The organism is Phyllobacterium bourgognense, from assembly GCF_003337575.1.
Classification (GTDB): domain Bacteria; phylum Pseudomonadota; class Alphaproteobacteria; order Rhizobiales; family Rhizobiaceae; genus Phyllobacterium; species Phyllobacterium bourgognense.
Map to the genome: position 1 here is coordinate 1 of NZ_QPJM01000026.1, position 42,235 is coordinate 42,235.

The 42,235-nt window shown below is 57.0% G+C and carries 40 protein-coding genes and 5 pseudogenes; 18 read left to right on the forward strand and 27 right to left on the reverse strand.

From position 1 onward, the window contains the following. Window positions 1-51: 51 nt before the first annotated feature. Window positions 52-261, reverse strand: coding sequence for a cold-shock protein (locus C7476_RS25270; RefSeq protein ID WP_114432728.1), 210 nt, complete (start codon window positions 259-261; stop codon window positions 52-54). 187 nt (window positions 262-448) lie between these two features. On the opposite strand from C7476_RS25270, the gene C7476_RS25275 reads away from it, so the two are divergent. From C7476_RS25275 to C7476_RS25290, 3 genes are all read left to right on the forward strand, one after another. Continuing rightward, entirely contained in the window at window positions 449-769 is a 321-nt protein-coding gene (locus tag C7476_RS25275; protein WP_114432695.1) for a hypothetical protein, read from the forward strand. 71 nt (window positions 770-840) lie between these two features. Next, window positions 841-1,083: a hypothetical protein gene (locus C7476_RS25280; RefSeq protein WP_114432696.1), complete on the forward strand. Its 243-nt coding sequence runs from the start codon at window positions 841-843 to the stop codon at window positions 1,081-1,083. 202 nt (window positions 1,084-1,285) lie between these two features. Further along, window positions 1,286-1,810, forward strand: a complete 525-nt coding sequence (locus C7476_RS25290) for a hypothetical protein (RefSeq protein WP_147274737.1) — start codon at window positions 1,286-1,288, stop codon at window positions 1,808-1,810. 260 nt (window positions 1,811-2,070) lie between these two features. Here the strand turns inward: C7476_RS25290 and C7476_RS25295 are convergent, their stop codons facing one another. After that, window positions 2,071-2,421: a hypothetical protein gene (locus tag C7476_RS25295; RefSeq protein ID WP_114432699.1), complete on the reverse strand. Its 351-nt coding sequence runs from the start codon at window positions 2,419-2,421 to the stop codon at window positions 2,071-2,073. Window positions 2,422-3,024: 603 nt separating this feature from the next. Then, window positions 3,025-4,056, reverse strand: coding sequence for an IS110 family RNA-guided transposase (locus tag C7476_RS25300; RefSeq protein ID WP_114432729.1), 1,032 nt, complete (start codon window positions 4,054-4,056; stop codon window positions 3,025-3,027). A 358-nt stretch (window positions 4,057-4,414) separates the two neighbouring features. Here C7476_RS25300 and C7476_RS28955 point away from each other — a divergent pair, with 358 nt between their 5' ends. Beyond that, window positions 4,415-4,672 carry a hypothetical protein gene (locus C7476_RS28955; RefSeq protein WP_114432700.1) on the forward strand — a complete coding sequence of 86 codons (258 nt, stop codon included), beginning with the start codon at window positions 4,415-4,417 and terminating at the stop codon, window positions 4,670-4,672. 216 nt (window positions 4,673-4,888) lie between these two features. On the opposite strand, the gene C7476_RS25310 is transcribed toward C7476_RS28955, so the two are convergent. The 12 genes from C7476_RS25310 to C7476_RS25365 form a co-directional block, all read right to left on the reverse strand. Beyond that, window positions 4,889-6,037, reverse strand: a complete 1,149-nt coding sequence (locus C7476_RS25310; protein WP_114432701.1) for an ABC transporter ATP-binding protein — start codon at window positions 6,035-6,037, stop codon at window positions 4,889-4,891. Between the two features lie 36 nt (window positions 6,038-6,073). Then, the gene (locus tag C7476_RS25315; protein WP_114432702.1) at window positions 6,074-7,477 is read right to left on the reverse strand and encodes an NAD(P)/FAD-dependent oxidoreductase; all 1,404 of its coding nucleotides are present in this window, start codon (window positions 7,475-7,477) and stop codon (window positions 6,074-6,076) included. Between the two features lie 2 nt (window positions 7,478-7,479). Further along, on the reverse strand, window positions 7,480-8,343 hold the full coding sequence (locus tag C7476_RS25320; protein WP_114432703.1) for a PfkB family carbohydrate kinase: 864 nt from the start codon (window positions 8,341-8,343) through the stop codon (window positions 7,480-7,482). Continuing rightward, window positions 8,340-9,182, reverse strand: coding sequence for a sugar phosphate isomerase/epimerase family protein (locus C7476_RS25325; RefSeq protein ID WP_114432704.1), 843 nt, complete (start codon window positions 9,180-9,182; stop codon window positions 8,340-8,342). Before C7476_RS25325 ends, C7476_RS25320 begins: the two co-directional genes overlap by 4 nt. 13 nt (window positions 9,183-9,195) lie before the next feature. Continuing rightward, window positions 9,196-10,056, reverse strand: a complete 861-nt coding sequence (locus tag C7476_RS25330) for a carbohydrate ABC transporter permease (RefSeq protein ID WP_114432705.1) — start codon at window positions 10,054-10,056, stop codon at window positions 9,196-9,198. Beyond that, window positions 10,053-11,009 (reverse strand): carbohydrate ABC transporter permease, encoded by a 957-nt coding sequence (locus tag C7476_RS25335; RefSeq protein ID WP_245426572.1) that lies wholly within the window; start codon window positions 11,007-11,009, stop codon window positions 10,053-10,055. The genes C7476_RS25330 and C7476_RS25335 overlap by 4 nt, the downstream gene beginning before the upstream one ends. A 24-nt stretch (window positions 11,010-11,033) precedes the next feature. Further along, window positions 11,034-12,359, reverse strand: a complete 1,326-nt coding sequence (locus C7476_RS25340) for an ABC transporter substrate-binding protein (RefSeq protein ID WP_114432707.1) — start codon at window positions 12,357-12,359, stop codon at window positions 11,034-11,036. A gap of 81 nt (window positions 12,360-12,440) precedes the next feature. Further along, window positions 12,441-13,454, reverse strand: coding sequence for an SIS domain-containing protein (locus C7476_RS25345; protein WP_114432708.1), 1,014 nt, complete (start codon window positions 13,452-13,454; stop codon window positions 12,441-12,443). A 168-nt stretch (window positions 13,455-13,622) separates the two neighbouring features. Next, the gene (locus C7476_RS25350) at window positions 13,623-14,645 is read right to left on the reverse strand and encodes a LacI family DNA-binding transcriptional regulator (RefSeq protein ID WP_114432709.1); all 1,023 of its coding nucleotides are present in this window, start codon (window positions 14,643-14,645) and stop codon (window positions 13,623-13,625) included. A gap of 225 nt (window positions 14,646-14,870) precedes the next feature. Next, a complete protein-coding gene (locus C7476_RS25355) occupies window positions 14,871-15,995 on the reverse strand; it encodes an NAD(P)/FAD-dependent oxidoreductase (protein WP_114432710.1) in 1,125 nt (374 codons plus the stop codon). Window positions 15,996-16,050: 55 nt separating this feature from the next. Then, window positions 16,051-17,604, reverse strand: coding sequence for an amino acid ABC transporter permease/ATP-binding protein (locus tag C7476_RS29190; RefSeq protein ID WP_114432711.1), 1,554 nt, complete (start codon window positions 17,602-17,604; stop codon window positions 16,051-16,053). 60 nt (window positions 17,605-17,664) lie between these two features. Then, the gene (locus C7476_RS25365; protein ID WP_245426574.1) at window positions 17,665-18,510 is read right to left on the reverse strand and encodes an ABC transporter substrate-binding protein; all 846 of its coding nucleotides are present in this window, start codon (window positions 18,508-18,510) and stop codon (window positions 17,665-17,667) included. Window positions 18,511-18,708: 198 nt separating this feature from the next. Here C7476_RS25365 and C7476_RS25370 point away from each other — a divergent pair, with 198 nt between their 5' ends. From C7476_RS25370 to C7476_RS28405, 3 genes are all read left to right on the forward strand, one after another. Further along, the gene (locus C7476_RS25370; protein ID WP_114432712.1) at window positions 18,709-19,791 is read left to right on the forward strand and encodes a LacI family DNA-binding transcriptional regulator; all 1,083 of its coding nucleotides are present in this window, start codon (window positions 18,709-18,711) and stop codon (window positions 19,789-19,791) included. Between the two features lie 127 nt (window positions 19,792-19,918). After that, complete coding sequence (locus tag C7476_RS25375) at window positions 19,919-20,128, forward strand: hypothetical protein (RefSeq protein ID WP_114432713.1); 210 nt, start codon at window positions 19,919-19,921, stop codon at window positions 20,126-20,128. 175 nt (window positions 20,129-20,303) lie between these two features. Beyond that, complete coding sequence (locus C7476_RS28405; RefSeq protein ID WP_181872608.1) at window positions 20,304-20,480, forward strand: hypothetical protein; 177 nt, start codon at window positions 20,304-20,306, stop codon at window positions 20,478-20,480. Window positions 20,481-20,527: 47 nt separating this feature from the next. On the opposite strand, the pseudogene C7476_RS25380 reads toward C7476_RS28405, so the two are convergent. From C7476_RS25380 to C7476_RS25390, 3 genes and pseudogenes are all read right to left on the reverse strand, one after another. Next, window positions 20,528-20,733: pseudogene (locus tag C7476_RS25380) on the reverse strand (electron transfer flavoprotein subunit alpha/FixB family protein); the annotation flags it as partial. Window positions 20,734-20,757: 24 nt separating this feature from the next. Then, window positions 20,758-20,999, reverse strand: a pseudogene (locus C7476_RS25385) (electron transfer flavoprotein subunit beta/FixA family protein); the annotation flags it as partial. Window positions 21,000-21,027: 28 nt separating this feature from the next. Next, a complete protein-coding gene (locus tag C7476_RS25390) occupies window positions 21,028-22,086 on the reverse strand; it encodes a LacI family DNA-binding transcriptional regulator (protein ID WP_114432714.1) in 1,059 nt (352 codons plus the stop codon). A 240-nt stretch (window positions 22,087-22,326) separates the two neighbouring features. Between C7476_RS25390 and C7476_RS25395 the strand changes: the two genes are divergently transcribed. The 6 genes from C7476_RS25395 (at window position 22,327) to C7476_RS25420 (ending at window position 28,502) form a co-directional block, all read left to right on the forward strand. Then, window positions 22,327-23,310 carry an autoinducer 2 ABC transporter substrate-binding protein gene (locus C7476_RS25395; RefSeq protein ID WP_114432715.1) on the forward strand — a complete coding sequence of 328 codons (984 nt, stop codon included), beginning with the start codon at window positions 22,327-22,329 and terminating at the stop codon, window positions 23,308-23,310. 122 nt (window positions 23,311-23,432) lie between these two features. After that, a complete protein-coding gene (locus tag C7476_RS25400) occupies window positions 23,433-24,947 on the forward strand; it encodes a sugar ABC transporter ATP-binding protein (protein ID WP_181872604.1) in 1,515 nt (504 codons plus the stop codon). After that, window positions 24,940-25,968 carry an ABC transporter permease gene (locus tag C7476_RS25405; RefSeq protein ID WP_114432717.1) on the forward strand — a complete coding sequence of 343 codons (1,029 nt, stop codon included), beginning with the start codon at window positions 24,940-24,942 and terminating at the stop codon, window positions 25,966-25,968. The genes C7476_RS25400 and C7476_RS25405 overlap by 8 nt, the downstream gene beginning before the upstream one ends. Then, window positions 25,968-26,954 carry an ABC transporter permease gene (locus C7476_RS25410; protein WP_114432718.1) on the forward strand — a complete coding sequence of 329 codons (987 nt, stop codon included), beginning with the start codon at window positions 25,968-25,970 and terminating at the stop codon, window positions 26,952-26,954. The genes C7476_RS25405 and C7476_RS25410 overlap by 1 nt, the downstream gene beginning before the upstream one ends. 11 nt (window positions 26,955-26,965) lie before the next feature. Next, on the forward strand, window positions 26,966-27,814 hold the full coding sequence (locus C7476_RS25415; protein ID WP_114432719.1) for a sugar phosphate isomerase/epimerase family protein: 849 nt from the start codon (window positions 26,966-26,968) through the stop codon (window positions 27,812-27,814). 382 nt (window positions 27,815-28,196) lie between these two features. Continuing rightward, window positions 28,197-28,502: a hypothetical protein gene (locus tag C7476_RS25420; RefSeq protein WP_114432720.1), complete on the forward strand. Its 306-nt coding sequence runs from the start codon at window positions 28,197-28,199 to the stop codon at window positions 28,500-28,502. 269 nt (window positions 28,503-28,771) lie between these two features. Here C7476_RS25420 and C7476_RS25425 read toward each other — a convergent pair whose 3' ends face one another. The 4 genes from C7476_RS25425 to C7476_RS25440 all read right to left on the reverse strand — a co-directional run bounded on the left by C7476_RS25425 (window position 28,772) and on the right by C7476_RS25440 (window position 32,685). After that, window positions 28,772-29,170, reverse strand: coding sequence for a hypothetical protein (locus C7476_RS25425; RefSeq protein ID WP_147274738.1), 399 nt, complete (start codon window positions 29,168-29,170; stop codon window positions 28,772-28,774). A 615-nt stretch (window positions 29,171-29,785) separates the two neighbouring features. Beyond that, complete coding sequence (locus C7476_RS25430; protein WP_114432731.1) at window positions 29,786-30,286, reverse strand: cyclophilin-like fold protein; 501 nt, start codon at window positions 30,284-30,286, stop codon at window positions 29,786-29,788. A gap of 35 nt (window positions 30,287-30,321) precedes the next feature. Next, complete coding sequence (locus tag C7476_RS25435; protein WP_181872605.1) at window positions 30,322-31,551, reverse strand: MFS transporter; 1,230 nt, start codon at window positions 31,549-31,551, stop codon at window positions 30,322-30,324. A 78-nt stretch (window positions 31,552-31,629) separates the two neighbouring features. Next, entirely contained in the window at window positions 31,630-32,685 is a 1,056-nt protein-coding gene (locus tag C7476_RS25440; protein WP_114432723.1) for an alpha/beta hydrolase, read from the reverse strand. Window positions 32,686-32,848: 163 nt separating this feature from the next. Between C7476_RS25440 and C7476_RS25445 the strand changes: the two genes are divergently transcribed. After that, window positions 32,849-33,742: a LysR family transcriptional regulator gene (locus C7476_RS25445; RefSeq protein WP_114432724.1), complete on the forward strand. Its 894-nt coding sequence runs from the start codon at window positions 32,849-32,851 to the stop codon at window positions 33,740-33,742. A 118-nt stretch (window positions 33,743-33,860) separates the two neighbouring features. Further along, window positions 33,861-34,095 (forward strand): annotated as a pseudogene (locus tag C7476_RS25450) (tyrosine-type recombinase/integrase); the annotation flags it as partial. Window positions 34,096-34,487: 392 nt separating this feature from the next. On the opposite strand, the gene C7476_RS25455 reads toward C7476_RS25450, so the two are convergent. The 3 genes from C7476_RS25455 to C7476_RS25465 all read right to left on the reverse strand — a co-directional run bounded on the left by C7476_RS25455 (window position 34,488) and on the right by C7476_RS25465 (window position 37,533). Beyond that, window positions 34,488-35,528 carry a sensor histidine kinase gene (locus tag C7476_RS25455; RefSeq protein WP_114432725.1) on the reverse strand — a complete coding sequence of 347 codons (1,041 nt, stop codon included), beginning with the start codon at window positions 35,526-35,528 and terminating at the stop codon, window positions 34,488-34,490. After that, window positions 35,528-36,970, reverse strand: coding sequence for a DUF7125 family protein (locus C7476_RS25460; RefSeq protein ID WP_181872606.1), 1,443 nt, complete (start codon window positions 36,968-36,970; stop codon window positions 35,528-35,530). Before C7476_RS25460 ends, C7476_RS25455 begins: the two co-directional genes overlap by 1 nt. 158 nt (window positions 36,971-37,128) lie before the next feature. After that, window positions 37,129-37,533, reverse strand: coding sequence for a response regulator (locus tag C7476_RS25465; RefSeq protein ID WP_245426576.1), 405 nt, complete (start codon window positions 37,531-37,533; stop codon window positions 37,129-37,131). A gap of 518 nt (window positions 37,534-38,051) precedes the next feature. Between C7476_RS25465 and C7476_RS25470 the strand changes: the two genes are divergently transcribed. Then, window positions 38,052-38,261 carry a cold-shock protein gene (locus C7476_RS25470; protein ID WP_037078778.1) on the forward strand — a complete coding sequence of 70 codons (210 nt, stop codon included), beginning with the start codon at window positions 38,052-38,054 and terminating at the stop codon, window positions 38,259-38,261. A gap of 166 nt (window positions 38,262-38,427) precedes the next feature. Continuing rightward, window positions 38,428-38,703: a hypothetical protein gene (locus C7476_RS25475; RefSeq protein WP_114432726.1), complete on the forward strand. Its 276-nt coding sequence runs from the start codon at window positions 38,428-38,430 to the stop codon at window positions 38,701-38,703. A 501-nt stretch (window positions 38,704-39,204) separates the two neighbouring features. Here the strand turns inward: C7476_RS25475 and C7476_RS25480 are convergent. Continuing rightward, a pseudogene (locus C7476_RS25480) lies at window positions 39,205-39,461 on the reverse strand (helix-turn-helix domain-containing protein); the annotation flags it as partial. 574 nt (window positions 39,462-40,035) lie between these two features. On the opposite strand from C7476_RS25480, the gene C7476_RS25490 reads away from it, so the two are divergent. Then, on the forward strand, window positions 40,036-41,862 hold the full coding sequence (locus C7476_RS25490) for a PAS domain S-box protein (RefSeq protein ID WP_245426578.1): 1,827 nt from the start codon (window positions 40,036-40,038) through the stop codon (window positions 41,860-41,862). A gap of 177 nt (window positions 41,863-42,039) precedes the next feature. Here the strand turns inward: C7476_RS25490 and C7476_RS28580 are convergent. Further along, window positions 42,040-42,235: pseudogene (locus C7476_RS28580) on the reverse strand (class I SAM-dependent methyltransferase); the annotation flags it as partial.

The window sequence follows — 42,235 nt, forward strand, 5'->3', positions numbered from 1 at the left end:
AAGGTTTGGGGACGCCGGATTTCTCGCCGGCCTACGGCAGGATCTCGCGCATCAGAGCACACTCAACTGATCAGCCGATGTCTTGCCGGACCTCTGGTCCTGCACCAGCTCGTAGCTAACTTTCTGACCATCATTGAGGCTGCGCAATCCAGCGCGCTCAACGGCAGAGATATGTACAAACACGTCTGCGCCGCCGTCGTCAGGCTGAATAAAGCCGAATCCCTTTGTCGAATTGAACCATTTGACGGTGCCTTTGGCCAAGATGAATCCCCCCTGCCACATCAACAACTATCACATCGATAGCGCGATAAGCGCACCGTCACAATAAGGACTTTTGAATTTCGCCAGGCCTTGATCCACTGTGCGGCTCGAGATTTGTGACAATCCTCGCGGCCACAGGCGGATTGACGGCGACCATAGGCTCTGCGAATTTGTTGTGGGGGAGATCATGGCCATCGATTGGATTTCAACGCTGCAGGAGCAAGCGGAATTCGCCAAGCAGATCGCGGACGATGTTGCGCATACACTTGAGATCGCTGATTTGAACACTGCGCAGGCAGCCAGGCTTTACCGTGTGGTCGAGCAAGGCGCCCAGACCTTTGATCGCATCATCGAAGAAATGGAACAGCACGACATTGATGATGACCTCATCCAAGCGGCTGAGACGATAGCCGACATATGGACCAACCTGTCCGTCACGACTGCGAACAAGCTTCGTGTCATGCAGGGCCTGGCACCCATTGAGTTTCCATCAGAGGTCACTGAATAGGGCCGAGCCGGCTGATACGCTGCAGAGATGACGTCTGATGAAACGAGATATCCTTTGAGGAGAAAGATATCATGCCAATTCCGAGACCTCACTATTCCAGAAATCATCCCGAGCGCTTTGATGCATGTCAGTTGGCGATTGAGGACAAGCTGATAGAACTGATCGGCCAAGCATCGGATGTAGGCTGGCACAAAGACGAAATACTGTCCGCCATTATAGAAATAGCCGACAACCTATCGTTGGCGCGGCGTGACGATATTGCGCTTGCGATAGAAACCCAGTTATCGAAATTGACAAAGAAAAGGGACGTCTAAATTGGCTGACGCCAATGATCATCCCGCCGCCTCATCGTTGTCGTCGCATTCAGTCGGGCAGACAATGGGCAACTTGTGCCTGCCTATGATCCAATGCAGTTCGATACCCCGGAAGATGCCACTCGAATGGCGCGCTATCTCGCGGTAAAATGCGCTGGCGTCTTGGCATGGGTTCGCGATGTCCAGCCTGAGGCGGGAGGCTATGGGCCTCCGACGATTCTGTTTCGATCTGGCGACGTCCCGGAACTGGAGTAGCCATCAAACGATCAAGATGACGTGGGAAGCAAACATTCAAAACCTCGTCAAGATTGGCGCGGTCAAAATCATCCGGCGCGATGAAGCGGTCATTCGCCAGCGCCTGACAGATGCTGAGGCATATTTAACGGACACCAGAAAGGTTACCACTACGCAATCCCGCTTCTTGCTGGCGGTTGAAGGTGTGCGCCAGGCAAGTCTTGCCATCGCAAACCATGCCGGGATCAAAGTTATTGCCAACGCCCAGCACAAGGTTGACGTGTCGCAGCTCGCTGCAATGATTACCCGGCTTGAAACCGTCGTTCCGGGTGCAGCAAAAACCTTGGGAGATTTCCGCAATATCCGCATACAACGCAAGAGCGTGTCGCCTGCCCCATCAATCTCGCCGGAGCAGGCTGCCAAGGCAGTGGATATTCTGAAACAGCTTCTCGACCGTGCCCGAATTCTAGCAAGTATCGATAAAGATCCTTAGGTGGCGTAAGGCTGGGACGCAGAAGTAGATCCCAAGCGGGCCAGAAACACTCATGGCCATTTTTCGACGAAACACTCAATATCTACATTGGGCCACCTCGCGAAGAAGATGAATGGCTGAGATGTGCAAGGGTGTTCTGCCCTGCGCACTATGCGACGGGCCTGTTATGCATATTTAGCGGGCCATCTGTAGTCTGTTTGTGGCAATCCGGAACAGGCATACTCATAGGTAAAGCGTCCGGTTCCGATATCTCGACATGCTCAAACAAGCTGGCCATACTGGTTGTAGAACTGATCCCAATCAGAACCAGTGCTGTACCCTCCCCCGCCGCCACGGCAGCCGCTGCTGCTATTAGCGCAAGCAATCGCCGCGGCCCCGACTAGCGCGACGGCAACACCAGCAACTATGGCTGCGTTCTGTGCTTTCACGTAGCCGAGACAATCGCCCGGATAAATATTGCGGTCTTGCCTGAAGGTTGCACTTTGCGTTTTTAGGTAAGCACGACAAATTGATATTTTATCACCCTTGGTTTTGTCCTTGTAAAAGCTTTTGCTTGAAGTAGTACAGCCGGCGCAAATCGCTGCGAGACAATTCTTTTCATTTAGTTCCATCCCAATAACTCCCGCAGGCAATCAACAGACATTGGTCCGCATGTACAAGCCCCCAATGGGATGTGTGAGTAGTTCTTTTATCTATTTTGACGAAGGTTGGCTTTCCCGTTGGCATGAAGCAACGGCCAAAGTGAAATTAAGAAAAAGGCGCGTCGGTTAGCTACATACCGGGTACGCGCATCGCTCTGATGTAAGCCCGCTTAAGGCCTAACCGCGGCATGGAATCCGCACCTGTACAAGTGCGGAAGGGCGGTTAAATATTCGTTGTCTAATAGCGTTCCAAGAGTCAAGGAGCGGTGGGCACTCGTCAACGTCGCCGTGCTGCGGAACACGCTGGGCGGCGTACGTTATTCAGTTCGATCGGGCCTCAGCGACTTTTTTTCTTCAGAGCTATCCGGTGCCGGGAGCAGCGTTGTCTCCGCGGTCGACACATGGTCGCCGCATAATGGGTCTTCGCAGGGTGGATCTTCCTATGTTTGAAGCGCAGTCTCTCAAAGAGCTGCAGCGAACATGAACGGAATGATCCAACCCACGTCCGCAGCACGGACGCTCAGTGCCTCAAATCAGATTTGACGCGCTGAGGTGAGAAGGCTGGTTCTTCGCTTATGCGGTAGCGCCAGCCAATGCGTTGAACACTTCCCCTGTCTTGAGCATGCTATGCATGATAACGGCCAGCTTTCGCGCGACCGCCACTGCGGCGCGCTTGAAGCCCAGCCGCTCACGCAGTTTAAGTCCCCAGCTCCTGAGACTGTTTTCGTTTCTGGCACTGGTTCTTGTGAGGAGTACCGTCGCTGCTTCATAAAGCAAGCCCCGCAGATGGTTGTCGCCTCTGCGTGAGATATGACCGTCATAATCGACTTCGCCGGACTGGTAGCGCCGCGTTGTCAGCCCAAGCCAGGCGCCAACTGAGCGCGACGTTCTGAAGTTTTCTGGATCTTCGATCGCTGCGACATACGAGATGGCGGTGACGGCGCCGATCCCCGGGATCGTCATCAAAAGCTTCGTCTCCTGGCTCTCCCGCGCCGCTGCGAGCAACTGCCGATCAAGATCGGCCGCGCGCCTGCGTATGTCGCGCCATGCCTCGAGCAGAGGCAATATGATCTTTCCCAGGCCGTCATTCCCATCCAGCAATTGCCTAATGTTCCCATCAAATATCCGACCTTTCCCTTTCGGGACAATAAGACCGAATGTCTTCATCAGGCCGCGGATTTGATTGCTGAGCTGGGTCGAGATAGTCAAAAGCTGATTGCGAGCCGCCACCAGTGTGCGCGTCAGCATGCTATCGAAAGCCTTCAACCGGACGGCCTTGTAGAACCCAGCTTCGGCTAAATGGGCCAAGCCATCCGCGTCATTGGCGTCGGTCTTGTTGAGCGTCTCGTCCAAGACCTTTTGCGCGTGCCGCGCTTCGATGCAGATTGCTGGAACCCCCTCGGCTGTCAGCGCATGATAGAACCACGTCGACAACGGCCCCGTCTCGAACACAACGCGCTTGGCGTGCGGAGCGTGTTTGCGGATCATCTCCGCCAGAAGTTTTGGGTCAGAGGGACACTTTCCCCGCCAGATCCGCTTCCCGTCTTGTCGGATCGAGATCGCGGTATCTTTTAATGAAATGTCCAGCCCTATATATTGGTCCACGGTTGCCTCCATTTGATGTTTGGGCCCGGTTCCAATCGTGAGCCCGTATTTCCATCTTATCGGGGGCAACCACCCTCGCCAGCCATCATCTTACAAAAATGGCCTGGGACGATCGCGCCGCGATTACCCCATGTTTGAAAATGCCGACAAGAGGCAATTTCCCGCAAATTCGGATTGTAGCGCCAATGTCGAAAATTTCGCTTACTCTTCCTCGGCAGGTGGGAAACGTTGAGCTTTGGACAGCCACAAAATAACACCGTTCGGAAAACGTCTCTAGGCCAACATATCTTGCGAATTGGTTTGATGCTATATTTTGCATTCGTTGCCCACTTCGAAGCAGTGACCGGAACCCAATATAATGATCGAGAGTGACACGAGGCAGGCAAATTGGCGTCGCGCGAACCCGAAAAAATATGATGCCCATCTGGCGGTGCAACGAGCGCTGAAAGCTGGACAGTTGGAAAGACATGTCTGTGAAGTCTGCGGTATTGAAGCTGTCGACGCACATCACGATCGATACGATGAACCACTGCAAGTCCGTTGGCTATGCCGACGACATCACACTCGCCTTCATCACTTTGGTGAAGACATGTTTCCAATTAAATCGAATATTTGATACCGAGAAACTTGGCCTACTTCAAAGAGCGGGATCATCGACCCTAGTATTCCCTATCAAGCTATGGTGTTAAATCTGCCACCAGCATGCCGAAAACGTTTGCATACTTTGAGTCGAGTTGGCTTCGAATACGAGACCTGATGCAACTTGAAAAATACAGAACGCGAACATCGATTTTGAGCATAGCCCACTTGCACTTAAGCAGACATTGCAGCGCTAGCCCAAGGTCGCATCACTTTTTACGACGTGTGGTTTGGCCGGCACTACTCGTGTTGCGATGGCAGAGCCATTGGCGTCGAAGACGTGGATGTCTTGCGCGCGGGCGGTAAAGTCGATCGTATTCATCCTTGCGTAGGAGCCCGTACCATCAACCTTGATCAAATACTTTCGGTCGGAGCCCTGCATATCGACATAGAGAATTTGTACTTCGCCGAGGTGTTCCACAAAATCGATGATGCCTGTAAGCACTCCGCCGCTCGTCTCTGCTTCGGCGATCTGCGTATTCTCAGGGCGAATGCCAATGCTGATTCTATCCCCTGTTGAAATGCCATCGGGGCGCAAACCAACGTCAAGAGTAACGCCACAATCCGATAGGAACCTTACCGAGCCAGTTGAATCCTTTTCGGCCATTCCGTCCAATATATTCATTGCGGGGGAGCCGATGAATTGGGCGACAAACAGGTTGGCTGGATTCTTGTATAGGTCGAGAGGCGTTCCGACCTGCTCGATATAGCCGTCTTTGAACACAACGATACGATCCGCCAATGTCATGGCTTCGACCTGATCATGGGTTACATAGATCATGGTCACTTTCGGCATGCTTTGCTTTAGCTTCGCGATCTCGATCCGCGTGGCCACTCGTAACGCAGCATCCAGGTTGGACAATGGTTCATCGAACAGAAAGACCCGGGGGTCACGCACTATCGCGCGGCCGATGGCAACCCGCTGCCTCTGCCCACCGGAGAGCGCCTTTGGCAGCCTCTGCAAATAGTTATCCAATTGTAGAATTGCCGCCGCATTGCGCACCCGCCTGTCGATTTCAGCTTTCGGCAGGCCGGCAATGCGCAATCCAAAGGCCATGTTTTCAAAGACCGTCATATGTGGATAAAGCGCATAGGACTGGAACACCATGGAGATGCCGCGCTTGGAAGGCGCCACATTATTGATACGCTCACCATTGATGATCAGATCACCTGACGTGATCGTTTCCAGACCTGCAATTGAGCGGAGCAATGTGGATTTCCCGCAGCCCGAAGGGCCGACAAAGACGATGAACTCACCCGATCGTATGTCGAGGTCTATCCCATGCAGAACCTCCAGGTTGGCATAAGATTTACGTATGTTTCTCAGCGACAAGTCGGCCATCGTTCATTCCTTATGATTGCTTTTCACCGCTCGGCATCAGGGAGCCATGCTGGCGAGAAATCGCGTAATCCAATCGGGTTTTTGGTTGATAATCTCCGCGTCGTTCTTGCGTCGAATGGCCCGGCGCACGATTTTTGCGCCTACATAGCGCAATGGCTCCGGAGGCAGTTTCGTGCGGCGGTCGATCCCAACCAGTCCGCATCTGCTCCACTTGTCATCGCGTTCCAGCACGAGACTTGCCATGATGCGGCCGGCTACAGGGGTCTGCGCGATCCCGGTACCGTTGAATCCCACGGCATAGAAAATGTTCGGATGATTTCTCAAATGGCCAAAAACAGGAAGATGCTGGGCCGTGCAGTCGATCGGCCCGCTCCAATCGTATTGAACCGCAACATTCTTCAGCTGAGGATACACCCGGTGCATCTCGCGAATATTGTCAAAACCATTGTCTCCACTGCGATTGAAGCTTGAGTCGATGTGGTTCTGATAGGAGATGCCGCCTGTTCCACGACCGAAGATGACCCGGCCTGAGGGCGTACGCTGATAATAGAGCACATGGTGCTGTGCATCGCAGATCGATGCGCCGTCGACCCAGCCAATCTCGTCCAATATGTCGCCAGCGGGTGCCGTAGCGATGACCTGGCTGCTGACCACATAGAGATAGGGTTGCAGTTCCGGTATCGCTGAAAGCCACGCATTGGCGGCGAGAACGACTTTGTTGGCAGACAATACGCCTTGACCTGTTCGCAATCTGGTCGGTTGCCCCGGCATGATTTCGGCAACAGGGGTGTGTTCGTGAATCACGACGCCTTTTGAAAGAGCCAGTTGACGCAGACCAATCGCAAGCTTGGCAGGTTGAACAGTACCGGCCTTGTCCTCCACAATCCCGGCATAGGAGACGTCCGAGCCGGTACGCTGCAGAATGTCAGTGCGATCAAGGGTTCGAAAATGGTCTTCGCCCAATGCGCGGCAGAGATCGTAGGCTTTCGACCACGCTCCCTCCTGAGCGGTGGAGCTTGCAGTCCAGAACCAGCCGTCAAGCCGCAGATCCATGTCGATAATGCGGGAATCCTGCAAGGACTTGAGTTCCTCGATGGCATCGGCGGTGGCGCGGCACAACATGAGTGCATCGTCATCACCCACCAGATCCCGCAGCAGGTCGATCTCTGCAAACCAGGTATGGACCTGTCCTCCGTTTCGGCCAGACGCGCCCGAACCGCAAAAGTCGGCTTCAAGAATCGTGATGCGCGTTTCAGGCGCTTGCTCCTTTATGCGCAGTGCCGTCCAGAGCCCTGCGTAACCTCCGCCGACGATTGCCACGTCGCACTCCTGGGTGCCCCGGAGAGGCACGGTACTGGCATCGGCATCTATACTCTGCAGCCAGAAAGAGCGGTCGTCTTTTGCCGCCGCGACAGGTGGTCTCATTTTGATGCTACTCATGCTCATCCCCTTTGCGCCGTACGGATGACGCCGTCGTATTTCTCGAGAAGCCACTGAGGAATCGGCATGATTTCTTGCGGGAACCCGCCAAGATGCGTGCAGGTCTCCGAGGCGCGGATGGCGGAAAGATGCAGCGAGGCAGCCTCGGACCGCCCTTCAACGAAACGCGATATGAGAAATGTCGCGATAAAGCTGTCACCGGCACCGCATGTGTCAACGACCGATACGGGCACCGACCCGGCTGAGTATAGCTCGCTGCCATTGTCATAGAACGAGCCGCGCTTGCCACAGGTAATCACCACCCGCTGCGCACCTGCCTGCTTGAACCTCTCGATAAGCGGTTTGACCGGTTCGGCCGGATCATCAGGACCCGATGCAAAAACGAGCGGCACGTTGTCCAGTGGCAAGTCCAGGTGCCGTGTCGAGAGGTCGACGCTGAATCTTGCGCCGTTCGTCACGAGCTTGCGCACCAGACTTTCGTTCGAATTCGTACCGAGATGAACCCAATCGGCTTCGAGCAGTTGATCGTAATGTTCGCTCTTCGGGTAGAAATTCGCGCCGACACCGAGCGACTCGAGCAGGAAACGCCGCTCGCCCGCGTCATCTGCCAGCAATGTCACCGCTGAACTGCCGGCCGCTATCTCCACGTCGCTTCGATCGAGGCCTGCCTGCTCGATTGCCTCAAGCATGATCTCCGCTTCCTCGTCACTCCCCAAGGCACCGAAATAGCGTGCATTGTAGCCCTGCCGCTTCCACTGCACCGCAACATTGAGGGCATTCCCTCCAACCGTGACAAAACCTTTGGTCAGATAAGCATCAAGACAATTGTCGCCGACGGCGATCAGAGTGGGATTAGCGTTCATCATTGGTCCACATGATCGAGAAGAGGGGCAATTGCTTTCAATGAGCGTTGCCAGGCCGAAACGGGATCAAGCGCATATGAGCCATTGCCGAAGGGCTCGAATGTCAGTGTCCCGGCAAAAGAACTCGCATCAAGTTCGCCCAGATTGTCGTGCAGAGGCAGGTTGCCGTCGCCCCAGACCAGATGACCTGCCGGCGTTCCGTCGACAATGTGCACATGGGAAAGACGCTTGCCGAACCTATCGACATAGCCAGCGACATCATCCTTCGCCGTTGCCATTGCAACGAGATCAAGGACCACGTCGACATTGTCGGCGTCGATCTCACGCCAGAAGACAGACAGCTCATCTGCGTTGTTGACGATGTTGCTTTCGGTGCGCTGCAAAGGTTCAAGAAGGCAGGCTATCCCAAGCCGTTTGGCGTGAGCGGCGATCTTGCTGACGGACTCGGTCGAATTGGCCCATGCATGCTCACGGCTCTCGCATTCGAAGCCGCGGCCAGGTGTGAGAAACAGATATTTCGCTTGCAATTCCGCACAAATGTCGGCCGCAAGAAGGAAACGCTCCACGCTTTTCTCGCGATACGCCTTGTCGCCCGAGGCAATGTTGATGGGATAGAGCACCTGCTCCGGCGTGAAGCAGTGAACCGTCAACTGATTGTCTTCAAGGATGGATTTTACCTCCGCCAAGCGCGATCGGCTGTCGTGGAAGAGATCGAGATGAGGCGCAATTCCCCAAAGTTCCATTCGCTTGAAGCCCATCTGGCGAAGCTGTTCGGCGGCCCATCGAAACGGATGGTGCTGAAAAGAGAAATTGGCTCCGATAAGCTGTTCATGTCTCAACATTCCGGCTGCTCCATTATTTCCCGATGCCTTCGGCGAGGCCTCGAATGAAAAAACGTTGCGCGGCAAAAAACACGATGACAATGGGAAGTGCTGACAAGGTCATGGCCGCAAAAACCACGGCGTAATTCGTTCCGTGTTTCGACATGATCGATGTCAGGCCGACAGGAAGTGTCTGAAGGTCCGCACCGCTCGTAAAGATCATTGCGAAGAGATATTCGTTCCATGCGAACAGGACGTGCAGGATGACACAGGACACCAGTATCGGCTTGCACAGCGGCAAGATCACGCGCCAGAAGATCTGGCCTTCACTCGCGCCGTCCATGACGGCAGCCTCGTCGAGATCACGCGGGAGGCCAAGCATGTAAGCGCGGATTAGGAAGGTCGTGAACGGAATGCGGAAGGCCGTATAAAGAATGATCAGTGCCCAATAGGTATTATAGAGGCCCAGCTCCTGCATCATGCGCACGAGCGGAATGACAGCGACCGTCGGGCTCAGCATGAGACCGCCGAGCACGATGCCGACGAAATAAGGTTTTCCCGGTAGCTTCGAGCGCGTCAGGCCGTAAGCAGTCCAGGCGCTGATCAGTACGGTGCAGATCGCCGATCCAAGCGTGACGATGACGCTTGTCGCTATGTAGTTGCGTATGCCCTGGTTCCACGCGGATACGTAGTTGCCAAGCGTGAAGTTCGTCGGAAGCGCAAACGGATTTCCGAAGATCTCCGAGTTGCTCTTGAAGCCGTTCAAGGCCATCCAGACGAGGGGATAGATGACGACGATGCCGAGGCTGACAAGAAAAGTGACGAGGCAGACTTTTGCGAGGACGTGAACGAAATCAACGCGCTCCGTCTCGAGGGTTCTAACATCGACGCTCATAGATGAACCCTCCGCCTCTTCGTGTACCAAAGCTGTCCGAAGCCGGTCAGCAGGGTTATGACAAAGATGACGGATGCAACTGCCGCGCCATAGCCGAAATCGTTCTCGATGAAGCCTTGTTGATAGAGCCAGGTTCCTAGCACCTGGCTGCTATTGTTGGGGCCGCCAGCCGTCATGACCATGACTTCGTTGAATACCTGGAATGCACCGGTAATCGTGACAATCACCATCAGTGCCGTCATCTCTCGGGTGAGCGGCATCGTGATGCTCCACAGGCGGCGCCAGGTGCCCGCTCCGTCCATGATGGCTGCATCGTATAGCTCGAGCGGTATCTTTTGGATTGCAATGCCGAATAGCAGCGTCGAATAGCCGAAACCCTGCCATTGGCTCATGGCGATGATGGCATATATCGCCGTTTGCTCTTCGCCTAGCCAAGCGCGCGACCAGTTCCCCAAACCGATTTGCGTAAGCGCCGAGTCCAGGAGACCGATGTCCGGCTGATATATGAAATAGAACAACAGACCCGTGACGGTGATCGAAATGGCGGAGGGTATGAAGTACACGGCTCGCCAGAACCTGCGCCATCTTTCGTTGTCGAGGCCCTCAATTATCGCGGCCAGTACGAATGCGCCGAATACCTGGAATATGATGGAGATGACTGCATAAAGCGTGTTGTTGAGGATTGAAGTCCAGACGATCGGGTCACCTTGCAGGCGCCGGTAGTTGTCCAGGCCTATGAATGCCGTCTCGCCGGTGAAAATATCCTGGTTCTTCGTACTCACGACGAAATTGTCGATGATCGGATAGTAGACGAACCACAGGAGGAGAACGAACGCTATGAGGACCCAGCGCAACGACGCCAGCGTCGCCAGCATGCCGGCATGATCCGCATCGGCTTTTCTTCGCAGGGTGAAGCCTGCCTTGGCGGCTTCACCCTTATAGTCATGTTTCATGACAGTCATCGTCTGACAGCTTTCTTACTTGGAAGAGGCCGCAGCTTTCTTCACCTGTTCCAAGACCTGCTCTGGAGTCAGCGAGCCGCCAATGAGTGCCTGCAGGCCCGAAAGCCAGGCAGCTGCCACGCGTGGTGGATTGGCGGTATCCAGCCATGGCATAAGGTACGAAGAGTCTGCGATGATCTTCAGTCCACCGACGACCGCAGGGTTCATCGTGTCTGTAGAATAGCCACCGACCGTCGCACTTGGCTGACCGTACGGTGGAGCCGACAGGATTTTGCCGTTTTCGGCCGATGTGACGAATTTCATGAAATCGATGGCGAGCGGAATGTTCTTCGAGGCAGCATTGATCATGTAGCCTTCCGGTGCGCCTTCGATCGACTTCACGTCGCCCTTGGCATCTTTCGGAGCAGGCAATTTGAAGTAGCCGAAATCGTCCTTCTTCAACGCCCCATCAGCAGTGCTCTGATCGAATTCGATGATTTCCTGATAGTACATTGCAGACTTGGCATTGCTGAATTGCTGTAGTGCCGATGCATAGGACGAGCCGTTTGTCCCCGCTCCATCCGAGCACTCATCGATCAACTGCTTGAACTGCGTAAGGCTGACGACATAGCCCGGGTCTGAATACTCGGCCGTTGCTGGCTTGAAATCCTTTTCGAGCGTCGCCTGCGGCACATTATAGGCGAGAAGCTGTCCCGCGTAGTGCACGGCCGGCCAGCCTTCCTTGTTGCCGAACGATATCGGCGTGACGCCCGACTTGCGCAAGGTTGCGCAGGCGCTGAGCAGCTCATCGAAGCTCTTGGGTTCAGCAACACCCGCCTTTTCGAACAATGGCTTGCTATAGCCCATGAACTTGGCGTCAAGGTAAAGGGGGATACCATAGAGCTTACCGTTATACTGGAAGGCGCTAACGGCGGCATGTGCGAGTTTCTTGCCCCACTCGGTGTCCGGGCCAATCACCTGTGTCAAATCGACAGCGCGATTGCCGCGGACGAAGTTTTCACCCCAGCTGCCAGTCCAGCTGAAGTAGATGTCGGGCAAGGAATTGGAAGCAACAAGCGCCTTTGTCTTGCCCTTCACGCTGTCGTCGCTCTCTTGAATGAGCTCGACTTTGACGCCCGGATGAAGCTTCTCGTATTCTTTCGCCACATTCACAAAAAACGGTGAAAGCTGCTGTAGACCGAACTTGGTCAGAATGCTCACAGTTCCCGAATATTCGACTTTTGCAGCGGGATCCGCAACGACCGGATCTTTTGCCCATGCGGCACTGACGCCGCCGGCAATCAACCCGGCCGCTACGAAAGACGCGAGACTTGTAGTGCTCAAAAACGCAATATTTTTCATTTCGAGTTCCTCTCTTTGGTTTTCTTTAATTGCATCCAAGTTCCTGCGGTCCCGGTCCGGTTTTATCGAACCGGGAACAGCTCAATATTCGACGCGCTTGTAGTAGCGGCGCGTGGTGAGTGGATGGTCGCGCAAGACCTCCAGGTGCGCGCTCAGGCGCTCCAGCATGGTTGCGAGGATAACCGGCGATATCAGCTTGCGCGTCTTGTCGGAAACGCCCGGAAGTTGCGCAGAGGCAGCATCCAGAACGCGTACCTTGTCCGTGTAGCGTTTCGCAAAATTCTCGACGCGGTCGGCCAAAGGACGGCAGGCGTCTTCGCCCTTGAAAATGAACAGGCTTACGCCGGGCTCAACTAGTTCGAGCGTGCCGTGGAAAAAATCGGATGCATGAACCGGACGCGTGCGTATCCATTGCATCTCCTCGAGGATGCACATTCCGTAATAATGCGCTTGCGGCCAGACCGAACCTGCACCCGTGAAGATGTGGTAATTCTCATCCTTGATCTCTTTAGCCAGCGTCGCAGCGCGCGCCTCGTAGTTCTCTTTCACCGAGACCAGGAGTTCCGGCAGCAGCTTCAGTTCCGCCACTGTCTTGTCGAAGTCGGCAAACTCGTTGCGTTCAGCAAGGAGCGCTAGAACGATCAGCAGCGTTTGCAGGTAAAAGGACTCCGATGAGGTGTCGTCTTCCGCAAAGTTGGTGAAGTTATAATCAGCGTCGCTACCCAACGGGGTGTTCTTGTGGCCGGTAAGCGACAGTGTCTTGACGCCTCTTTCCTTCAGGAAGGACAAGAGCTGCACGCTTTCCTTGGTGGTTCCGGATAGAGACGGGAGAATGACCAGCGCCCTTTCGTCCAGACCAGCGGGGGCTTCCAGAATAACCTGCGCAGGAAACGCTGCAGACACCGGAAAAACCGTCGAAGCGCGCGCAAGCTCAATCGCGGGCTGGGTGAGAAATTGTACACCGCCCGTACCCATGAAGAAAACGCGTTCCAGACCATCATCAAGCAACTTGCGCATCAAAACGCGCACGTCTTCCGCAATGGCAACTGCGCCACGTTGTATGTTCACGAAGCGATCTTTATCGAAGTTGAGCATTAAAACCTTCCCGTTTGCGCATTTCAAGATCCGCCCTCAAGAGCGCGATCCAGTCCTGGGCGAATGTTCGTTAAGACCATGTGAGATCGATCTCACATGCATTAAACGCACAAGATTTCGCTGCTGACAAGCAGGTTTTTTGATTTTTTCGAGTGGGGTCGGTACGACTTAACCTTCGGGCCTGCGGCTCACTGAGCCTCGGATCAAGAGCTTGGTTTCAAAGCGAATTTGTTGGGGCGGGCTGCTTTGTCCCGAAAGTTTTTCGAACAGGAGCCGCGCTGCCGCAAGCCCGATTTCCGATACAGGCTGCGCTACAACTGTAATTTGAGGATCGGTAAACGTCGCCAGATTGAAGTCATCGAAGCCGACGAGCGAGACGTCGTGCGGGATTGAAATGCCCATAGCGCGAAAGGCCAGCAGAGCTCCTTGCGTCATCAAGCTGTCGACGGTGAAGAGAGCCGTGGGTGGAGTTTTCTGACTGAACAAACGAATTGTTGCATCGATCGCGTGTTCCACGGTTGATTGAGACACGGAAATCATCGCGTCATCGGGAGTAATGCCACCAGCCATGAGCGCACTTTGATAACCGCTCAAGCGCTCGCGTGACGTGAAGATGCGCGTGTCATCCTGCAAAAGGCCGATGCGGCGATGGCCCATCGCGATCAGATATTCTATGGCCTTGCGTGCACCGCCCTCGTTGTCGACCACAACACTGTCGCATTCGATACCCTTCACGACACGGTCGATCAGGACCAACGGCACATTTTCCTCTATCAGGCGCTCTAGATGGAAGGTGTTCTCATCAGACGTCGGCGCGACGATGAACCCTCGAATACTGAGAGATTGGAGGCTTGCCAGCAACGAAACCTCTTGTTCCAGATCTTCTTCACTGCTGCCGATGATGAGATTGTACCGATACTTCCGCGCCAGCACCTCGATATCATGCGCGATCCGGGCGAAGAACGGATTCTGTATGTCACCGAGAATGCAGCCAATAATCGGCAACTGACCATTGCGCAGGGCTTGTGCTAGGCGGTTGCCCCTGTAGCCGAGCTTTTCCGCAGCTTCATGAACTTTTCGAGCTGTTTCGTCGCCAACGTAACCATAGCTGTTGAGAGCGCGAGCAGCCGTTGCACGCGAGACGTTTGCGTAAGCCGCCACATCCTTCAATGTCGCCGGTTTCTGAGCCATTTCACCCTTCTCGAAAGCAAATCCATTCCACCACTCTCGCTCCTTGTATCCCTGGGCTGCCGGTTAGCATAGGGCGGGCGCCGTAGGAATTCGGCTACGAAGGTGAAACGATGTTCCCGCTTACAAGAACGTCGGAAATCTCACTTTTTGAAATGTCTCCATACCGCGATGAAGTATAACGCCATCGCTTCTTTGCATTACTCTGCGTTACGGGTGGGTGTACGTTCAGAACCGCGTTGGTCTGAAAGGCTCCAAAAGAGGGTTTGCTTGCCCAGTCGCAATTTCACCCGCCATAAGTTCTCCGGCAATTAACCCCAGGGTTGCACCACTATGGCTGAAGGCGACGTAACAGCCCTCCACCTCCTGCACAGGACCGAATACGGGCTCGCCGTCCCCTGGAATCGGCTTGGGGCCAATACCGTAGCTCGCAACCGCAAGTTTTGGATTGCCCGCCAGAACGTTCGAGGCCGCATCGAGAAGTCCCAGCATCGTTGATTGGTCCACGTGATAGGTGCCATCCGGGAGCGTCACGACCTCTTCCTCGGACCAGGCGGAATCAAGGGCGAAGCCGCCCGAGGGTAATGGCCGGATGGCGACGCGCGGCGTGTTCAAAACTGCGCGTAGAGGATGATCAATCGGCTCTGTACGCACGAGGAGCGCAATCGGCGTCGCATCGGGAATTGGCTTGCCGATCTCCATGGCCATGGAAGGAACTGCCGGCCCGGTTGCAAGCAACACTGTGTCCGCGCCTATCTCTCTGCCATCTTCCAGCATGGCCGCTCTGGCCCGTCCGCCAGGCGTCAACAGCCTGGCGCGGCCTCCATCTGTTATCACCTCGCCGCCAAGTGTCTGAAATTCGCTTATCAGAACGGCAATGAGCGAGGGAAGATCTACCCATCCTTCACCCGGGTTGAAAATGGCTCCTTGGGCTGGGACAGACCGCGCGTCTACACCGGGCGTAACCGACGCTATCTCGGCGGCAGACAGCAGGCGGGCGTCATAGCCTATCGATCGCTCATGGACAAAAACGTCGGCAATTCCGTTCTCGGAGTCGTCGGCATCCCACGTCAGTCCGCCATCGAAACGCAGCCAGGCGGCGTCCGGATGCGCCGCTGCCTGGCTGCGATAGCGATCGATCCCGGCGAGGCGCAGGTAGTGGTACGCCGCCGAACGCTGGCGCGCGGAGTTAAGCCAGGCGAGCGAGCGTCCCGATGCGCCCCGCGCAAGCGGTCCATCATTGACGAGGACGGTCCGTACACCCTGGCGTACCAGATGCAAGGCAGCAGATGCGCCGAAGATGCCGCCGCCGATCACGACGACTTTCGAGACTACGGGAGCGGATAGATTCATGACGTTACTTTCATATTGTTGAGCTGGTTTATGCCTATTCCCGCAGTACTGGTTGTTACAGCACTTCAGCCAGGAACCGCTTCAGGCGGGGACTTTTTGGATTGTCGAAGATTTCGGATGGTGAGCCTGTTTCGACTACGCGGCCTTCATCCATGAAGATGACCTGGTCGGCGACCTTGCGGGCAAAACCCATTTCGTGGGTGACGACCACCATTGTCATGCCGCGCCGGCCAAGATCAGCCATGAGATCCAGTACGCCCTTGACCAGTTCCGGATCGAGTGCGCTTGTCACCTCGTCGAAGAGGATAACCTCCGGCTCCATCGCCAATGCACGTGCAATCGCCACACGTTGTTGCTGGCCGCCGGAGAGCCTTCCCGGCCGGTGATCCTTGCGTGACGCTAGTCCGACATCGGCGAGGCTGGCTTCAGCGATCCGCCTTGCCTCACGCTTGGGCAGGTGCTTGATCCTGACGAGTGCGAGCATGACGTTTTCCAACGCCGTATGGTCCGGAAACAAGTTGAAATGCTGGAAGACCATGCCAACCCGCCGGCGAAGCGTTTCAGGCTTCATCGTCAGGATTGTCGTTCCGTCGAGGAGAATATTTCCGGCCTTCGGTTCGACGAGCCGGTTCAGGCAGCGCAGCAGCGTTGACTTGCCAGAGCCCGAGGGTCCGATAACGCAGGTTACCGAACCGGCCTTTACCTCAAGGCTCACCTTTTTGAGAACGTTGAGGTCGCCATAGGCCATGTCGAGTTCGCTGATGGCGAGGCTGCCGCCGGTGAACCGTGGTTTTGCCGGATCGATCCTGGCCCTGTCAGGTTCGGCGCCAACGGGTGTCTGGCGGCCGACGGCGTCCTCCAGTTCACCGACTTCGACGAGACCGCTGGTGAGTTCACCGGACGTTTGTTTCCCTGTCCTTAGACTGTTGTCGATAAAGTTGACGAGGTGGGTAAGCGGAACAGTGATGATCAGATAGAACACCCCGGCAAGCAACAGCGGCGACAGGTTACCCGTGACAACCGCCTGGTCCTGCCCGACACGGAAAATCTCACGCTCCGCCGCCAGCAATCCAAGGAAGTAGACAAGGCTGGAGTCTTTCACATTGCCGATGAACTGATTGACAAGCGCCGGCAGTACGCGCCGGACCCCTTGCGGAATGACGATGAGGCGCATGCCTTGCCCATAGCTCATGCTCAAGGCGCGGCATGCTTCCATCTGGCCGCGCTCGACGCTTTGAATTCCCGCGCGGAATATCTCGCCGATATAGGCACCGGCGATCAGGCTGAGCGCCAGAATGCCCAGCGGATAGGGAGACGGGCCGAAGAACTCTCTTCCAATGCGAGCAAAACCCTGGCCTATGAGCAGGATTGTCACAATGGCCGGCAGACCGCGGAAGATATCAGTGTAGATGCGGGCCGGCATCCTCAGCCAGAGCGATTGAGAGATGCCCATGACGGCAAGAATCATCCCGATGATGACGCCGAGTACCGTCGATGCGGCGGCGAGGATCAACGTGTTCTTCAACCCGACCGTGATCATTGTCGGCAGGACCGCTGCCATAGCCTCCCAATCGAGGAAGCTGCGACGCAGGTTTTCCATCCAGTCCATGCTGTCCCCCTTGTCGTTAGGTCAGCCCGCAAGCGGGCGGGCTGCAGCCTGCGTCAGGTATTATTGCTTCTTCGGAAGGTATTGATCCGGCATGGGCGAGCCTGGAAACCATTTCTCGTAGAGCGTCTTCCAGGTGCCGTCCTCCATGGCAGCATGCAGTGCCGTATTGAGCGCCTCGCGGAATGCATCGTTGCCCTTGCGCAAGACAAATCCCGCCGGTGCATCGAACGAGGGAATATTCGCCGCGATTTTAAGGTCGGGGTAACGTTCGCTGTATTGCTTGGCGGCCTCGTAGTCGAGGAAGTGGGCGTCAACCGTTCCATTGTTCAGGGCCGAAACCGCGGAATTGTTGTCCGGGAACTTGACCAGGTCCGTGCCCGTGAAGTTTTTTTCCGCATAGGTTTCCTGAAGCGTCCCCTGCACGACGCCTAGGCGCTTGCCTTGCAGACCTTCGGGAGAAACCATCGCCTTATCCGAGGTCAGGACAGATAGGTAGCCGGCGAGATAGCCATCGGAAAAATCCACTGTCTTCTTCCGCGCGTCCGTGGTTCCGATCGCGGCCACGGCCACGTCGAACCGCTGGTTGGCGACAGATGGCATCAAGGCAGAAAACTCCTGGCCGGTGAAGATCACCTGGTCCTTCTGAAAGCCGAGACGGCTCGCGACATTAAGAAAGAATTCGATGTCGAAACCGGTAAACTCGCCCTCCGCGGTGGTGAATGTGTATGGTTTGGCGTCGCCCATGGTGCCAACGCTGATCACCTTCGGGTCGATCAGGCCGTAGGGGTTGTCACCGGCGGCCTGCGTTTGCGCGACGGAGAAAAAGCCGGCCAGTATCAAACTCAATGCAACTGCGACCCGCCTGGCCGCCCGTGCGAACATTTTGGTTCCGTGAATGCTTGTCATCTGTTGTTCTCCTCTGACGTTTTGCACTTCTTGTCTGAGACTGCGGGAAATCCCGGCTGTGACCGTCCGGAACTTCCAACATTTCTCAAAGCGAACATTGTACTTGGAGACCGGTCTCTTATTGCGTGAGACCGGTCTCAATGATAATTGATATATTCACATTGACCTCCCGTCAACAACTCTAGTAGTCGTCAGCAGATGAATAGTTCGAACCCCAGGATCCACTCGGTCACAGTCGCCGATGTGGCGCGAGAGGCAGGTGTCTCGAAGGCTACGGCCGCTCGAGTATTGGGAAATTATGGGGTCGTCAGCGAGAAGATAAGAGGCGATGTATTGGCAGCCGCCAGGCAGCTGGATTATCGCCCCAATGAACTCGCCCGGAGCATGACGACAGGAAGATCCGGTATCATTGGCGTTGTGGTCGGCGACATCGAGAATTCTTTTTTCGGCTATGCCGTACGTGGGATCAGCGACACGGCCCGTTCTGCGGGTTTCAACGTCATTCTGGCAAATTCCAGCGAGCAGATCGAGATGGAGAAAGCCGCCGTCCGGGTATTGATCGGCAAGCGCGTCGACGGCCTCATCGTAACCCCGTCGGAGTCCCGTGACATTTCACACCTGCGCGACATCCATCGCTCGGGCCGGCCGCTTGCGCTCCTCGACCGTGCGCTTCCCGATTTCGACGTCGACACCGTAACCGTGGACGATCGCAACGCGGCCCAGCGCGCCACAGAAATCTTGACTGCGTGCGGCCATCGAAGGATTGCCTATATCACCGCTGTCGATTTCGCAGGGCATGAATACACGGATTTGGGGCAGATCTACACCTCTTCCGTTCGCGAACGCATAGAGGGCTTCATGAATGCCTGTAACATAGCCGGCGTTCCACCACAGGACCGGCTGGTTATGCTGGGGGCGACCACGCCGCAGGCGACGGCCGAGATCACCACCAACCTGTTGTCTCGCCCGAGCCCCCCGACGGCTATCATCGCATCGGATAGCGTCATTGCTCTCGAGATCTTCAAGGTCGTCCGGCAGCGAGGCCTGCGCATTCCTGAAGACCTGTCGCTCATAACATTTCACGATGCGGATTGGACAACCGTTACCAGCCCCCCTATTACTGTTATCGACCAGCCTGCCTATGTTCTTGGCCAGACGGTGGCAGAGCTTCTTATTCGGAGGCTTAAGGGTGAAGCCAGACCGCCTGAGCGGATCATCGTTCCGACTTCCATCATCGAGCGTGGATCCGTTGCCCCGCCAGCAATGCAATGTAAAATCTAATAAATATTGGGGACCTGCGAGGGAGTGAGGGCGTCCGTTCAAACTCGGACGTGATTGATCGCTGCTTAACCTAATTGTTATTCTTGAGTGCTTACTACTGAGACGCAGAAATCAGGAGACCGGGGAAATGCTCAAGTTCATGTCCGCCGAAGGGCAGCCTGTTTACGTTAACCCGCATATGATTGTAGCGGTCCAGAAATATCCTGATGCGCAACACACAACGATTCACACTTTAGGGCCGCAAAGTCCTAGTCACTTCTGCATCCTGGTGAACGAAGAGCCGGAGGCGGTAGCAACGCAGTGGCGGGAAGCCATCAAGCAGAATTCTTCTTTATAGTAGTAACCTATTCACGTTCACCCCACTTCGTTATCGTGTCCACATGGATGAGGACTTGCACCAACACACTGTGCAGGTAACCGGTCACCCTGAACCGAAGCTGCCAGACAACCCAAAATGCTACCCCGCGAAACGCCCGCGGGCGCGGATTGTTATTCTTTAGGAGTGGCAAAACATGGAAGGACTTAATTTAAAAACCGCTATCAATCGTATGGCTTCGCCGAAGCTCTTAAAGCAAATCAAGGCTCAGATGATTCGCGAAGGCACCCAATCCGAGTCAATCTCCGAAATCCTTCGCAAGGCCGAAGGCGGCTATATGCGACGGCGTGTAAGGTCATCAGGCAAAGCCTGAAGAAACCCGAACTCAATAAGTGAATTCCTGGGACGATAGTCCACGGTCGAGCTGGCAGCCGAGATGATCGTGTCGTAGGAACCGGCGAGCGAGACGATCCGGGCTGCGAGCAGCACCCTGGGCAGCCTTGCCGGCCACCAGCACATGGATGTCGCTTCCGGCCGCTGGCAATCTTGGAAGCAGCCGTCAGCGCCTTGGCGGTTGGGTCGGAGAGCGTCGCATTGTCGTGATCGGCGAGAAGAAGAATGGTCATGGTCGTATTTCCTGTCGCGATCTCTTAGAGGACGCCCGCTTCGTGTGTGAGTTTGTCGACCAGCTCGGCGAATGTCTTGATCTTGATACCGGCCTTGCGGCCACCCGGCTCTTCGGTCTTCCGCACCTTGAGGGGCGCGCTGGTGTCGAGGCCGAAATCGGCCGGGGCCTTCTTGTCGATCGGCTTCTTCTTCGCCCTCATGATGTTCGGCAGCGAGGCTAGCGCGGCTCGTTGAGGCGCGGGTCGGTGGTGACCACGGCCGGCACCCCCAGCCCCTCCAACGAGGAGGACGCATTACTCGATATCCTTCAGCGCATCCAGCGGGCCAATCAGCGCCGTGCGTGGGGGCACGATGGTCGGCCGTACCAGATGCGTGATTGGCGGGCGGCGGTCCGCATCGAGGATCGCAAACCCCTTGGTGATCATCGCTTCGCTGTCCTGCCGGATCATGAAGACGGGGAAAGGCAGGAAAGAGCCGAAGGGATCGTAGTCATAGCAGCCGACGATGATATCGGCGAAAGTCTCGTGCGGATGCACGGCGAGAAAGCGCATCAGCCCTTCGAGGTTAATCGAGGAATTGACGAAGAATGCGCGCGGCAGCTTTCCGTGGCCTTCGTAGAAGGCTTCGAAAGCGCGGGCCGTCATGGCGGGGGAATAGCCGGTGGGCTGGATGCAGACGTCGGGATCCGCGCCCAGCGATGCGCGCTTTACGTCGCGGAAACCGCGAATTCGCTCATGGCTGGCATGGTCGTTGCGGCCGCCGAACAGGTACAGATCGTCAGGTGAAAGTGGGCCATCCTCTAGCGCGCGTTCGACAATCGCCTGTGTCAGCATGCGCGCGCCTTCATAATTGTCGCTGATGATTGACGGCGCCAGCGTGCCAGGCAGATCGATGTTGACGTGCTTCAGCCCCGCCTTTTCGCAAACCTTGTGCACGCCATCCGGATCGGTCGCGCCGGCAATGAAAAGCTCGTCGATCGAATAGGAGATCAGCGTCTCTACCACCTGGCGCTCCTCCTCCGGATCGCGGCAGGCGCTGACGACGAGCGGACATTGGCCGCGGCTTCTGACCTGCGCTTCGAAAGACTGCGCCATGGAGGAAAAATAGCGGTTGTCGTGCACCGGAAGCAGAAGACCGACGAGGCCGGACCGGGACGAACGCAGGCCGCGGGCCTGCAGGTTTGTCGTATAGCCATGTTCGTTCGCCAGCTTCTGAATGAGTTGCGCCGTCGCCTCCTTGATACGCCGCTTCCGCCAGCTTCCGTTTAGAACGGCGCTCACGGTGGAAGGCGACGCACCCGATAGGATCGACAGATCGTAGATCGTCGCCTTCTTCTTGCCGATGCCGGTCATATCTCGCATTTCCCTTGTCGCTTCCTTGAGAAACAAACCCCTCTTGACGAAAGCCCTACCTTGATCGATAGTTATTGCACCATCGATTGTGCAAAAAAGAAAGATCGATTGTGCAATGATGGTTCGAGGAGGCGGGATGGGAGCAAGGGTATTGCCTCGCCAAGAAGCAACCAGGAACAACCTGCCGCAAACCGGCCGGTGGTCGTCGTTTGCATGAGCGATTTTTGAGGAGGAGTGAGGATGAGGAGCCTTATCGTAGCGGCATTTGCCGTATCGCTGTCGCTTGCCGGGGCGGTGGTCGCGTTTGCGCAGGACACACCGAAAGTCGGCGTTGTCGTCAAGATCGGCGGCATCCCTTGGTTCAACGCGATGGAAGCCGGCATCAAGGAGCAGGGCAAGAAATTAGGCGTCGATGCCTTCATGGTCGGCCCGACCAGCGCCGACCCGGCGCTGCAGGTGCGCGCCATCGAAGATCTGATCGCCCAGGGCGTCAAGGTCATCGGGGTGGTTCCGAACGATGCCAAGGTGCTCGAGCCTGTACTGACCAAGGCGCAAGCCGCCGGCATCAAGGTCCTTACGCATGAATCGCCCTCGCAAAAGGGCGCCGACTGGAATTTCGAACTTGCATCGTCGACCGGTTTTGGCGAGGCGCATGGCAAGCTGCTCGCCGAAAAGATGGGCGGCAAGGGCGAATATGCGGTCTTCGTCGGCTCGCTGACCGTCCCGCTGCACAATGCCTGGGCGGACGCCGCAATCGCCTATATCAAGGCGAATTATCCGGACATGAAACTCGTCGGCGATCGTTATGGCGTCGCGGAAGATGTCGACAAGAGCCGCTCGACGGCGCTCGACCTCATCGCTGCCCATCCGGGTCTGAAAGGCTTCCTCGCGTTCGGCAGTCAGGGCCCGATCGGCGCCGGGCGCGCTGTCGAAGAACGCCGCAAGACGGGCAAAATCTTCGTGCTCGGCCCGTTCTCGCCTGGCCAGGGCCAGAAGCTGATCAAGTCCGACGCGATATCGGGCGGCTTCATGTGGAATCCGAAGCAGGCCGGCGAAGTTTTCGTCACGCTCGCCGATCGCCTGATCAAGGGTGAGAGCGTCAAGGAAGGTGATGACATCCCCGGACTCGGCGTGATCAAGCCGGTCGGCAACGACATCATCGTCGATCAGCTGCTGCCGATCAACAAGGATACGGTCGACGGCCTGGCCGCAATGGGCCTCTGAAGCCCCTCCCCGGGTGTCGGGCTGGTCCATGGCGACCGGCCCGGCGTTCGGGAAAAAGAGCGGTATCCGGCCATGGCCGGACAATTTGTATTTCATGGCATTCGACTGGACAGGCAACCGGCATGAGCACGGCAACGAATGATGGTGTGAAGGCCCGGCCGCTTCTTTCGCTTCGCGGCATCAATATGACATTCGGTGGTGTCAAGGCGCTGAAAAACGTCTCCTTCGAAGTCTTGCCCGGCGAAGTACACTGTCTGGCCGGCGAGAATGGATCCGGCAAGAGCACGTTGATCAAGGTGATCTCCGGCGTCTATCGGCCTGCAGACGGCGCCGAGATCGTTTTCGACGGTGAGAGGATATCTCACATGACGCCTGCCATGGCCCAGTCCCGCGGCATCCAGATCATCTGGCAGGACCTCGCGCTCTTCCCGGAAATGAGCGTGGCGGAAAACATCGCCTTCCAGACCCTTTCCGGTTCGCGCCCGCGCTTCGTCAACTATGCCGCGATCGGCGAAATAGCCGCGGAAGCGCTCGCCCGGCTTGGCGTCACCCTCGACGTCGACAGACCTCTCAAAGACTTCGCCATCGCCCAGCGCCAGATCGTCGCCATTGCCCGCGCGCTGGTCGGAGAGGCCCGAATCGTCTTCATGGACGAGCCGACCGCCTCCCTCACCCAGTCGGAGACCGACCATCTGCTGGCGATCGTGCGTGCGCTGTCGGCCTCGGGCATTGCCGTGGTTTTCGTCAGCCATCGCCTTGCGGAAGTGCTGGAAATCTCCTCTCGCATCACCGTGCTGCGCGATGGCGCGCTGGTCGGAGTCTATCCGGTGGAGGGCATGACCCAGTCTAAGATCACCGAGCTGATGACCGGGCGCACCTTCGACCAGAATGTTCGCGCCCGCGACGTATCGCAGAACCCCGTCCTGCTCTCCGTCAGCAAGCTTTCCCGGCCTGGCGAGTTCGAGGATATTTCCTTCGATCTACGCCGCGGGGAGACGCTCGGGATAACCGGCCTGCTCGGCTCCGGGCGCACCGAGCTTGCGCTGACGCTGTTCGGCATGCGCCGGCCCGCCGCCGGCACGATCGTGCTGGAGGGCAGAGCGATGCGCTTTGCCTCCAACCGCGAGGCGATCGCATCAGGCGTCGCCTATCTCTCCGAAGACCGCCTTTCGCTCGGTCTCAACCAGCCGCAATCCATCGCTGACAATCTGGTCATGGCCTCGCTTAACCGTATCCTCAGCGGCCGGCTCATCTCGCCGGACAAAAAGCGCGCGCTGGTCGCGCGCTGGATCGCCGATCTCGGCATCAGGATCGGTAAGCAGGACGATGCGATCTCGACGCTTTCGGGCGGCAACCAGCAACGCGTCGCAATCGCCAAATGGCTCGCCACCGATCCAAAAGTGTTGATCCTCGATGCGCCCACGGTCGGCGTGGATGTCGGCGCGCGCGCCGGCATTTTCGAAATCGTTGCCCGTCTGGCCGAAACAGGGCTTGCGATCCTCCTCATCTCGGACGAGGTGCCGGAGGTCTATTTCAACGCCGACCGGATCATCCATATGGAAAAGGGACGCATCGCCGGCTGGCACGATCCGCGCGCCACCACACTGAAGGACCTGGAGGCGGCGGTCTATGCGTAAGCTGTTCCTGTCCCACACGACCGAAGTCGTGCTGTTTGCCGTCATCATCGCGATGAGCATCGTCCTGGGTTTTGCGACGGATCGTTTCTTCACGCTCGGCAATGCCTTCGACCTGCTGAATATCAGCGCGGTCAACATCATCTTTGCCGTCGGCCTGCTCGTGGTGTTGATTGCCGGCGGGATCGACATTTCCTTCGCCGTCGCCGCCTCGATCGTACAATATGTCACCGCACTTGCGCTCGAGCGGATCGGCGGCGGTGGATGGGTATCCGGTCTCCTGATTGCGGCCTGCTTAGGCATCGTGCTCGGCGTGATCAACGCCTTCCTGATCCACCGCTTCCGCATCATCTCGATCGTGGCGACGATCGCGACCTTCAACGTCTATTTCGGCCTGCTGATGTTCTTCACCAAGGGCGTGTCGATCTACAACCTGCCCGACTGGCTGACGAGCCGCGTCATCATCTATGAGCGCGAAATGGCCGACGGGAGCTGGGCTGAGATTACCTTGCCGGTTGTCGTCATGGCCGTGTGCACGTTCGCCACTTGGCTCTTCATTACCCGCACGACGACCGGCCGGCAGCTCTATGCCTTCGGTGACAATCCGGAAGGGGCGCGCCGCTTCGGTATCAATATCGGCGCCATGCAGTTCATCGCTTTTGGATGGCTGGGATTGATGGCAGGTATCGCCGGGCTCATGCAGGCGCATTATGCGCAGGAGGTCGTGCCGAACGCGCTCTATGGCCGCGAGCTCGATGTTCTGGCTGCGGTGGTGCTCGGTGGGGCGCGGCTGGGCGGCGGCAAGGGCTCCGTGCTCGGTTGCGTGCTGGGCGTGCTGCTTGTCTCGATCACCCAGAACGGCCTCAACCTGATGGGCGTTTCGCCCTTCGCCTTCAAGATGTTCGTCGGCGCAATCATCCTCGTTGCGATCACCCTGTCGAGCGCCCGCATCGGCAATCTGGTGCCGGTGTTCGCTACCCGCAAATCGACCGATGCCCAGCCTGCAGACAGGGGAGAGAGCTGATGAACGCGCTCGCCGCCCGCTTCAACGCCATCTTCGGGGCCGACATGGCCGGTCCCCTCGCCGCGCTGGTGGCGGTGCTTATCGTCTTCGGTTTCGCCTCGCCACATTTCCTGACGGGCGCGACCTTCGGATCGGTTGCCTTTCAGCTTCCCGAGCTTGGCGTTCTGGCGCTTGCCATGCTGATGCCGATCCTCACCGGCGGCCTCAACCTTGCGATCACCTTTACCGCCAACATCGCCGGCCTGACGCTTGCCTGGACGCTGCAGGCCAAGGGCGGCATCGATGCCGGCCCGGGCGCATTCCTGCTCGGCACGGCTCTGGCGCTCGCCGTCGGCGCAGCAAGCGGCCTGGTCATGGGCCTGGTCATCGCCTTTACGCGCGCCCATCCGATCCTCGTTTCACTATCGATGATGATCTTCCTGCGCGGCCTCGGCGAGTTCCTGACGCGCGGCGGCGATATCTCGGGCTTCCCCACCTTCATCGCTCCAATCGGCCACGGCAGCATCCTTGGCATCCCCGTCCCTTTGCTGATCCTGATCGCCTGCGTCATCGCCACTCACATCCTGCTCTCACGCTCCAAGCTCGGCTTTTCCACCTATATGATCGGCTCCAATATCGAGTCTGCCCGCTATTCCGGCATCAACACCCGCAAGGTCCTGGTGCTGGTCTACATGCTGTCCGGCGTGATGGCTGCGGTTGCCGGCATCATTATGCTTGCGCGTTTCAATTCGGTGCGCGTCGGCCATGGCGAATCCTATCTGCTGATCACCGTGCTCGCCTGCTTCCTCGGCGGCATCAATCCCTTCGGCGGCTTCGGCCGCGTCCTGCCCGTCTTCGTGGCGCTCATCGTGCTGCAGCTCCTTTCTTCGGGGCTCAACCTGCTGGGCGCCAACCAGCATCTCACCACTGCCGTCTGGGGCATCCTGCTCATCGTCGTGATGGTGCTGCGATGGCTCTCGGCCAAGTTCATCAGAAGCGTGAAATAGGAGATACGACCATGGAAGGTTTCGGCGTTCACACCAGCATGTGGACCATGAACTGGGATCGCGCAGGCGCCGAGAAGGCGATTGCCGGAGCCGTGCACTACAAGATGGATTTCATTGAGATCGCGCTGCTCAATGCGCCCGCCGTCGATGCCAAACACACCCGCGACCTGCTTGAGAAGCACAAGCTGCGCGCGGTCTGCTCGCTCGGACTGCCAGAACATGCCTGGGCCTCCATCCGCCCGGATGCCGCAATCGAGCACTTGAAGGTTGCGATCGAAAAGACCGCAGAAATGAACGCCGAGGCCCTGTCCGGCGTTATCTTTGGCGGCATTGGCGAGCGCACCGGCGTGCCACCGACGCAGGGCGAATACGACAACATCGCCAAGGTGCTCGACGCGGCGGCAAAGCATGCAAACAAGCACGGCATCCAACTCGGCGTCGAGGCCGTGAACCGCTATGAGAACCACCTGATCAACTCGGCGCAGCAGGCCGTCGATATGGTGGAGCGTGTCGGCGCCGACAATATCTTCGTTCACCTCGACACCTACCACATGAATATCGAGGAAAAGGGGGCGGCAAACGGCATCCTGATCGCCCGCGATTACCTGAAGTACATCCATCTTTCCGAAAGCGACCGCGGCACGCCTGGCTATGGCAACATTCCGTGGGATGCGATCTACGCCGCGCTCGCGGCGATCGGCTTTAAGGGCGGACTTGCGATGGAAAGTTTCATCAACATGCCGCCCGAAGTAGCCTATGGCCTGGCCGTCTGGCGCCCCGTTGCACGCGATATGGAAGAGGTCATGGACAAGGGCCTGCCCTTCCTACGCAATAAGGCGGAACAATACGGTCTCATCTGATCCGGTTTGCCGGATATTCCGCATTTAAATCGACGCCCATGTTGGCCGTCTGCCACTGCGAAGACGTCGTCCCCCGAGGTTCCTCGACCTGTACCCGGCAACACGGCATCAGGCTGCTTCGAAATCGGACTTCAAATGCCCCCTTAACGAAGCCGAACTGCAGCTCAGAAAACGGGTGGTCTGAGAGCCGTTCCGGACGAGCCATTATGCGATTTTCGAAGCACCGATCGAGAACATTCGGGCAATAAGCCCACATAGAGGCGACGCGATGGGGCCCGTGGTGAGAGTTTGAACCGAGTTCGTTGAAATAGCGATTGAACACAACGGTCGGCCCTTGCAGAAGCCCTAAAGCCAATACCGAGGCAAGAGGACGGTGGAGAAGATGGTGAAGGTCAAGGCGGTATGCACCGGAGTTCCATCGGGGAAAGCCGGCAGCGGCATCATGGATACGCGCCATCGTCACGCCTTGTGCCTTCGCGTCTGCTTGCAAGTGATAACCTGCATGGCTAGGGACGAACCGACTTTGGCGGCACTTCGCGTAGAACTGTCGAATTTGCGAGATGACCTAGCCGTGATCGAAAGCAGCGATGTTTTCGCCATGAATGCGACTGGCAATCAAGAGGCGGTCGATGCCATTAGACATAGGATCGTGGAAATAGAATCTATTCTTGCGCGAAATGACAAATAAGCGGTTCCCTGGCGTAGACCGCAACCATCGGGATTACTTCATCTATTCGCTTTACCTTGACTCGCCCCCGAAACTTGGGCGCAAACGTTCCCTGAACTCCACGGTGGCGTAAGATGTCGTGATACTTTCAACCGACTTCGTTATGTATCCTTTAGCGGCCATCGCCGTTATCGTGACCGTCTGGCTATTTTTATAGTGCGTCACCGGATGCGATGACAGCGGGGTTTCCTCGGGCCAAGGGAGCGTGGTGAATTCCACTACATATTGCGCTAAAGGGGCGATAAATCCCCGTTATCTTGGATATAGTAGCCGCGCGATGCGAAGCGCTGGCGAATGGTCTCCATGTCAGTCCAGGTTCGGTGGGAGGTTCCTTTCAGTGTATAGCGCCATACGGAGCTCCCGATACCAACCATCGCGCCTATCGTCGCAACGACAACCGGGCTCTGCCCATCCTCTATAGCCACATCGAATAGCGAACCTCCAACAAACAGCAGCGCCCCTGCCAACATTAAGTAGGTGGCGAAGGCCTCGTTCCCGGACGACGACTGCCATTCTCTTAAGGCTCGCTTATAGCGCTCGGAATCCACAAGCCATTGTTCATTCATAGCTAAATCTCCCATGCTTCGAGATGATATGGGAGGATTGCCTTTCTGCAAAGTCAGCATCATTGTGTAGGCTCCTTGCGGACGTAGGGCTGCATTTCCAATCAAATGTTTTCTCTGCAGCCGTCTGCTCCAGTGTCCTGACAATAGAGGCGGCACGTGAGCTTCGCATTGGTGATGCGCTTCATGTCATTCGCGGGTCTTTTCCTGGGCGCAAAAATAGTGGGCGGGCGAGTGAAGTATTCGCGTTTCACGAGCGACAAAAGTGCTATGTCGCGGACATGTCGCGTGGAGCCGCCGGGACTCGCCGGAAATTCAATTGCCAATTCTGACTCAACCATCGCAGTCGGTTACGACTAAAGCCATCTGCAAGCGATTGATGGCTCATCGTCGCATTGACAGGGGTGGCATTACCTGCCCGCCATTTCCATATGGATGAAGGTCCGCTTTGGGCCACTGGCGGACATTCATCAGCGTCCGCTCTGAGCCCGCAAATCGGTCATTTATGGGGGCTCCGTCCGTCCCTATAAGCGGACACCGCAGCTCATCCTGCGCCACCTTTTGTTATAAGTTTTAGCGCCCATCAACCTGTATCGTGGTCATCGCGCGGCCTCGACTTGGAGGAAGCTCAGTTTCGAATCTTCGCTATTTGGTACAATCCTTCTCGCCCAGACAATGCGTTCAGACGATCCGTTCGATGGTCAAGGGAAACGTCCCGCGCACAAGCAACGGCTCGAAATCGTCGAAGCGGCCGAGCCGGATCAGCCCACCGGAATAGCTGTAGCCGGCGTAGAACATCGCGAGATTGCCCCACGGCGAGAAGTAGCAGAGGTCGCCTGGCGCCTCGTTGCCGAATGGACCACTCGCGTCCTCCGTCAGCTTACGGGGGAGATAAGCGATCTTCTCGTTGCCGGCATAATTTTCGATGGTCAGTTCTAGGGGTAGCATGGATGCGAAATCGCGCGCCGACGGGTTGTCGTAAAGCATTGCCGTCAGGCTCTGACCGTTGAACATCATTCGAATTTTCATGTCGGTTGGCTCCTGACTTGCCGGATCGTTTTTTTGTTGGGCGAACGCCAGCCAGGGCATGGTGGCGGTGACCAGTATCGCTCCAAGGATAGAGCGGCGGAGCGGAGAAAAACCGTGCGCACCGGGCGCAGACAAGGTTTCGCTTACTGACATTGTGGCTGCATCGCCAAACTGGCTTTGTCTTTTGCTCATGATAGATGCTTCCTTGAAGACGTTGGCGTGGCCGTGCGTGATCTGTCGTGACGCGCCAGCACCACAGCCGCGATAGCGCAGGTGAAAAGCACGATCGCGCCGAATCCGAATGCGATCTGATAACCGCCATTGTCGAACAGCAGACCGCCGGAGGCTGCGCCGGCTGTGATGGCGACTTGCACGACGGCCACCATCAGGCCTCCTCCCGCTTCTGCATCGTCCGGCAGTGCTTCGCTCAACCAGCTCCACCAGCCGACTGGGGCGGCGGTGCCGATCAGGCCCCAAAGCGCCAGCAACCCGGCAGTGGTACCTAGCGACGATCCGAATACGACCAGGCCAACCGCGAGCGCCGCCATCATTGCAGGCATGGCGATCAACGCTTGGTAGAGGCGCGTACGCAGGACAGAGCCGATAAGGAGGGTTCCGAGCAAACCGGAGACGCCCGTTGCCAACAACAGGAGCGATAAGCCGGAAACATTGACGAGCGTCACGGTTTCCAGGAATGGCCGCAGGTAGGTGAAGAGCGCGAATTGGCCCATGAAGAAAAGTGCGACGGCCGCCATGCCGATCGGCACGCCTGGTCGGCGTAGGACTTGAAACGCCGCCAGCGGGTTCGCACGGGTCGGGCTGGGCATGGACGGCAACGTTGCGAGGAGCCACACAAAGGTGATCGCAGCGAGCGGCACCACGCTGAAGAAGGCGCCGCGCCAACCGATATACTGTCCAAGGAAACTGCCGAGCGGCGCAGCAATCGTTGCTGCCAGTGCATTGCCGCCGTTGAGGATCGCGAGGCCACGGGGCACCTCTGCAGCCGGCACGAGGCGCATGACTGTCGCCGCTGACATCGACCAGAAGCCGCCGATTACGACGCCGACAAAGGCACGCCCCGCCATCAGGACCGCATAGTTGGGCGCGAACGCGGTCACGACGCCCGAAATGAGCATCAAGGCTGTGAGCCACAACAACAATTGTCGCCGGTCAAGCTTCGACGTGAATGCCGCGACGAAGAGGCTGGTGGCGACCGCGAATATACCGGAGATCGCGATGGCCTGCCCCGCCTGACCTTCGGTCAGATACAGGTCGGAGGCGATTGGCGTCAGCAAGCTGACGGGCATGAATTCCGAAGCGACGAGCGTCGCAACGCACAAGCTAAGGGCGAGGACAGCGCTCCATGACGCCGAGTCTGGGGCGCTTTCGGTAGTCGCTACCGCGGTTGCGTGGGTCATTTCATGCCTCTGCATTGGTCGAACAACACGCCAGGCAAGCGGAGGGCCCGCGAGGCGTATCGTCCGGTTGTACGTTCGTTAGGAGCTCAGGTTCCCCCGGAAGAAGGCGGTCAGCTTGTCGAACGGGATCAGGTTGACACGGTCATAGAGATCGACGTGACCGGCACCCGGGATGATCACGAGCTCCTTCGGTTCAGAAGCACGCTCGTAGGCGTTTTCGCTGAACTCGATCGAGTGAGCCTGCTCGCCGGCGATGAACAGCAACGGACGCGGCGAGATCGTCTTGATCTGGGCGAACGGATAGAAGTTCATGAAAGCGGCGTTGCTGCTCAGGGTCGGATGCGTGGTCTGGAGCGGCGTCTGTCCTTTCGGCGTGAACTCCCCGCGCGGCGTGCGATAAAAATCGTAGAACTCACGCTCGATCGCATTGGAGTCTGCCTTCAGTTCATCAACCGTGCCGCCGGTCAGTTTGATTTCGGCGCCCTGGTACTCTGCGAGGCGCTGCTGTGCGGCGACCTTCAGCATTTCCTTTCGCTGTTCGACCGACACGCCCTTCCGAAGGCCGTCGCGATTGGCGGCACCCATGTCATACATGCTGACGGTGGCGATCGCTTTCATGCGCGGATCGATCTGCGCTGCGCTGAGGGCGAAGCTGCCGCTCCCGCAAATGCCGAGCACGCCGATATTGTCCTTGTTGACGAAGGGCTGCGTGCTCAGGAAGTCGACGGCTGCGCTGAAATCATCCGCATAGATTTCGGGAGCGACGGTATTGCGCGGTTGGCCCTCGCTCTCGCCCCAGAAGGAGAGATCGAACGACAGCGTAACAAAGCCCTGCTCTGCCAGCTTGGTCGCATAGAGGTTGGCGCTCTGCTCCTTCGTGGCGCCCATCGGGTGGCCTACGACGATCGCCGGAGTCTGGGCGCTCCTGTCGAGGCCCTGGGGCGTGAACAGATTGCCGACGACCTTCATGCCGAACTTATTCTCGAAGGTGATCTTTTCGACGACCACGCGGTCGCTCCTGTAAAAGTTGTCAGCGCCGTTGGACATGTCCTGGGCGAGCGCGGGGGAAGCGCCGATCGCTAAGCCGGATACTGATCCGAGCATAAGTGCGAGCCCCAATGCCAATTCCTTCATGTTCGTTCCTTTCCTTATTCGAACAAGTCATTGGAGAGGCTGATGGCCGCCTTGGAGTAAGTCTCAGTCGGGACCAGCGCTCTTCACACCTCAAAACTTAAGGGATGCAAACTCATACGATAAGGCGCTATATAGATCATAGGCTTATAATCAGGAGTTATGAATGGTCCGAGAGAACGTCAGCGATCTGATGGCCTTCATCGCTGTCGCACAGGAAGGCAGTTTCACACGGGCGGCAGTCCGGCTGGGCGTCTCCCAACCGGCCCTCAGCAAGACAATCAGGACGCTGGAAGAGCGGCTTGGCTTGCGTCTGCTCAGTCGCACCACCCGAAGTGTGGCGCCCACAGAAGCCGGAGAGCGTCTGCTTCGGAGCATCGAGCCGCATTTCGCGGGTATCGAAGGCAGCCTGTCCGCGCTGACCGAGCTAAGGGACAAGCCGTCCGGCATCGTTCGGATCACGGCAACGCAACATGCGGCGGATACGGTGATGTGGCCGCGCTTGTCCAAGGTCATGCTTAACTATCCCGACATCACGGTCGAGTTGGTCTCTGACGAGGGCTTAGCAAACATTGTGAGCGAGCGTTTCGATGCCGGTGTTCGCGTCGGCGAGTACGTCGAGAAGGACATGATTGCCGTCCGGATCGGCCCCGCGATGCGCCAGGCCATTGTTGCATCACCGGGTTATTTCAAAGAGCGGCCAGCGCCCAAGCATCCTGAAGAGCTAACCGGCCACCGCTGCATCAACTTGCGCCGTGTAACGCGCGGCGGATATTTCCCATGGGAGTTCGAAAAGCGCGGACGCGAAATCAACGTCCGTGTCGAGGGCCAACTGGCGGTGAGCAGTCTTGAGCTTGCAAGGCGCGCTGCTCTGGATGGTTTGGGCGTGGCATATCTGCCCGATGATATGGTGCAGGATGACCTGGCAAAGAAACGGCTGGTGCGAGTGCTGGAGGATTGGTGCGAACCGTTCCCCGGCTATCACCTGTACTATCCGAGCAGCAGGCAGCACGCTCCCGCCTTCGCAGTCGTGCTTGAGGCACTTCGCTTCCGCGGCTGAAAATTGCGAGTACCCGCGTGGGGCAACTCACGATGCTTGCACTGACCTGACGGACCGCCTTTGAGGATACCGGTCCCGAAGCTGGTTGTCCGCTATCGGCCCCGTTTATACTTGAGGTCATCTCAGCACTCGCCAATATGCTCGATTGGTCGATGAGTGGGTCACTGCAATTGGGCTGCGACGCGAAGACTACGGCACACACTCCCTCCGACGCACAAAGGCCGCGATGATCTACAAAGCGACAGGCAATCTTCGTGCGATCCAGATCTTGCTTGGGCATACCAAGATCGAGAACACGGTTAGGTACCTGGGCGGAGGATGCGCTGGAACTAGCGGAGCATACAGAGATTTGACAATGTGCGGCCCCGCACCCAGCGGGGCCGTGCCTCTTGGGGAAAATGTTTCTGGTTCTAGCAGTTCAAGTGGGCGGCTATGCGCCCTCATGTCGGCCGTTGAGGTGAGTTTTGCCACCGCCTGAAAGCAGACATTGCCGACGACCACGCTGAGGTCGCGGTTGCGCCAAAACGAGACGCCAGCCTTGGCTAAACGTCCAGATATGCTTTGTAGACTGTGTACATTACGCCGAAGTCGAGGTGCTACGTTGACGAAATCGATAGTGCCAGCGAGACAACGCAGCCAATCACAAAGTGCCATGTACAGAGACCGTCGCACGCTCCAAGATGATGAAACGTGAGCTCTCGCAAAAAATCGCAACCGCGAGGCGGCACTCGGCGGAGGCACGGGTTCAGTCTCTTGGTGAAACCTTCGAAAGCGGTCCACTGACAACGCACCGCAGGCCGGCAGGATCAAAAGTCACAAGGGGCTTTTCTCCAAAGACGCCAGCCAGCGCCGCACGCACGTATCTGGTTCCGTAACCCGCCCTCGTCGGCGGCGCGACAACCGGCCCCCCGGTCTCGGCCCACTCAAGGGTCACCGTCGGTGTGTCGGTGGCAGAAATTTCCCAGACCACGCTTACCCTCCCCTCGGGGGTTAAAAGCGCACCATACTTGATGGCGTTTGTCACAAGTTCATGCAGGCATAACGCCAGGGTTGTCCCCGCGTCGCGGGTGAGCATCAGATCAGGCCCTTCGACATAAAACCTGTTCGTCCCGTCGGCACGATAAGGCTCCAGAGTGAAGTTTATTATGTCTCTCAGTGCGACGGCGTCGCCCCCTGCTTCGAATACTGCGGAGTGGACGTTGGCTAGCGCGCTCAGACGGCCTTCAAAATCTGCGGTAAGAGCGTCGATCGTGTCCGAACCGCGGCGGGTCATGCGAAAAATCGATGTCACACTGGCAAGGATATTCTTGACGCGGTGGTTGAGTTCGAAACGAAGTTCCCTTTCCCGCTCGATTGAGTCTCTGACTTCCCGCTGGCGCAACCGGACAAGGAGAGCAGACTGAATGCCGCTCACAAGCTCCAGGGAAGCGACGGGTCTTTGAAAGAACAGCTGGCGTGACCGCGGCCATAGCCTGTCCAATTCCGCTCGGATTCGCGACTGCTGTGCTGATCGATCCAACAGCACAAAAATTGGTAAGTCCGACCAGTTTGGCTGAGTGGTCAAATGGTCTGCGATGGCCTCGATCGTCGGAGGATTCAGCGACTCGTGGGTGGTAATTATCACGCCGGGCGATTGCGGAAGCTTCTGGACCAGATCATCCGTATCGGCACAGGTCCTGACGACCATGCCGTGCTCCACGAGCAGCATCTCGATATAGGCTGCGTCTTTCCTGTAGGGTGCCACGACGAGCACCCAGTCCAGTTCGCCGTAGTTGCTGTGGTCCATTACGCCTCTGGCAGCGGGTTGTACGCAACAACGGTAACGCCGGAACTTTCGATCAAAAGCTCTCTGACGTCCAGGTCATGCGGGCCGTGCCGTTTCTTGACGACCGTGATGCTGCGTCTGAGCTTTCCTTCGTGCTCGGAAATTCTGAGAAGCAGGACAGTGTCTCCGAGGAAGCTGACATCGACATCAATGCCAACATTTTGCCCCAGCAAACCATGTTGCGCGACGATCAACATGGTCAGTACGCCAGAACGGGCAAGATATTTCAGCAGGGACTGGATGTCGCGCACAGCCTTGTCGCGGTGCGGCAGTGAATTCAGATATCCGGTGAAGCTATCGATCACCACCACACGTGACTTCTCCCGAGTGACCACCTCTTGCGCGATCTTGCCAAATTCACCAGGCGATATCTCGTTTGGGTTGAAATCCCGTATGATCAGTTGGCCGTCCTTGTGGAACTGGCGCAGGTCCATGCCAAGTCCCTCGGAACGCCGGAAAAACGTTTCCAATCGTTCCTCGAAGAGAAAGAGCGCAACGCTCTCGCCCCGTTTCAATGCGGCTGTCGCGTAGAGCGATGACATGGTCGATTTACCGGTTCCCGACTGGCCGATAACAAGCGTCGTCGTTCCCGACTCCTGTCCGCCGCCAAACATTTCATCGAGGGCTGTAACGCCCGACTTGATCAGCTGCGGTTTGACTGTTTCGGATGCCGCCCCGGGAATTATCCTTGGGTAGATGATAACCCCTTCTCCTTCCCGTATGGCCATATCATGATAGCCATCGGCAACGGGAACACCGCGCATCTTGCTTACCTCGACCCGGCGACGGACCCCGCCATATTCCTCGAGCGATTTGTCGAAGCGGATGACACCATGGGCAATCCCCTCGACCTCCTCGCCGCTGCGCTCAGTGGAGCCGTTCGTCTGTGTGTCCAGTAGCAAGGCCACCACCTGCCGCTGCGCCAGGAAAGACTTAAAACCCAACAGTTCTCGTCTAAAGCGGGGGGAATCTCCTGTAATGAGGCGGATTTCCAAAAGTGAATCATAAACAAGCCTATTGGGCTTGTGTTCTTCGATCGCCTGCTCAACAGCTTTCCGGGTTTCGTCGAGCCGAAGCTCTGTGCTTTGAAAGATCGTTTGATCCGAAGCGCCACTCACAGCGTCGGACGCCGACAACTCCTCAACTCTGATGCCCTTGAGGCTCCAACCGTGCGAAATGGCGATGGATTCCAGCTCTGCCGCGGTCTGAGAGAGACTGACGTAAAGGCAGCGCTCCCCAGCCTCGACGCCCGCGAGCAGGAACTGCAGTGCCGCTGTTGTTTTGCCTGATCCGGGAGCCCCTTGCAAAATGTAAAAATTGGACGAAGGCAAGCCGCCTCGGAGGATTTCATCCAGCCCGGCAATGCCAGTCCTTACGACAGATTGTTTTTTACGCGTGACCATGCCGATCGAATCCATTCCGTTGAAATCGAGTAAGGGGAGACGCCAGACGGCGGACTGCAAACGCTTCCCGCTTTATATTCCACATTGACCATCGTCAACATCGCGATCGACGGCATCCGCATTCACACGACCCTCAAGTCGCTATACAGCCACCTCCATTAATTCACCATTCCCATCTCTCGTACGGCCTTTATGATGTGTTTGTGGTGGTAAGGCTTTCCAAAAAAGCGGCCCTCGACCGGAAGTGTGTCGTCGGACATGTAGCTATGTCCCGATGTAACGATGATCTTTATCGGTGGCCACCTGTCCCGCACTGCGGCCGCCAGTTTCAGTCCATCCATGCTTCCGGGCATGTCGATATCGGTGAACAGCACCCGGATGTCATCGCGTTCACTCAGGATAGCGATTGCCTCGTCGGCATCTCCCGCTTCCAACACGCTAAAGCCGGCGGCTTCCAAAGCGTGGGCGATGTCCATGCGGACGATTACCTCGTCTTCTACAACGAGGACTGTGATCGAGTTTTCCTTCATACGAAGTCCCTTTCGTAGCGCTGTCCGTCTCATCGTGGGCTGCTCTCCAACGCGTGCGCTCTCAAATCGATCCGAAGAAAGACAAATCGCGGACCAAAGCACGGTAGCGAACGACCACAGCCGCAAGCGTGGAATGGGCGCAAACTCTTGCGAAGAACGAATATTTTCACCTGTCCTGTCCCGCCCTGCTCGCCTGCAATTTCAGTGCACCGACCCTGCAAGCGCCCTCCTGAAAATCCTTGGACGACAAAGGTGCAAAAGCGAAGCATCGGTTCACCTTGAACGATGCGCGCTTCTTCGCGACCGTTGTGCGCGGGAGAGGGCGACCATCCCCCAACCTTATGATGCTGACAGCGACACCGCGACCGGTCGGCGCACCGCATTGACATCTTGGTATGTGGAGGGGTACATATGTAGCGTCGATATTTGCTAGTTTGACTTTTGTTATCGCGCGCTGGCAACGTGCCCTGGACGAACTTCCTTCAAAAATCGAGATCATCATCCGCCAAGCTTATGTTGGCGGTCGTTGCAATTGTTATGAAAGGCTCGTTATGACCACTGGCACAGTTAAATGGTTCAATTCCACCAAAGGCTTCGGCTTTATCCAGCCCGACGACGGCGGCACTGATGCATTCGTTCATATCTCTGCGGTCGAGCGCGCCGGTATGCGCGAAATTGTCGAGGGCCAGAAGATCGGCTACGAACTAGAGCGCGACAATAAATCGGGTAAAATGTCTGCTTGTAACCTGCAGGCTGTATAATCGGTAACCGCTTTCCCTTGGCCACGGCTATACTGGTACTGTGGAAGGCAAGTTAACCAAGTGGGTCAGGCATCTGCCTGGCCTTTTTTTATGTTCACGAACTGTCGGAAGCCTCCGAGCCGGATAGCATTGCTCGCGGCCAGCCGGCGCATATTCGGAGATTTGAATGACAGAGCAGAGCAATGAGCTCCAGGCGATCAACACGGCCTGGCAGATTGCCATTCAGGAAATCCTACGGATGGTCGTGCGGGATATGTACAAAACGGGCGATGAAGCTGTGTTCAAGTCGCATATAAAGCGCATCGAGGAGGCAGCCGTCGACAGCATTTATTCGGGTCTGATGCTGCGAGGGACAAACGAATGGACAGAGGTACTCGTCAAAGAAAAAGCGAGTAACTTCGTCACCACTCTGCTCACCTCCTTTACCTTCGATCGTGCATAAGACTCCGGCTAACGTGCGGCGCGGCGGGCCTGCCGCGCATACGAACGCATGAATTCATGATAGACCTTGATTGAATAGCGCTGCGTTGTTCTCGGCAGAATGGATGGCGCGATTCTTTGCTGCCGCGGCGCTGTGGCTCACAAGAATGCCGTCAACGCTTTTAGTGTCCTGCTTTTCTATGAACGCGACCAAATCGGACCAATTCCTGGCGCTGTCGCAGCGCCATGAGGAAGGCTGACTCCTAGTCTAAACCGCTTTATTCGAGCTTTTCGGAATTCAAACTCAATGTTTGTAATTGTCCAACATCGCGCCAAAAGCTTTGACGCGATGTCATGATACCGGGAGCTAGGGATTTAGGTTGTGTTGACAAAGTGGATTCCCAAATCAGCTTCGGCCTTTTAGGAGGTAGCTTTGGCTCGCGGAGATCTGACAGATGCCGAGTGGCGGATTATTGAAACGCTTCTCCGACCTCTTGCCGCTGCCGTCTCTTACACGCCAATCCTACGCGCTCATCTCTGTATGCCGCATGTCGCGTGCTGGGGGGCTACCAAACAAACGGCCATATTCGGGGTGAACTGCTGTACGCTTTCGTAACCAACGGCAAACGCCGTTGAGCTTATGCTCATGCCATCTGCCAGCATCCGTCTGCGCGCCTCGATCAGGCGCAAGTGCTTTTGGAACTGCAATGGCGATAGAGTGGTGATTTCGCGAAAATGTTGGTGGAACGATGAGGTACTCATGCCCGCCGCAGACGGCAAAACCCGCAATAATCGCGTCCGCTTTCATGACAAGATGACGTTGAAAAGCGATGGGGTGTTGATCAATGATGCATGGGTGAGCAAGTACGGATTTCCGGTGGCGTGTACCCACGTCGAATTTCGCAAATGATGAACGCGCTCTTTCGCTCTTTTTCCAATTGCCGGCTTTGTCAATGAATGGGTTTCGGGGAAACTATAATGTGGTCGTCGTCGGGTCAGGCGCTGTTCCAGGCCCTGGTTTCAAATACGCGCTCTCATGGTCGATCAAGCGCGGCCTCCACACTGTCGCCGAGTTTGGGTATCGTCCGCACTGTCAATGAAGGTATGAAGCTAAAGGCACGCGAGTTAACAGAGTTGGGGCTCACTGATTGGCCAGGAAAGGGCCACCTTCCGGCATCCTTAGCGGACCGCTGTCACCGCTCCCGCAGTGAGACCGACAGGTACCTGTCGCGCCGGTTCGCGGGGCAGATGGTCAGAAGGCTTCCCCGAGCTCGTTGTGACCGGTGTGCGATCGTTTGATTATTGACTTCCGAGGGGTCTATCCCTCAGATAAATAGAAACCCACGGAGGCAGGATGCTCACCGACCGCACAGACGTGACACGCGAAGACAACAAGATGGCGGTGCTCATTCGCGACTACGACTGGGCGACCACAAGCCTCGGTCCAATATCCTCGTGGCCGGTCCCGTTGAAGTGCGCCGTTGATCTTGCGTTACCGTCCCAGGCGCAGATCGTCATGTTTTGCGGCCCGGAGTTCGTTGCGATCTACAACGATGCCTATTCCCCCAGCATTGGCACTAAACACCCCGCCGCCCTCGGAAGACCCGCGAAGGAAAACTGGGCCGAGCTTTGGGAAGACCTCGAGCCGATGCTTCGCCGCGTGCTCGAGAACGGCGAAACTGTTACGGCAAAAGATAGGCCATTCTACATCGAGCGTCCGGTGCCGGAAACGGTGTATTTCGACATTTCCTATTCGCCAATCTGCGACGCCAATGGAAAAGTGCTCGCGGTTTTCTGCATCGTCAACGAGACGACCGATCGGGTGGGTTACGAGGTCGCGCTCCGTAGAAGCGAGGAGCGCCTACGCTCAATGATCGAGCACACGATGGTTGGTGTTATCCAAACTGATCTGCAAGGACACCTATCGTTCGTAAATCCAGGGTTTTGCCAAATTGTCGGCTATACGCGAGAGGAACTGCTGACGCTAACTCTGCAGGACATAACTCACCCTCAAGATCTGCCCGAGGACATGGCGCAAGTTCGGAACGTTGGTTTGGAGGGCAAGAGCTTCGTGATTGAAAAGCGCTATATACGGAAAGAGGGCACTCCGATCTGGGTTTCCAATCATGTCTCAGCCGTGAAGGATCCCGATGGCAGGGTCCGCGAAGCCGTCGCGGTGGTCGTCGATATCACCGCCCGTCGTCGTGCATTAGAAGTCGAACGACGCTTGGCAGCGATAATCTCATCGTCGGAAGATGCCATCCTTGGAATCGACCTAAACATGATGATAACGGATTGGAACCGCGGAGCGGAGAAGGTCTACGGATACATCGCTGAAGAAGTTCTGGGCAAGTCCGTTACCATCCTCATACCGAAGGATCGGGTCGATGAGGAAAGACGTATCATCGACCGCATCAAGGCTGGGGAGCGAGTTGATCCGCACGATACCGTCCGACGTCACAAGAGCGGCCGCGAGGTTCACGTTTCGTTATCCGTTTCGCCCATCTACGATGCTTATGGCCGCATCGTTGGGGCTTCGAAAAATGCCCGAGACATCAGCGTGCGCATTGAAGCCGAGCGAACGAAAAACGTTCTCATTGCCGAACTGAACCACCGCGTCAAAAATGTGTTGGCGACCGTCACTGCCATTGCGAGGCAGACCTTTGGTAAAGCGACCGACCTCGAACTCGCCAGCGCCACATTCGAGGCGCGTTTGCAATCGCTGGCGCGAGCGCACGATCTCCTCACCCATGGCGACTGGCAGAGTGCCAGTTTGGAACGCCTCATCCGCGAAGCAGTCGCGCCCTACCCCTCCGATCGTTTTAAAATCGAAGGTCCCGAAATTTCCGCTCCGCCGAAACTGGTCGTCGCACTGTCACTCATCCTACATGAACTCTCCACCAACGCTGCAAAATATGGACCGTTGTCGACGGACACTGGACAGGTGAGCGTCGCTTGGTCGGTGGTGCGGACCGGGGAACGGAAGCTGCTGTTAGACTGGGTCGAAAGCGGAGGGCCTCCCGTCGCGTCGCCGACACGCAGAGGATTTGGCTCGCGATTGATCCAGGGGCTCTTGTCGGCAGAGCGCGGCGGCCAGGTTGAGATGATCTACGCTCCTTCCGGATTTCGATGTCATGTCCAGGTGTCGCTGAGCGCCGAGTGGGCGGCCGATAACAACTAACCGTCAATCGCATAGAAGGTCGGCCCTCCATTCGGTGGTGGCGGGCAGCCGCTCACAGCGGAAATCATTTCCGCTTACGCCCTCATATCATCCATAGATGCGATCTTTTCCTTCGCCCGGAAGAAGTCGTTGGCGACCACCTAAAATTCATAGTCGCGCCACGACCAGCCATGTGCGTCACGCCCGACGCGCTCGAACGCTCAGCCACCGATCATGGGGCTTTCCGACGCACCGACGTACCTCGCTGACGACCCAGCCGGCGTCTGTGAGTGCGGACTGCAGGGCAGACTCGCGCCAGTACGTCTCGACGTAGCGCCGCGGCGCTGCAGCATTGCCGTGTGTGAACACATCCTCGCCGTCGCCCTCTCTAACC

Coding starts and splice junctions, on each gene's coding strand:
- C7476_RS25370 (WP_114432712.1), top strand. CDS start 18,709: ATGAATAGTTCGAACCCCAGGATCCACTCGGTCACAGTCGCCGATGTG.
- C7476_RS25470 (WP_037078778.1), top strand. CDS start 38,052: ATGACCACTGGCACAGTTAAATGGTTCAATTCCACCAAAGGCTTCGGC.
- C7476_RS25440 (WP_114432723.1), bottom strand. CDS start 32,685: ATGAAGGAATTGGCATTGGGGCTCGCACTTATGCTCGGATCAGTATCC.
- C7476_RS25295 (WP_114432699.1), bottom strand. CDS start 2,421: ATGGAACTAAATGAAAAGAATTGTCTCGCAGCGATTTGCGCCGGCTGT.
- C7476_RS25395 (WP_114432715.1), top strand. CDS start 22,327: ATGAGGAGCCTTATCGTAGCGGCATTTGCCGTATCGCTGTCGCTTGCC.
- C7476_RS25425 (WP_147274738.1), bottom strand. CDS start 29,170: ATGATGCTGACTTTGCAGAAAGGCAATCCTCCCATATCATCTCGAAGC.
- C7476_RS25400 (WP_181872604.1), top strand. CDS start 23,433: ATGAGCACGGCAACGAATGATGGTGTGAAGGCCCGGCCGCTTCTTTCG.
- C7476_RS25475 (WP_114432726.1), top strand. CDS start 38,428: ATGACAGAGCAGAGCAATGAGCTCCAGGCGATCAACACGGCCTGGCAG.
- C7476_RS29190 (WP_114432711.1), bottom strand. CDS start 17,604: ATGGACTGGATGGAAAACCTGCGTCGCAGCTTCCTCGATTGGGAGGCT.
- C7476_RS25375 (WP_114432713.1), top strand. CDS start 19,919: ATGCTCAAGTTCATGTCCGCCGAAGGGCAGCCTGTTTACGTTAACCCG.
- C7476_RS25390 (WP_114432714.1), bottom strand. CDS start 22,086: ATGACCGGCATCGGCAAGAAGAAGGCGACGATCTACGATCTGTCGATC.
- C7476_RS28405 (WP_181872608.1), top strand. CDS start 20,304: ATGGAAGGACTTAATTTAAAAACCGCTATCAATCGTATGGCTTCGCCG.
- C7476_RS25415 (WP_114432719.1), top strand. CDS start 26,966: ATGGAAGGTTTCGGCGTTCACACCAGCATGTGGACCATGAACTGGGAT.
- C7476_RS28955 (WP_114432700.1), top strand. CDS start 4,415: ATGATCGAGAGTGACACGAGGCAGGCAAATTGGCGTCGCGCGAACCCG.
- C7476_RS25460 (WP_181872606.1), bottom strand. CDS start 36,970: ATGGTCACGCGTAAAAAACAATCTGTCGTAAGGACTGGCATTGCCGGG.
- C7476_RS25340 (WP_114432707.1), bottom strand. CDS start 12,359: ATGAAAAATATTGCGTTTTTGAGCACTACAAGTCTCGCGTCTTTCGTA.
- C7476_RS25335 (WP_245426572.1), bottom strand. CDS start 11,009: ATGAAACATGACTATAAGGGTGAAGCCGCCAAGGCAGGCTTCACCCTG.
- C7476_RS25275 (WP_114432695.1), top strand. CDS start 449: ATGGCCATCGATTGGATTTCAACGCTGCAGGAGCAAGCGGAATTCGCC.
- C7476_RS25435 (WP_181872605.1), bottom strand. CDS start 31,551: ATGACCCACGCAACCGCGGTAGCGACTACCGAAAGCGCCCCAGACTCG.
- C7476_RS25445 (WP_114432724.1), top strand. CDS start 32,849: ATGGTCCGAGAGAACGTCAGCGATCTGATGGCCTTCATCGCTGTCGCA.
- C7476_RS25320 (WP_114432703.1), bottom strand. CDS start 8,343: ATGATGAACGCTAATCCCACTCTGATCGCCGTCGGCGACAATTGTCTT.
- C7476_RS25310 (WP_114432701.1), bottom strand. CDS start 6,037: ATGGCCGACTTGTCGCTGAGAAACATACGTAAATCTTATGCCAACCTG.
- C7476_RS25465 (WP_245426576.1), bottom strand. CDS start 37,533: ATGAGACGGACAGCGCTACGAAAGGGACTTCGTATGAAGGAAAACTCG.
- C7476_RS25490 (WP_245426578.1), top strand. CDS start 40,036: ATGCTCACCGACCGCACAGACGTGACACGCGAAGACAACAAGATGGCG.
- C7476_RS25325 (WP_114432704.1), bottom strand. CDS start 9,182: ATGTTGAGACATGAACAGCTTATCGGAGCCAATTTCTCTTTTCAGCAC.
- C7476_RS25405 (WP_114432717.1), top strand. CDS start 24,940: ATGCGTAAGCTGTTCCTGTCCCACACGACCGAAGTCGTGCTGTTTGCC.
- C7476_RS25345 (WP_114432708.1), bottom strand. CDS start 13,454: ATGCTCAACTTCGATAAAGATCGCTTCGTGAACATACAACGTGGCGCA.
- C7476_RS25280 (WP_114432696.1), top strand. CDS start 841: ATGCCAATTCCGAGACCTCACTATTCCAGAAATCATCCCGAGCGCTTT.
- C7476_RS25455 (WP_114432725.1), bottom strand. CDS start 35,528: ATGGACCACAGCAACTACGGCGAACTGGACTGGGTGCTCGTCGTGGCA.
- C7476_RS25290 (WP_147274737.1), top strand. CDS start 1,286: ATGGGCCTCCGACGATTCTGTTTCGATCTGGCGACGTCCCGGAACTGG.
- C7476_RS25410 (WP_114432718.1), top strand. CDS start 25,968: ATGAACGCGCTCGCCGCCCGCTTCAACGCCATCTTCGGGGCCGACATG.
- C7476_RS25315 (WP_114432702.1), bottom strand. CDS start 7,477: ATGAGTAGCATCAAAATGAGACCACCTGTCGCGGCGGCAAAAGACGAC.
- C7476_RS25420 (WP_114432720.1), top strand. CDS start 28,197: ATGGTGAAGGTCAAGGCGGTATGCACCGGAGTTCCATCGGGGAAAGCC.
- C7476_RS25430 (WP_114432731.1), bottom strand. CDS start 30,286: ATGTCAGTAAGCGAAACCTTGTCTGCGCCCGGTGCGCACGGTTTTTCT.
- C7476_RS25350 (WP_114432709.1), bottom strand. CDS start 14,645: ATGGCTCAGAAACCGGCGACATTGAAGGATGTGGCGGCTTACGCAAAC.
- C7476_RS25365 (WP_245426574.1), bottom strand. CDS start 18,510: ATGACAAGCATTCACGGAACCAAAATGTTCGCACGGGCGGCCAGGCGG.
- C7476_RS25355 (WP_114432710.1), bottom strand. CDS start 15,995: ATGAATCTATCCGCTCCCGTAGTCTCGAAAGTCGTCGTGATCGGCGGC.
- C7476_RS25330 (WP_114432705.1), bottom strand. CDS start 10,056: ATGAGCGTCGATGTTAGAACCCTCGAGACGGAGCGCGTTGATTTCGTT.